A 41,332-nucleotide genomic window follows, 5' to 3' on the forward strand; every position below is an offset into this window, starting at 1 on the left:
AGCAGCGCTCACGGCACTTTATAATGGTCTGATGACAGGAGGATACGCCGGATGGGGCAGTGGTAATGGTTCCTGGCATGTGCAGAATAGTATGACCACAGATGAGCTGGTATGCTCATGGGGATGGGATGGCTGGAAGAAGATGAATGACCTGAATTTTGCAGAGAATTTTGGAGAGATTACCGGACATTATACTACGTTGATCAGGAAGGTGTCTGAGTGTACAATTTTTATTGACAAAGCCAATACCGTAACTATGGACGCTGCACTGAAAGCGCGCTACATTGCGGAAGCAAAGGCTTTGCGCGCTCACTTTTCTGCCATTCTGTATAGTTATTACGGACCGGTACCCGTGGTAGTAGATCCCAAGACAGCACAGGATCCGCTGGCGCCATCAGTAGCCCGGCCTACAGACGAATGGATGACCAGCCAGATAGAAAAGGACTATAAAGAAGCGGCGGCGGCATTACCCACTGCCTATGGAACATCGGACTACGGAAGGTTTACACAGGGGGCGGCCTTAACCGGTCTGATGAAACTGTATATGCAGAAAAAACGTTGGCCCGATGCCGTTAGTACCGGCCAGCAACTGCTTGCATTGGGAGACGGAAGCGTTTACCAGTTGCAGCATAAATATGCAGATATCTTCAGCATCAACAATGAAGGAAACAAAGAGATCATACTTGCCATACCTTGCCGCAATGATGCTGATCAAAGCAATATGTGGCTGGCGCATGTGTTACAGGGTGACTATTTTGATCCCGCAGGCCAGGCCTTAACGGCCTGGGGAGGATATAAGATGCCCTGGAAGACTTACGAGAAATTTGATCCGCAGGATGACCGCCTCAGCGTATTACTGAAGAACTACCCGATAGGGAGAGATGCCAGCGGTACATTGAAATATAAGGACGCCAAAACAGCAGGGCTTCCCGGTGCGCTACCTGTCAAGTACAGTCCCGATCCCGCAGCCAGCGGGGAGTCACAGGGAACAGATATGGTGGTATGGAGATATGCTGATGTATTGTTGTTGCTCAGTGAGGCAATGAATGAACAAGGGGGGCCATCCAACGCAGCGATAGACCTTATCAACCGTGTGCGTGTACGTGCCAGCCTTACAGGCTTTGCCTATGGCTCGCTCACACAGGCGCAACTCCGTAGCAGGATACAGGATGAACGCCTCTTTGAATTATGGACAGAAGGAACTCGCAGAGATGACCTTATCCGCTGGGGACTTTTTGTACAGCGGGCGCGCACAGAAGGATCTCCATTCGCGGACACCAACAAGGTATTCTACCCGATCCCGCGCAGAGCCATTGATGAAAGCGGCGGCCTGATCAAACAGAATACAGGATACTAGTTGATAAAAGCCATGGCGGGTTGGGAGGTTACTCCGGCCCGTCATTTTTCTTTCACTAAAAAAATACCAGGTATGAAAATTTTGTTATACCTCGCTTATCTGTTGACCCTGACCATCTTTACATCATCTGCCGCTGCGCAGGCACCGGCAGCGCCATCACAGTTGAAGACGCTCGGCACCAGAACCTGGATACGCCTTAACTGGCTGGATAATGCCGGTAACGAAACCGGGTACAAAGTGTACTGGTCTGCATCGGCAATCAAGCCTGCTACTCCCGGCGCTGTGTTGCCAGCTAACACTATCCGTTATTACATTAACGGACTTGCCACAGATACAAACTACAATGTGTGGGTAGAGGCCTATAATACAAGCGGCGCTTCTGTGGCATTGCAGGCAGCTGTTGTCACCTCGCAGCTATGGACGCTGGACCCCGCTGAAGCCAGTAACCTGTCTATTCCCAGTTCTGCTGCTGTACCAGCAGGTATGCAGCTCTACTGGCAAGACGAATTCAATGATCAGTTGCTTAACAGGAACAAATGGTCTACCAACTACTATTCCACGATCGACTTTAAATCCGGTACCAATCTCTCCGCTATGCTGCATGATTCATTGCCGCAACCAGGCATCATTATGAACGGCAGCACTATCCAGCTGGTGGTGAATGATACGATGCCGGCAAAACCCTACTGGTCCACAAGAAAAGTATCATCTATTCAAACCTACGACTGGCGTACAAATGAACGCTATCTCGATAATCGTCGTGGTGGTTACTACGAGATCAGAGTGCGACGCAGTAATACACCTAATGCCACGAGTGGCCTGAATGTTGTATACTGGCTGGATTCACCCGGCCCCGACCTAAAGTATTACATGGAGCAGGGTAACACTTACAACGGCGTGACAGGTGTAAGACCACGCGGACAAGCCTTTGAAATTGATGTGTTTGAGCAGAGCGGCGAAGCCACCACTACTACGGTCACACCGTTTACTATGCACGGGAATGTGGCCGCCGACGGAACCTTCCAGGGAAACCTCACTACCTATAACGCCACGCTTAGCAGTCAGCAGAACTGGGCTACGCATGGCCTGCTCTGGACAGCTGCAGGAATAAAATATTATATCAACGGTGTGCTGGTGAAGGAATGGAGCAATACCCAAAGCAATATGTCGCCCAATCATTTTATGAATATCTTCCTGGGCAATTACTACGGTTGGACCGCTGGCATGACCAACAGCGCTACCATGGAAGTGGATTATATACGTGGTTATCAGTGGCCTGTAACTACCGGTAATGAATTGCCCAATGAAGGATTCGAATATGGAACCCTGTATCCCTGGAGTGGCGGCGGCACCTTATCACCTACAGCTAAAAGGTCCGGTAACAGCGGACTGGCACTGGCAGCAGGACAATCTGTTGTGCAATACGTTTTCCTGGATCACAGCAGTAATTACCGACTGGGTTATTGGCTGAAAGGCAGTGGTATCTTACAGGTAAAGGTGGAGAATCTGTCGCAGGTAACGGGCGCGGTGCAAAGTACCTTCCTCACCAGCAGCAATGCTGCGGCTACATTCAGCAAAGATTCACTGTCATTTAAGACGGGTAGCGAATATGCGGACCACATGCGTACTGTCAAACTGACACTGACTAATACCGGTAACAGTGCTATAAATGTTGATGATCTCTCGCTGATGAAAGGCGGCGACGGCGGTACTGCTGTGACCTGTAGCGCGGCCGGTGGCACAAATGCTACTGACCGTTATATTACTTCCCTTACCACTGCTAAGGCACAGCATAACATCAGTTATACCAATAGTACTTATCCACCTAACGGATATGGCGTGTATACAGCTGATTCCATTGGTGTCTACAGGGATTCAGCGTTCACGCTGAACATGATCAACAGCACCAACACAAAATGGTCGAGGGTGAATGTATATGCAGATTGGAACGGTAACGGCAGTTTTACTGACAGTGGTGAATTGCTATTTACAGCGGGCGCTCCGAAGCAGGATAACAGTGGTACAGTGCTGAATATAAGCCGGAGCATTACTGTGCCATCCGCTGTTGCCGGTAAAGTGAGAATACGTGTCCGCTTTTATGATGCATGGAATACGGATCCCGGTCCGTGTGGACAGGTTGATTACACCACGACGCAGGACTTTTTTATCAGTGTAAAGACGGTAAGTAGTATGCAGAGAACGCAGCAGGTTATGACAATGAAATCTGCTCTTGTGTTAAATGACAATGCAGGTATTACGGTGTATCCCAATCCTGCGTATGGCAATACGCTCCAACTGGAGGTACAGCTGCCGGCTGCACAGCAATCCCAGATAGGCATCTACGACCTGAAAGGACGCCGTATGTACAATGAGATAAAACTTCTGCCTGCAGGGAGCAGTAAGCTGCAGATCCCCATTGGAGACTGGCCAGCCGGCATGTATATGGTGAATATACAGTATGGTAAAACCAATCTCAGGTATAAGTTTATAAGACAATAACGTAAACGGATATATGAAGGTAGGTAGTTTTCTGTTGCTATTGGCCATCATTATGCTGATGTCCTGCAATCACGGAGAACAGACGGCCCGTCGCGTATGCGCGGGCTGTCATCTTTTCCCGGAACCATCATTGTTGCCGGCAGATATATGGGACCGGCATGTACTGCCACAGATGGCCTTACGGTTGGGAATTACCAGTGAAGTGGGCAATAGGAAATTGTCTCCGCAGGAAGCGGCCCTGGTGCCTGAAAAACCGTTAGTAAGCCGGGCTGAATGGAAAGCGATCAGGCAGTATTATCTTTCTCAGGCTCCTGCTCATCTCACGGATAGTGTGTTTGTACCGGTGAGTGGTAACATAGGATCGCTGTTCTATATACAACAGGTGCAGTTGCCTGCGGAGAAGCCTGCCAGTATCTCCAGTATCCGTATTGATACAGCAGTGCATCAGCTGTATGCAGCTGATGCAGTAAACAATTGTGTATGGTATATTGATGCGACCGGTGTGCCTGTTAGCGCGTATAACCCGGGTGGGGCAGTTATTACAGATATGCAGTTAGCGGGTGGGCAGGTATTGGAAACAAGTATCGGTACTTCGCTTAATCCAACCCCGGAGAAGGTGGGAACCGTTTCCCGGCGTGGGCTGCAATCCGGGAGGAGAGGGGATGTGTTATTGCAGCGCCTGTACCGGCCTGTGCATACTTTGGAATATGATCTCGATGGAGATGATCTGAAAGAGCTGATCACTTGTGAATTTGGTGTGGATGATGGTAAGTTGTCTGTCTGGAGAAATTGCAATGGAAGATATGAAGAGGTAGTATTGTACCGTGCGCCCGGAGCTGTGCGTATCGCCGTTACAGATATGAATGCGGACGGTATGCCGGATATTCTCTGCCTGTTTGGTCAGGGTAATGAACAGCTCCGCTGGTTTGAGAACAAAGGGCATTTTTCCTTTGCATCGCATCTGCTGCTGCGCTTCCCGCCGGTGTATGGCTCTACTGATTTTGCGCTTGCTGATATGGATGGAGATGGCCGGCAGGATATTATATATACTTGTGGCGATAATGCCGATTTTTCGCCTGTATTAAAACCCTATCATGGCATCTGTATCTATCATAACAACGGTAGACAATCATTCTCTCTCTGCACCTTCCTTCCTCAGAATGGCGCGACACAGGCTGTAGCGAGAGATTTCGACGGAGATGGCGATACAGACATCGCAACGATTGCTTACTTCCCTGATACCAGTGCTATTCAACAGGATGAGTTCAGGTTGTATCTTAACAACAACGGGCACTTTGCGACGTTGTCCAATCACCTCGGCAACCTGGGCCGCTGGCTGGTGATGGATGCTGCTGATATCGATGGGGACGGCGACTGCGATATTGCGCTCGGCAGCTACCCGATGATGATGATGGCGCCAGGTGGGTACAGGCGTGAGTGGCAGCAGGGGCCTGGGGTAGTACTGCTGATAAACAAGCGCATGGCAGCCAATCATTGAGCCAGTTACGAAAAATGCCGGACTGGATCATTGGGCGGTCTTTGGCTCTTTTGAGTCGGACCGCCGATGCAACAGGAATGACGCTGCTTGGTAAGTGGGATATGCTGTTGCAGGAATAGCGGGGTAAGTACCGGCTTGCAGATGCTGATTGTTTTTTGCTATCTTACATGGAAGAGATTTTAAACCCCATAAATCTTCCAGGATGTACAGAAGACATTTGTTGCTGCTAGGTATGCTGCTGGCTGTAGCATTACTGCTTACCGCTTTCCTCTCTTATCCCGGAGGATCATCTGTTGATCCTACTACTGTGGGTTTTGACTGGAAGCATAATTACCTGAGTAATCTTTTTGGAGAAAGGGCATTGAACGGTGCGAAGAATGCATCGCGGGCGTGGGCTATCGCCGGATGGTGCATGTTATGTATCACCTACGCATTTTTCTTCATCGACTTCTCAAAGAAAATCCCTTCCCCCGGCGCTGCCGGTGTGATCAGGTACTGTGGCGTATCTGCCATGGTATTTGCTATGCTCATTGTTACACGCTATCATGACCTTGCGCTTACTTTTACTACCACACTCGGGCTGCTAAGTATGTTCTATGTAGTGGTTTATATATTCAGATCACGGCTTACCCTGCTGAAAGTATTTTCAGTGTTGTGTTTGCTGATCTGTTATGTTGATAACTACATCTATTACTCCGGCAGCTTTATACAAATTCTGCCAGTGATGCAGAAGATAAATATGGTGGTGGTTATCTCCTGGATCCTGTGCTTGTACTACTTTACAAAGAAGGAAGACTTCCAGCTGAAGGAAGCGTGATGAGGGATCATATTCACCCTGATACCAGCCTTTAACCATCCATTAACAGCAGTATGGGGAGAAATAACAAACTATACTATTGGGATCCTCGTAAATACTATTACCCCAAAATATTAAGTGTTTATTTATCTCTAAATAATACTGCGATGCGTACTTTATTAAAAGTCACCTGTGAAGTAGAAGCCTCCAATAAAGCCATACTGGATGGCACTCTCCCAAAACTTATACAATCAACAATGGAGAAAATAAAGCCGGAGGCGAGTTATTTTCTTCCGGAGAATGGATGCAGAACGGCGATGTTTGTCTTTGATCTTAAAGATTCATCAGACATACCGGTTATCGGCGAACCATTTTTCATGTTATTGAATGCCAGGATAGAGTTTACGCCTGTTATGAATGCGGAGGATTTGCAGAAAGGGCTTAGCGCGCTATCGAGATAGAAATACCGTGTCAACCGTTGTTGTTTATCCCTGCCCTATAAGGGAACATTCATTTGCGTTGTGAAATGAAGTGACGGGTTATATTATTACGTCTAAACCGTCATAGCAGGTACGATAAGTATACATAGATACATGTGTGTATACTTATCGTATGTCTATTTAGATTTTAGTATATCCAACGCCAGTGCGGCAATATCTTCAGTTACTTTAGTGGGTGAATTGGCGTCACAGTTGCTGAACCCTATTACATAGATGTCTTCACAGGGGATGTAGACGCCCATTGTTTTAAATCCGAAAACGCTGCCCCCATGCGCTCTCACTGCCGTACCATTTATTTCCCTGAGGTGCCAGCCGTAGCCATAGGTGAATTCTTCTCCGTTATTTAATCTGTATTTGGTGAACGCCTTCTTTGTTTCTTCTGCATTGAGCAACAGATTCGTGTTTATCGCGTTTTGCCATTTCAGCATATCGCCGACTGTCGACATCAATGCACCGGAAGAGAAAGGGACGCTGAAACTGATGCTGGTTTTATTTACATACACGCTATCCTTTTTATGGTATCCGTATGCTCGGTTAGGGATTACTTGTCTGTCACTGGCGTAATAAGAATTGCGCATGCCGGCTTTGTTGAAGATATGTTGCTGGATAAAATCTTTGTAGGGTTCTCCCGAAACTAATTCTATAACATATCCTAACAGTACATAGCCGGAGTTGTTATAGGAAAACTTTTCGCCGGGTGCAAAGTCTGCCGGTTCATCTTTGAAGAAGTCCACCATCATGGCGGGCGTCATTACCTTTTGTGCGATAGCGGAAAGGGATTTCATCTGCGTGAAATCCTTGATGCCGGAAGTATGTGTCAGCAGATGGTGCAGGGTTATCTTACCTCCTGACGGATAATCCGGTATATACCTGGAAACGGGATCGTTCACGTGCAGCTTACCCTGTTCTTCCAGCATCAGGATGGCGATGGCAGTGAACTGTTTTGTCATGGAGCCTAATTGAAATACATTTTCTGGGGTGAGGTACACATTGAGTTCCAGATTGGCTTTGCCGAAGGCTTTCTGATAAATGGGTTTACCATGCTGTGTCACCATAAATACGCCGCCGGGGCCACTTTTATCATGGAATACCGTTTGAATCAAGCTGTCTGTTTTCTGTTCGAAGCACTGTGCAAAAACAGTATGTAGCGGATTACAGGTGATGATCCAGACTAACAGCAGGGTATAGATTTGTATTGATCTTTTCATATTCCCCGCAATATCGCGCCAGCGGGGTTAGATGAAATCGAAATGGGACGAAATAGTCTTGCTGTGTGATGAACAGGGAAGTACAGGGATAAGTTCTGTAACAGGCAGAGGCGCCGATAAGGCGCCCCTGCTCCCGAAAGAGAAATATATGGTCAAATCAACTATCGGAATGTTATTGTAAAGGATCGAAATCACCTCCCCAGTTATTATTCTGTTTGAATAGGGGGTTACGATCTAAAATTGTCTTTGGAATACCGTAAATGTAATATTGATCTTTAATCGCGATATTAACGGCATCTGTTGAAATACCCGTGGATGTGAATTTGTTCCACACCGTGCTGATATCAGACAGCGGGCTTACATCAGACTGGCCTGTTTTTAACAATACGGCGATACCGTGGCGTTGCGGCAGGGCCCTCAGGTAGCCAAACATTTTCCATCTGCGTAAGTCAGTCAAACGTTTCCCTTCAAAGCAGAACTCCACAAAACGTTCTTTCTGAAGAGCGGTCCGGACATCGGATTGTATGGTCGCAGTAATGCCATAATTGCCGGGTGTACCGGGTAATACGCCTGCGCGGGCTCTGATCTGTTTTAATATATCCAGTGCGATGGCGGTGTTGCCTGTTTCATTTGCGCATTCTGCATAGTTCATTAATACTTCTGCGTAACGGATTTCAATCCAGTCAACAGCGGCATTATAGACAGTACCTTTATCAATTGTTTTATCAATCGCTTTGATGCGGTAGAAGCTGGAGTTAGACCACAGTGGATCCTGTGTTACGGAATTATGCACGCCTTCAAGTCCGGTGGTTCCGCTGTAATTTGTAATGCTGGTGAAGTATGTCCACAGGTAGGTTTTATCATCACGCATTCCCTTTAAATACTGGTTGGGAGCTCCATTATAATAGATGTTGGCATAAAAGCGGTCGTCTCTGTTGAGAAACAATGTATCGAAGCTTCTGGGCTGAGACTCCCAGGAGGAGCCATCTTTCATAGGGAATGAATTCACGAGTTCCAGGGATGGGCGATCATATCCTACATCATCTTTGGACCAGTTTAAGGGCATCAGGCCACCCTGGAAATACACAGCCTGCGGATAGTTGTAGCGGCGTACCATCACTACTTCCTTGTTTAACTCATCATCCCATATTTTGCTGTAGGGGCTGTATAGCCCTTTACCGCGGCCATCTAAAAACTCTTTGGCTGCTTTATTGGCATCGAAGGCCTTCTGCCAGGAAGCGACGCCTCCCAATCCATTGAACAGAGGGCTTGCATAGAACATTAACACCCTGCCCTTGAAAGCCAGTGCTATACCTTTATCCACCCTGCCGAGGTCATTATCGGTGAAGGCGTCGGGCAGTAATGCGATGGCGTTATCGATGTCTTTTAAGATCTGTGTTACACATTCTGATGTTTTATTGCGTGGCTTCTGCAGGGTTGTCAGATCCGTAGTGGGAGCTTGCGCATCAAGAATAAGCGGGACGCCGCCGTAATTGCTTACCAGGTTATGATAGGCCCACGCTCTCCAGAATAATGCCTGTCCTTTGATCTTATCCTTGTCTGCCTGGCTGATTGAGGATTTCTCAATATTACTCAGCAGAATGTTGATGGTGCGTATGCTGCTGTAAGTACCAAAATCGTCTTGTGAGTCGATGGTAGCAGTTCCTCTGAACCAGTCATTGGTTTGTTTCTGGTAAGCCACACCCTCGTCTGTTGCGTTACCGCTGCCGGATGTGTTCCCTGGCATCAGCTTGGAGTAGATCTGATTTAAATACGCTGTTGCCATATTTACGTCTGACCATACCTGGTCAGGGCCAACAGCAGAGAGATTCGTTTTATCGAGCACCTTACTACAACCCGTCAGTAAGAAAGGAGAGAGAAAGGCAAGTATTGCGGTATTTACGTTCTTCTTCATTTTTTTAGCTTTTAGTTTGAACACACTGTTACAATCTGACATCAATTCCTACTGTATATGTTTTTGTAGTTGGATAGCTCATGAATTGAGAAACTTCAGGATCATACATCTTGAACTTTGTGATGTTGAACAGGTTCGATCCTGCTACAAAGATCCTTACATCTTTCATTGATAGCCTGTTTAAGATGACATCAGGGAGTTTATAGTTGATGTTCAGGTATTTCATCCGTAAAAAGCCTCCGTTATAAACATTGAAAGTAGAAGTCCAGGTATAGCCTGCTGAATGCGGATTTCCTCCAGGGTATAATTTGGGTGTCGTGCCATTTGGGTTGTCAGTACTCCAGGAATCGGCGTGGTATACGGGTACTTTCCCCCCGCCGCCGAAGCCTTTGCCCCAGGGATCGTTGTACGCTATTTTGTACCCGGTAAGGCCGGAGAATAATGCTTCCAGTGTAAGGCCTTTATAAGACATAGAGATATTCAGCCCGTAGGAAATAGGCGCATTGTCTGCCCCAAAGTAGTTGCCGAGGACGATCTGATCGTAGTTGTCTACTTTATTATCGGGTTTCCCGCCTGGGCCGCTGATGTCAGCGAGTAGCATGTCCCCTATGGCAGGCGCTACTCCGTTGATGGTATAACCGGCGGGTAATTTATCCAGATCGCTTTGTGAGCGTAAAATGCCTAAGGCCTGGTATCCATATTTGTATGCCAGCGTTTTCCCATTAGGATTAGCATAATCCTGGGCGTTGGCTGCCACATCTTTCTTTATCACTTTATTGGTGGCATAGGTGAACATGCCCTTTACATTATAGCTGAAGTTTCTGCCGATATTGTTATTGTAGCCGAGTTCAATTTCGATACCGTGGGAATTAACCTTTCCATAATTTTCCGGAGGAAGGGAAGCGCCAAACTCGGTAGGGACGGCTAAGATCCTGCTGCCTAATATATCATAGGAATTGCGTTTCCAGTAATCGAAACTGAAGCGGACGTTCTTTAGTATGGTAGCATCCACACCGATGCCAGTGGAATTTGATTTTTCCCAGGTGAGATTGCTGTTAGGCAGACCTCCATATGTTAAGCGGGGTGCAGGCGTACCGGAGGCGCCGAGATAATAGTTGCCGCTCTGGATAATGTATTGCTCCATCCAGCTCCATCTGCTGTTAGGATCATCTTTATTCAGGATATCATTACCAGTGGTGGCATAAGATGCTCTCAGTTTTAAGAAATCAACTGCGTGACCAATTGTAGATGAGCTGAAGAAGTTTTCCCTGGAAATAACCCAGCCTGCAGATACAGACGGAAACCAGCCCCAACGCTTATCTGGTGCGAAGTTGGTGGAACCATCTCTCCGGACAGATGCGCTGAAAAGGTATTTGGAATCATAGTCATAATTGATCCTGCCTATATAGGATAGTCTTCCAATTTCTGATTCACCGCCACCAGTAGACCAATCAGCATTGTTTGCACTGGTGTACAGGAACTGATCTATTGGAGCGAGCGGAAAATTATACCGCATCAGGTTGAAGTTATTTGAATAACCTTCGTACTGCTCATACGCAAACAGGGCGCCCACAGTATGTTTGCCGAATGACCGGTCGTAGTTGATCTGTGTATTCAGCTGATAACTGTTGGACCTGTCATATGTATTTCCTAAGTAGGGAGTGCCGGGATCGCCACTCATGGTAGCACCAGTTAGTGTATCTGTGTAGATCAGGCCATTAGGACCGGCTTTCTTGAAGTTATATAGCGTTTGTTTTTTGGCAAATGTTTTTACATAGCTATTATCAAAGTTCTTGCTGTAAGTACCTTTTACGCTCAGCCCTTCTACAAAGGGAACTTTGTATTCCGCTGTAACGAGGGCATCTACCTGTTGATTGTTGTTACGCCAGTAACCTCCGTTCTTCATCATTTCTATGGGGTTGCCCAGCCATCCCGGATTATTCGGTTTACCATTAATATAGGGAGATGCGAATACATCCCAGTATAACAGCTTGCCCCAGAGGTTATTCAGGTCATCGGAGCCATAGTCATAGGTGAAATTGAAACGATTACGGGTACCGTAACTGGTGGACATATTTAAGCCCAGTGTGAGATTTTTCACCAGATTGGCCTGTACATTTCCACGCAGGTTATACTTGGAATAGGATACCTGTGGCAGAAACCCGTTTTCTTTGACATAAGATCCGCCAACATATCCCCTGACCTTCTCATTACCGCCTGAAACGCTGATGGCGTAACGCTGGCTGGAAGGATTTGTATAAGCTGCTTTATAATAATTGTCGCCATTGGGATTGTTTTTGAGGACCCAGTTAATTTCCTCGTCGCTGATGCCTCCATTAACTGCTTTGCTTAAATTCAAACCATCTTTTACAGGCATGTATTGTGGCAGTGCACCTACGCGTTGGGTGTTGTAGGTAGCATTAAAATTGACCACTGCCAGTCCGCTCTTGCCTGTTTTGGTAGTTACCAGGACCGCTCCGTTGGAAGAGCGGGAACCATAGATAGCTGCCGAAGAGGCATCCTTTAGAATGGTGATGTCTGCCACTTCATTGGGATCTAATGCATCGAAGCTGGTTTTATCCCTTACCACGCCATCAATCACGTACAATGGCTCAACAGCACTGTTGCTGAATGAAGAAAGAGCCCGTACCTTGATGCTGGAGCCTATGCCAGGCGTACCTGTTCTGGAGCTGACGAACACACCGGACAGACGTCCTGCCAGTGTATTAGACAGATTGGTAGCAGGAATAAGCTGAATGTCTTTGGCATCCATGGTGGATACGGCAGATGTCATTTTAGCGCGCTTCTGCGTACCATAGCCTACAACTATCACATCTGTTAATTCTGTGGTAGCGGGACGAAGTTTAATGATAAGCGAGGAAGTACCGGCCATTGCGAAAGCTGCCTGAAAGCCAGTCATCGTGACTTTCAGCCGGCTACCGGTGGGAACATTTAGTTCGAAGTGCCCCTCCGGACTGGTAATTGCTCCATTTTTGACGTTTCCTTCCTCGCTGACGGTTGCACCAGGCAACGGTGCTCCTGTGGAATCCGTGACAGTGCCCCTGACATTAATTTTGCTCTGGGCATAAATGCGCGTAGCATTCAGGACAATACACAGTAGTGCGATCGTCCATAGTAACGATTTAGACTGGTTCATAAGTGAATTATAATGGTGACTGTGACTAGTTCGCGGAATTATTTATTCATTGTTCTTTCCCATTGATCATTCTATGACATCTTCTTGGCTGACATAAAGTTCAATAACGCCTCCTTGACTGATATAAAGTTCCTTTTAAGTCAAGCGAAATACAACCTCTAATTTGACCATTACGAATGGTATTTTTGCTGGATAATTTCAGTGCAAAATCTCTATGGGACTGTCGTTTCACGTAGAAAATACTTTTTTAGCTGACATCTGACCCGGGCACTCCGTAGAAAATTCTTTGTTCCATTCCAGAAGAATGCATGATATGAATTTTTAAATTGTTAAAATTTATGAATACCTCCTGGTATTGTTGATCGGCGACATAATAACGGAGTTGGTTATACGTTTTTGATCTAAATTGCGACTGAAAAACTTATAGCCAACAAATCCGGAAGATAAGCCTCCGGCCCAACCTGATATGAAGAAGTATATTATTACAGCCGCAGCATGGCTGCTCGTTTCCTGTGCCTTTGGTCAGACGAAACCGCTTATTGGTGTTATTTTCAAAGGAGAGGACAGCACTGGCCGCCAGGATGCGATCAGGAATACAGTGGAAGACGCTTTCCTGCGTACCAAACGCTTTGATTTTGTGGACCGGTCGAAGCTCGACCAGGTGGCGAGCCTGTCAGCCGAGAATGCACAGGTTACCGCTATGCGGGATCTGAGTGCCCAGTACCTGGTAGTCGGTAATGTGGTGAGCGTGATGGATGATAAAAGACAAACCAAATTGCCCGTGTTTGGTACCGCAGTGACTCCGCAGACGGAGATCATCTTCAATGTAAAAGTGGTGGACGTTAATTCCGGCGATATGGTGGCATCCGGCAACTTTGCAAATACCGCCAAGGGAAAGAACGCATTCAACGATGCGCTGATGAGTACCCGCAGTCGCCTCGACAAATTTGTAAAGGATAATTTCAGGCTGACAGCAGCCATTGCCTCTATTGAAGAAAAGACCGCCTATGGCGACGCTGCCAAGGTATTACTTTCCGCCGGAAAAGCTGTTGATCTGAAAGAAGGAGATGAGTTTAAAGTGTACGAGTCTGTGGAAGTGACTGTGGATGGGAAGAAGATCTCCCGTAAGAAGACAGTTGGTAAAATCGTAGTATCCCGGATTGAAGATGAGCATTTCAGCGTATGTACGGTACTGGAAGGGGCTGCTGAAATTACCAAACTGCTGGGCGGCGGTGCTACACTCCGTTGTGAGCTGACCGCTGAAGCACCGAAAAAACTGTTCTTCCAGAAATAAGCAGTGAAAAACAAAACATTGAATATAACTGGTAAAACCCCGCTGATAGGCGGGGTTTTGTCTTTCATAAGGGCAATGCCTATTTAGTACATGCCAGGAAGGAACAGTACCAGGTAGTGTCTATTATGATCGTAAGGCTTGGTCTGAGGGAACCCGTCGCGGTATTGCCACTTAGCCTGTTGATCTTCATGATTTCCAGTTTCAGCCTTTTTGTTGATTGCTTTTTCATAATAACATGGAATGCTTCTATAATCTTAAAAAGCATCAAAAACTTTAGGTTTGAAGTTATTAGTAAATGTACACGGGGGTAGTAGTAACAGATAACAGTGGCAGCTCTCTTCTAACAGGAATTTAAAGGAAAATTATTACGAATTTATTCACCCCCGTGGTAATTCGCTATGGTAGCGCATTGTGTGCAGGTATGAATGATATTGAATAGGTTTCCTTATATAATGGTTAACATTTTATTGTTCACCTATTAACTTTCGCTTAATGCAACCCTTTTAATTTCATTCCGGTTTAGATATCCTATTATTAAATAACCCAAATCTACCCGTAATGAAGAGCATTAATCTGTTATTGTTTGCTGCTATCCTTGTTTTGTTGGCAAACTCCTGTCGTAAAGAAGAAGCACTTTCCCCTGTAATTCCAGGAACAAATTCCGCTTCCGGAGCTCCTGCTTTGACGGAAGCAAGCGCCACCCGCGATGATAACATGGGGCTGGGCAATCCCAGTGGAGCTGGTAGTTCAGATAAGAACAACTACCTCGTTTCGCGTTCTCAGTATGTATTATCCTACAACAATGGAAGAGGTATTGCGAACTGGGTAAGCTGGCACCTGAGCAGCGCCTGGAAAGGCAGCGCTGTGCGTAGTAATAAATTTGTATCTGATGCCAGCCTTCCCTCAGGCTACTTTAAGGCATCCACGTCTGATTACACCAGTACCGGATTTGACAGGGGGCATATGTGTCCGTCAGATGACAGGGATGGCAGTCAGGCGGATAACGATGCCACATTTATCCTTACCAACATTATTCCGCAGGCGCCTAAACTTAACCAGCAGACGTGGCAGCACCTGGAAGCTTATTGTCAGAAACTGGCAGCTAATGGAAATGAGATGTATATCATTGCGGGCAGTTATGGCAAAAGAGGTGTGGGAAGTGTTGGCAGTGCTGAAACCATAGCCAGCGGCAAAATGGTAGTACCCTCTCATTGTTGGAAAGTAATCCTGGTGCTTCCGAATGGAAGTAATGATATCAGCAGGATCACTTCATCCACGAGGGTAATCGCCGTGGATATGCCAAATAACCAATCAGTAACCGACCATGACTGGGGGTATTATAGAACCTCTGTTTCCGAAATAGAGAAGGCTACAGGATATAGTATATTCTCAGCAATACCGGCAACTGTGCGTGAGAAACTTAAATCCAAAGTAGATAACACAGCTATCTGAAATGCTTGATATTAATGATAGTGGGGCATCTCTGAAAAGAGGTGCCTTCTTTATTTACGCCGGTATTTCAATGATAAAACAGGTGCCGCCTTTATATTTTTTATCAATGGTTATAGAACCGTCATGTAATTGAATAATTTCTTTTACGTAGCTAAGTCCAAGTCCGTGTCCGTTAGGTACTACCAGTTCGTGTTCCGGAACCCTGAAATATGACTCGAACACATTGTCCATGTATTTCTCCGGAATTCCAATACCGTTGTCTTTTACTGAAATAATGATAGAACCGTTTGTTTGTGAAGCGGATATGAAAATCATAGGATCTTCGTCTGCATATTTGATGGCGTTTTCAATCAGATTGGTGAAGACATCTTTCATCCAGTTTACATCGAGATCTGCAATCAGGTCAGACGGTATGCCAGATGTATCAAGTGTTGCGTGATGATGGTTGAGCGTGATCATCAGCCTGTTTTTTACTTCGGATATCAATGTTACCAGCTTCACCGGTTGTTTTCTCAATGTTACTTTCCCATCTTTTATTCTTTGCTGAAGGAGTATATTATCAATCATGTCAGACATACGGGATAGTTCCTCTCTCATGATGGTGAGATAGTCTTTTATAGTCTCCGGGTCATGTTGGCTATAATACCGCTCAAGTGACTCAGTAGCTGCTGCCAGTGTGGTTACCGGGGTTTTAAGTTCATGGGTGATATTGTACGTGAAACTTCTCTTCAGCTCCAATAACTTTCTGCTGTCTCTGATATTTCTGTTGAGCAGGCGTAGTATTCCTATCAGTATGACCAGGTAGACGATGGAAAGACCTACCAGCGGCCATAGCCGCAGAATGGCGATATAATTCAGGTCGTGCATATGCAGCTGAAACCGCGTGTGAGCATCATTGCCAACGAGAAAGGATACGCTGGTGTCTATGAATGATTTTTGGAGATCGTGTTGTGGGTATACCGACAGTGTGTTATCAGTCCAATGCAGGAGATGAAAGGTGACTGGGATTTTATTCCTGGCCATTGCTTTTTTTAATAAGCTATATAACGCAGAATCTGTCAGTTCTTTACTGTTGTGTGTGAGTGTGGATCTTAGCTGACCATCTGTATATACCCGCAGGGTGTCGTTATTAAAGATGAAGTGTTTTGGTCTTATGGTGTCTACAATCGGTATGGTAACATTGGGTCTCATTGTAACGTCTGCCTCGTTAGGTATACTGTCCATTTTGTTGAAGTAAAAGTACATCCCGGCGTCTGATAAATTGTATCGGGCAACTGCGGTAACCTTCGCTACCAGGATCTGTTTCTGCTTACTGCATTCAGTAATTAGCCAGATAGCTTGAAATGTGATTACAATTATAATCGCGATAGAAGTAAGGAACCGGATGCTAGCCGGAAAGATGTTTTTCTTCTTTTTGAACATACTGTAAATGTATAAAATAATGTGCTCTCTATCTTATCGTGCATCGTCTGCGTTTTATTAACGCTATTTAACAAATATTAATAGTCTGATAACTAGTCAAGGCTGGTTTGCTGGCTACTTTTGTGTCAATTGTTTTAGGTGACTCTTGCATTAGAATATGCAATTATTCTTACAGATTACCGGTTGATTAACGGTCATGTCGACTGGAAAGTAATGATTCATCATTACTTTATTTATTTCGTTATAATATTCCGGCTGCTTTTTCTAAGGCGGCTTTTTATATTTGAAATTGAATTGAACAGTCTTAACATTACTTCACAATCGTTAACGCTACAATAACTTCCGTATTTATTTGATTGCCGAAATTTGTACTGGATATGGCGGTTTTCAGACTACCTTTTATAGGTAATATTTATTATTAATCTTTGATCTTCACGACAAGACCGTCCTTTCAAGGATGGTCTTGTCGTTTGAAAATACTATTTGAGTAAAGCAGTATCACTGGTTGGTGTTTGTGATTCATGGGATTTAGATCCGGATAAGAATCAATCGCGTTAACTGGTATCTGCTGTTTATGAAACGCAGTATGCCTTTTATGTACCGATGACACTTTGATGAAGAATGAATATATCCTGCTTTATATAAAAACGGAACCCGTGAAGAGTCACGGGTTCACATTAATCGGATCAAAAGTATAACTGTCCCAATGAGATCATTTGTATTGAGGATAATACGTTTAGCGGAACGAAGGTCCTTTAAATAATAAAGCCGGTATGTTATTGGGATGCTAAGTTTTGTTATGCTATGTTAACAGATAATTGTTAGTGTAGGTATTAACATTTGTTAACATTAAATAACATGCTGATAATAATTTGAAGTTCCTCAAATCTTCACTTTTGCCCTGTACTGTCAGTAACTGATCATGTACTGTGATTGGATTGCCGGTAACAGGAACCCGGAATTACTTGAATCAATTTTCAACGAAGTTTTGGATACCATATCTATCATAGGGGAATATGAGTTATTGCAACGTATCTCCGAAGGAGATGAGCGGGCATTCGCCATTATTTTCCGTCGTCACCTGAAAGTGCTGCTGCCTTATCTGAATAAACTTGGTAGAGAAGATGGCATTTTAATTATAGAGGTAACCTTTACTACTGTCTGGCTATGCAGAGATGAGCTCCCGCGGATCAGGTATTTTCGTGAATGGATATTGGCCCTGGCAGCATCGGGATTGATTGATATCATCAGGTATAAACTTGTAGCTGAATGTTTCGGGGGTAACAATAACTGGAAGCAGTTGCATGAACACCAGGGAAGCGGAGGCGTGGATATTATTGACAAGCTAACCGTCAGGCGCGGGCTGATCTATGTGCTAAATCGCTTATTCGGGTTAAGTCCCGCCGGTATTGGGAAGGTGCGATCTCTCTCCATAACTGCAGTGTTGAGATCGATTAAATCTCCTCTAAACGTTGTCAGACGAGCAATTAACCGGGATAAAGCAAGGCGTTAAGCAATTTATTAGTCAATTATGGTAAACGAAAGACTATTATTCTTGTTAGAACTGTATCAGCGGAAGCAGCTTGCTCCCGCAGAAAAATCGGAGTTACTGCATCTTGTCAGTAGCTCTTCACATCCGGATTTATGCCGGGAGGTGGGCTTGCTGATTGATCTGGAGGCTGTCAGGAATCCGGATGGTTATGATGATGAGGGAATGGAGGATGTGCTTCAACGTATTCTTAGTATTGACAGGATTTATGATTCCTCATTCGAAATTGTTCCTGCATCCAAACGTAAATTCCGGCGTAATATTTTAGCGCTTACAATATTACTACTATTGATTGCAGCCTTTTTTTATTACCGGAAGCATCTGGTAGTTGTTACTGATATCATCACCTTTAACGATAATTAACGATAGTTAGCAGTTTATTAACTCAGATGTGGTTTGAACCTGTTTACCTTTAGGATACTAAGTTATTCGACTGTTATTTTTTTTTAGGCTGGGTTTCTTGATTTAGTTATGCTGTTTATCGCATGCAATGTGATCATGCAGTTTACGGTAGGTTGCCATTCCTGGCAACTTTTTTATTGGGGGATTAACAGTCATTAACATTGATTAACCCTATATTAACCTTCAAGTGTCATTTAACAAATATCTTTATTCCTGAAATTTTCTTTATGGGAGAGCAAGAGAGTCACTAAACACAGCTCTTCCGTTTCTTCAATGTTTGTCATATGAATGCGGGTATAAATGTACTTTATCTGGAAGATGAAGTAAGATTAGGTAAGATAACCTGTGATGCGCTTATGAAAGAGGGATTTCAGGTTACCTGGGTCAAAAACGGAGCTGATGGCCTGACCATTTTTAAAAACGATCAATTTGATATTTGCGTAGTGGATATTATGCTTCCTAAGTTTGATGGCTACTCTTTTGTGAAGGAAGTACGGGCATTTGATAGGAAGACGCCCGTATTGTTTCTGACTGCCCGTATCCTGACAGAAGATGTGGTCAAGGGGTTTGAAATTGGCGGGAATGATTATTTAAGGAAACCCTTCAGTATAGAAGAGCTGACAGTCAGAATCAGGGAACTTGTTAAGAGGAGTATTGAGAGGGAGAAAAGTAGCCAGAAGATATTCCAGATTGGGCGGTACACCTTTGACTATGGCAGGATGGAACTGGGAACCGGTGGAAAATCCATCACACTCACCTCGCGGGAGAATGAACTTATCATGCTTCTTATTGAGAACAGGGAGTCTATTGTCCCGCGCCGTAATGCCCTGCTGACACTTTGGGGAAGCGACGACTACTTTAATGCCCGTAGTATGGACGTATTTATTTCAAAAATAAGAAAGTATTTAAGTGCAGATTCCTCTATCGCCATTGTGAATGTGCGGGGGGTAGGGTATAAGCTTGTTGTGAGCTGAACATATTAATCGGATATCTAACAAAAAGGCCCGCAGACAATGCGGGCCTTTTTTAGTTTCTTTAGATATTAAATGCGACATCTAGTTGTTAGGACGGATATAGGTAGTTATAATGTAACTGGTTAATGGCTTCAGCTTCTTGAGATGGTATATGGGATGAAAACCATCAGCCGTATAAAACTCTATTCCCCCCTCGACCTTAACGTACCACACATGTCCTATTGAATACCCGGTGATCGTATCGGGCTGGGTTATCTTCCTGAAAGACTTCAGTTTTGTGCTGTCCAGGGCGAGCACTAAGGTGTCGCCAAGATTTTGGTTGCAGGATACTTCCTGGTAATGGTCCCCTGCCCAGTACATGCAACTTTCCTTGCCGGTCAGGGGCATTCTTGGGTGCTGGTCACGATTTTGATACCAGTAAACGCCTGCTCCAATTATTAGAAATGAGAATATTAGTGTGATCGTAAGCCGTATGTTTAAAACCCGCTTCCGCTTTTCGGGGGGAGGGTCGGTGTCCCGTGGGGTTGGTGTCCCTAGTAACGAACCAAATCCTAGTCTGGTACCGTCGGGTTGCTCCGAACCTCCTGGTTCTTCCTCGGGTACCTCTGGCCTCTTCTCAACAATCTCCTTACTTTTTTCCCGAACCTCCTGTTCATCCTCTTCCTCAACTTCCGGCTTTTCCGTTTTAATACGCTGCTCCATTTCGGTACTTGACGGCGCCAACTCATAATTGGCAGGAACATACCGGTGTCTGTCATTATAAGGCCTGGGCTCAAAATCGATCAACCATGCCAGGAGCTCAATGTTTGTTTCGTCAGGACTGTCAACCTGGCCTCTTAAATAGTTGAGCAGGGGTTTAAACCTGTCTGGTTCATATTTTCTTATTGCCTGAATATAGGCTGCCAGATCATCTTTTTTACCGAAAAAGGTTCTTAATACCTGTTCATCCTTGGCCTCGTATCGTTCCTCACATACCGCAATACATTCGTCTCTGATTTTCGCAGGGGTGGGGTGTATCAGGCGTGGGGATAGCGCATTCTCTGTCTTTTTTCTCTGATAATCTGCAAAGACTGATTTCTGATAATCAATAATAAACATCTCAAAAGTATAAGTAAAACGAACGGAATTTATGGAATCTGTCCGGAATTTCCGGCGTTACCGGAATTCCTTTCGGAATCATTGGAATTATCGGAACCATATGCAAATCAACCACTTACCCCAATCTACCTTTGTCTCGAAATCAATTGATCTCGCATTAGCTAGCGATTCTCACTGTACAGATTGATTTCACCCTGAGCAGCGAAAGCGGCATCTGATAACCGGCTTGGGAAGCGTTTACGGCTTCCGCAATCAATGCTCTCCCCCTCTTCCCAAAAATGGCAGGAAGCGCTTCCTGTCCCTCTCTTCCGGCCCAGCAAGTTGCTGACCGTGGTTTTCCTGACTTTCTAAAACTAACTAAAATGTACTCATTTTTTATAGCCTTGCTTTGGGCATTAGTATGCCCGAACCATACAACTACAACTAATAACAATAATGGTTCACCCGTAATTACAATGGACACCGATACCGGGGGAGAAACAGGACATATTCCTCCTAATCCTCCTCCCAAAGGAAATTAAGTAGTAACGTAAAAATAAGGCAAGCCAAGCTTGCCTTATTTTTTTATAAAAGTAGCTATTGGGAAAAATTTTTATCTTTATCCAGTTCAGTGTGTTGAATGCAGTACCCCAGTCAGTAACCATCAGAATAATCAGAGATATCCTTTTCGTTTGAATTCCTTATTTTTTACAGACAGCCCTAAATTACCACCTTGAAAAAGCATCTTCTCCTCCTCTTATTAACCGCCGGTCTTTTTGCATGCAAAAAGAAGAAAACAGAAATTCCTGTAATAACAACGCCTGATTATAAAAAAGCGGAGTCCTTGTTAAATGTAAAACCCGATTCGGCTTTTTACTATTTCAATAAGGTGGCTACCTCTGCCAGTGACAGCCTGCTGATTGCCAGGGCGTATAACCGCATGGCGGCCATTCAGTCCGATGCCGGAGACTATTTCGGTAGCCAGGAAACATTACTGGCATCACTTAAATACCTGGATGAGCAAAAGGAGAAGGATTTCTACTGCCTGTCTGCTGATTATAATGAGCTGGGAGGAACCAGTTTGAGCCTAAAGAACTATGATGCTGCCCTTGATTATTACAATCATACTTTGAAATTTACCAAGGACAGTGGTTTTAAACAGATCTGTCTTAATAATAAAGCACTTGTCTACCAGAAAAAGCGTGACTATCCCCGTGCTATTGAGATCTACGACTCCATTATTATTAATATAAATAAAGGCAAAAATGATAAAAAGGAGTATGCCAGGGTACTGTCTAACCGGGCCCGGACAAAGTGGCTGCAGGACTCCGCCTATCAGGCTGGCCCGGAATTATTGACTGCTTTACAGATCAGGAAGGACTCGCAGGATTACTGGGGGCAGAACGCCAGTTACGCCCATCTTTCCGATTATTATGCACACGTTCATCCGGATTCCGCATTGATCTATGCAAATAAGATGTATGCCATTGCCCGGCACCTCAACAGTCCTGACGATGAGCTGGAAGCGTTGCAGAAACTGATGCTGCTTGGCCCGCCCCAGCAATTTCAACAATATTTTACCCGCTATCAGTATTTAAGTGACAGCATTCAAACCGCCCGGAATACTGCCAAGAACCAGTTTGCCCTCATACGCTACGATGCAGAAAAGAATAAAGCGGAAAACCTGAAGTTGCAGAAGGAGAACAGCGAAAAGCGGGTGCAGATCATAAAACAATATGTAGTGATTGGCGGCGTAATAGGACTCATGATATTTGCGGCTATCGTGGCGGCAGGTTGGTACCGAAAACGTAAACAGCAGCTGGAATGGGAAACCCAGAACAGGATCCGGGAGCACCAGCTGAAAACCTCACAAAAGGTACATGATGTGGTGGCCAATGGTTTGTACCGCATCATGACGGAGGTTGAATACCAGCCTGAAATTGAAAAAGAAAGCCTGCTGGACAAGATTGACCTCATGTACAAACGCTCCCGTAATATTTCTTATGAACTATCTGAACCCAGTGCGGAAGATTTTCAGACTGAAATAACCAGGTTATTAAAGTCATTTGCCACAGACACCACAAAAGTCTCTACGGTAGTGAAGGATGAAATCCACTGGGATAGAATGAAGGACCAGGCAAAAAGAGAGGTGGAATACATTCTCCAGGAGCTGATGGTGAATATGAGAAAACATAGCTCCGCTAGTAATGTGGTTATCAGATTTGAACAGTCGGGTAACCAGGCCAGTATTCATTATGCTGATGATGGAGTAGGACTGCCGTCAGAATATAGTCCGGGAAATGGATTGACCAATACGGGAAACCGTATCAGGAATATAAACGGTAAGATTACTTTTGATACGAACCTGAAAAAAGGGCTTAAAATCCAGATTTCTTTTCCAATATCATAGTATGATTACAAAAGTATTAATAGCTGAAGACCACGAAAGTGCCAATATATCTGTCCAGAAAACCCTGGAAGAGCTGGAAATAGTTCAGACGGATTATGTCTACTATTGTGATGATGCTTTAACAAAAATACAGCTGGCATTGCAGCATAATGAACCTTATGACCTCCTTATCACAGATCTGTATTTTGAGGAAGACTCGCGTCCGCAGAATATTAATGGCGGCGTGCAGCTTATTCCAGCTATACGTCAGATTCAACCTGATATAAAAATTGTGGTGTTTTCTGCGGAAGACAAACCAACCGCAATTGAAATGCTATTTGAGAAACTGGATATTGATGGCTATGTACGTAAAGCCAGAAATGATGCGAAAGAACTTAAATCAGCCATAGAAGCGATTGATAAAAATCAACGCCATTTCCCCAGGCATCTTTCGCAGATGATCGGGGAAAAGAATACACACAATTTCACGGAGTATGATATTACCATTATCTCTCTGCTGGCAAATGGCATGATGCAGAAAGATATACCTGCTTATTTGAAGGAGAAACAGATACAACCGGCCAGCCTGAGTAGCGTGGAGAAACGGTTGAATGCAATAAAAGATGTACTGGAGTTCTCAAAGAATGAACAGCTGATTGCATTTTGTAAAGATATGGGGATAATATAATAGGCCTATACCTTTTAACGTATATAAATCCCCCGTACCCTTCAATTTTTTTTCCAGAAAAACACCACAATACGGGTTCCCATAAAAATCGTCATTTCCCTAGTTTTAATTTTGATACATAATTAAACTGATCGCTATGAAACAGAACTATTACGTATCAAGAATTGAACAGAGCAATGGAGATCACGAGGTGCATGATCAGCGTTGTACATTTCTTCCCAGCCTGGGAAACAGGTTATATTTGGGAGAGTTTGAATCCTGCCGCGAGGCGATTAACTCAGCCAGGGAAATTTATTCGGGAGTTGATGGCTGCAAGTTCTGCTCACCCACCTGCCATAAAGGGTAGTGTATTCCAGATGAACGCTATTAATACATCTTTCAATCTGCTCTTGCATGAAGACATTTTTACTTGTACTCTGTCTTTTCAATACCGTTAATTGCATCGATGCTACAACTGTCTATATCTGCGATAACAAAAATGTGAGAAAGTACCATTACCGGGCAGATTGCAGAGGTCTGAGCAATTGTCAGTATAAGATCATTTCAACAACATTGGAGAAAGCTATCCGGAGTAAGAAAACACTTTGTCACTGGGAACAGCGCTCCTTAAATTAAGTTCTTCTTCCGCCAATCTATAGAAGACGCTAAATTGTTTACCTCCAAAACGCCTCAACTATGGACCCCATAAATCAGCAAGTCATTAATGACAACAAAGAAATTTATGCAAAAATCCAGCTTGAATTGCTCGAAGCGGAGTCTGAAATCCTCCTTGCTACAGGATGGTTTACAGATGAAGACCTGTTTAATATTTTGTCTGGTAAGCTGGAAAAAGGTGTTGCTATTGAAATTGTTATCGCTGATAACCAGGACAACGAGAAACTGGACTTTAACAGGCTGGTAGCCAAAGGTGCATCCGTTTATAAAATTAAGAGCAATGGTTATGGTATAATGAATCAGAAATTCTGCGTGATTGACAGACGGATTGCTCTGCATGGTTCCTATAACTGGACCATAAATGCAAAAAAGAATAACCACGAGAGTATCATCAGCACCAATCACCAGGAGACTATCGATGCATTAATAGAGAACTTTAATACCATCAAGAACAAAATACTCGAGCAAAGGAATGAACCGGTGCATAATAATGCTTCGTCTCTTGTTAGTGAAGAAGAATCCAGAGGAACAGGAGGCGTGCAACCTCTCAGGGCTGGAGCGGAGTTTGAAAAGGTGCTGGATTCTATGATTGCTGCAGAGATAGGCAGCTTTGACCGCAAGCTGCTCTGGGAACAAGGCTTTGAGAGATGCAGTGCCAACAACGGGGACCACCAGGTACTGTATAAGGCATTCGATACCTTATACTCTATGTTCATCAATGATATTGATGTTATCGATGATAAGAAAAGGCGGCTGATATCCAGGATTGAAGAATACAGGACAAAGAGCCTGGATACGCTTGGGAAAAAATGTGAGATTCAGATTGATTTTATGGAACGGGAAAGTACCATCGCCCAAACCAACCTGGAGATAAAGAACGTTAGACTCACGGCTGAGATTGAGTCTACTACCAGGAGTATTTTGGATATCAGAGAGAATAAAATACCCGTTAAAGAGGAGGAGAATGTCGAACTGGAAAAACGGATAAAGGTCGCAGAGCAGGAATGGGTAAAACCAAGAATAAAGTGGTTTGAATTTATCACGATCGTGATTTTTAACATCGCATTGCTGAGTTACCTGTTTGTGTTTTATTCTTCAGCGGCCTACATTTTGCTTTTTGGAGTGACAGACGCAAAATTACAGGAAGCGCAGGGTATTCCGGTAGCTCCCGCCCAGGTTTTTAATCCGGAAGCGTTGACGCATGCACTTAGTAAAACCGGTACGGCCGTTTCTTTTATATTCCTGTTTGTATTTATCCCGCTGGCATTTGCGGTTGTTGACCAGTTTGTGAGCCAGCGATGGAAATGGGTGGCATCTGTATTAAGTTTTGTGCTCGGCATATTGGTAATAGATGGGACTATTGCTTATCGGGTAACGCAGGCTGTTCATGAAATGAATCTTCTCCAGGGGAATGTTAGTGTACCCTGGGAACCCAGGATGGCTTTCTCCGATACCAACTTCTACCTGGTATTTATTTTGGGCGCCTCCGGCCTGTTGATCTTTAAGCTGGCATTTAAAAGGCTGATGCGCATCTTCGAAGAACGAAGCCCGGATATGATTACGCAGCGAAACCAACTCAGAATTAAACAGCTCCGGGAAGAGATGACTACCAATTCAGACAGGATTGTGCTGTTCAAAGAAAGTATAACAACACTCGAGCTACAGATCATTCAATTAAAAACAGATATTAAACATACCGATCTTGAGTTGAGGGAACTGCCTGTCCGGTTAAACCAGGATCTGCAAAAAAAGAGGTCCCAGTTGCTGAAGGAGTCGGAGAATATTGACCAGATTGCACTCATTTACACCACGCATATTCAATCAGACTACCTGCCTGTCTCAGAAGATGCTTTAAAAGACCGGATCAACGTATTCCTTGAAGGTTGGAATGACTTCCTTCACAGAGAATATGCAATACCCAAAGCGGTTTCAAAAACCGCTCAGGCAGTGGAAGTGGCCGCCAGGTGGCAGACGGAGAAAATGTATGCAGGTAAAATTGATAAACGTGTAAAAATCGCTCAGTATGCGTAATCTTCATTTAACCGGTTTTATCGCGTTGCTTGCTGCATTGGGCTGCCGTGCTCCGCAGCGGGATCATGAAAATGTACCGGATACTGGCAGTGTATTTACTATTACACACTTTAATATTCTGTTTGCACCAGATATGTCGAACCGGGTTGATACGGAGCGCTATAAACGTCCGCTTAATGATGTGAATATTCTGTCAATCGTCACCAGCGATTTATATCCATCTATCCTTCGGTTTAAAAGATCAGAAAATCAGAAGGATAAACTAAGGATCGACTTTATCAACAGAGGATTGATTAATCAATATGCAGTAAATACAGATAAGCTGCTGATTGACTTTGACAGATTTGCAAACCAGAAAGAACGAATCAACTATATCAGGCAAACGCTGAAAAAGGATGAAGATGAAATGACAATGGAATTCACCCGGGTTAATGGTCTTGCTGTTAGGCAGAACTTTGGTGCAGACATATGGAGCTACCTGAATCAGGGCATTGATGATAAGCGGGTGCTCTTTTCTGAAAAGCCTGTTAGGTTGGATCATAACACCTATGTGAATACGTATCGGAATATCCTCATCATGCCCACAGATGGATACATTGAGGCCGGCATATTTGGCAAAGGAGTTGATTTGGGCCAGAATACTGTTGCCCGTTTCAGGGAGGCTTTTTCAAACTCCGGTGAGACTAGCATGCAGCAGTTTCTTGATAGTAATAAACAATTCCAGATAAGACCTGTGAATAATGCTTACCTGAAGGATCTGGAAATCCTGGTGATGGAACTTTACGACCGTTCGCTATCGAAACAAGGCGCTGCAACAGTGCATCCAACGGATATGGAGATCATAAAACTACTCTGGACAAAATGGTTGCAGCAATCAGGCGTAAAGCGTTTTGAGTTGCACCCGTTCGCCAGTTCCAGAGATGAAGCCGAGAAAACCATACTCAACTTCATGGGCATCACTAAAACATTATAGATAATTTATCTAAACCACAACTTTATTGCTATGAGTTGGTCTTACCGAAAATCCATAGGCATTGCGCCTTTCAGAATCAACATTTCCAAACAAGGCATTGGTTATTCGATAGGTGTGAAAGGAGCACGTGTTAATGTCAGCCCTAAAGGAACATATGTCAATCTGAACTTTCACGGTATCAGCTATCGCCGGAAAATATCGGGTCCTTCTTATCCCTCTCCCTATATAATACCTCAAACACTACCTGCCGGATCTGTTAATAATATAGCATCTGCGGATGTTGAACAATTGACGGATACGGACTCCCAGGCTTTTATTACAGAGCTGAATCGGAAATGTGCACAAGCTTCTTATGTAAAAAAGTGGGGCATTCTACCCTTCTGCACAATAATGTTGATTTTGTTATCCGTTTCCTTTGACCAGCAGCAGAACCTTGCGAATGAGTACCTGGGGTATGAGCTTATTGCTTGTGTAGCCTGTTTCGTTCCTCTGATATGCTGGCTGAGAAAGCTGGACAAGCGACGGTTTAAAATAGAACTGCACTACGAGATGGATGACCGGTACCAGCAGGTGTATAAGCAACTCAAGACTCATTTTGATACCTTTTCACAGTCTTCACGGATCTGGCAGTATCTTGATGCACAGCATACTACGGATCATAAACGAAATGCAGGGGCTGTCAAGTTAATCAGGAGAGTCAATATAACAAGTGGTATGTCAGCCAATAAAATACCGATGCCATATTTTATTACGAACGTAGCCATTCCCTGTATCTCACTCAGTAATATGGAATTGTTCTTCCTGCCGGAACGTCTGCTGATAAAGCGCGAAGGTACTTTCGCTGCAGTGTTTTACAAGAACTTACGCATCACCGGTAATGCTGTCAGGTTTGTTGAGTGGGAGAGCTTACCTCGTGATGCGAGGGTAGTGGACTACACCTGGCAGTATGTGAATAAAAATGGAGGGCCAGACCGGCGGTTTAACGATAATCGCAAACTTCCTGTTTGTACCTATTCAGAATATAGGTTTACATCAGATACCGGGATCTCTGAAATTATTGCAACTTCAAAACTGTCAGCTATGGATGATCTTGGTGATTTCCTGGCGAAGATAGGCGGGTTGCAGAAGAAATTTGAGGGTGGTTATAATTAATAAGGCTCCCGGTTTTTACTGAGAGCCTTCATCGCATTGGTTTTGTATGATAGATGTCGCTTGCAGTAACCGGGATTTGCAGAGTGCCAGGAATATTAGATTTTCTTTAACAGATGATGTTCTATAACTGCGGTGAGAACAAGTAGTATTGCGCTGTTATGATAGTAATGGCCATACTATTACGTAGCATAGAACACCAAACCTGTACATTTCTTTATTTAAAAATTTAAGCTTATGAAAAATTTAAAATCATGCGGAAACCGGCTTAACAGAAACGAACTCAAAGCCGTAAATGGAGGTAGAAGCCAAGCTCAGAACTTATGTTCTAATTCGATTTGCGGAACTATAATAGGACTGTCCTGTCCAACCGGTTGCCGCTGTATACCGGCAAGTGAATGCTGTGATTTTCCAGGGAAATGTGTCCCTGCCTGATATGCTTATTCATGAATAGAAAAGGGAGCTGCGCAGCTCCCCTTTCTATGCTATATCGTAGCCTTAAAGCATTCTTCTATGATGCATTTATTTTTCAGTTAATTAATCGGCGATAATCTGTTTAATAATGTTGACATATTGCCCGGGTTGTGATAAATGTGGACTATGACTTGTTTCAAGTGTATATGTCATCTTAACGCCGGATGCGGTTGCCATCTCTTTCTGAATTGCCGGCCCTACGGCTTTATCTTTACTGGTAAAGATGTAATACCTTGGTACTTTACCATAATTAGCATCCGTGATACTGATTTTATCGCCGAGCGGGCGTAGCGGCTCCGGCTTGTTTGCCTCCAGGAGCTTTCCCTTATAAGAGGCAGCACAATCTTCACAGAAAATAGATAGTATGCTATCCGGATTAACAGTAGCTGCTGAATGTTCCGCGTTATAAATCAAATTGGGCAATAGATGTGTTTCTTTATCCTTTCCTGCAAAGTCAAATATATTTTGACCATCCTTCAGAAGGAAGGCTAATTGATAAACCAGTTTACTTATTTGATTTGGAATCTTTTCTGCAACTAAGGAAATGGGCACTCCTCCCAGGCTATGACCGACAAGGATTATGTTACGCTGGCTCCCGATAACGGCTAATACGGCGTCCCGGTATTTTTCCATGGTAACAGTTTTCGGATCTGAACCGTCTCCTCTTCCTGGAAAAGTTACTGTAATAACATCATAACCTTCCTGATTCAAAAGGTCCCTTACACTGCTGAATGCACCCCCTGTTTCAAATGATCCTGGAACAAAAACGATTGTTTGTTTCTTGTGGTTATTCGTTTTCCTGCAAGCCATTATGCTTCCAATGGCTACGATACAAAATAAAGCTAACTTAAATCTGCTTACATGTTTCATGAGTTACCCAAATTATTATGCTGAAAATTATCTCTTCCCTGAGATTTTTATCCTGGTGCCTGGTAAACATTAGAGATGGTATCTCTGTTTTATATTGATACTTAGTGCCCTGGGCTTGTAGTAAAATTCGGGAAACAGACAGTATTTAGTTTGCGTGAACGGTTCAATTTAACTTTGTAGTAAAGCTTTTATTAACCCGGAAGAACTAAAATTATCGCAGCAAAGCTATTTTGAACTTCCCGGAGCATCAGTATATGCTTTAAACATAATATTTTTGTTGTTTGGGGCCGTTGATTTATAGGAAAGGCACAGGCATTCTGGTTTATGTACGAATATTATAATTTTCAGATTGCAAGACAATGACAGATGACGCGAAATACCAGTATATAGTTCCTATATCGACTAATTTTGGCAAAGTATACGTGGATGGGATTGATCATTTGTTTTATTATGGAACGGATGAGAACTTTTCCATGAATAGCGACTACTTTATGCCTAATCATACCCTTATCTATTGCCTGGACGGAAAAGGGATCATAACAAATGGAGATCTGTGCTACTCTTTTGAGAAAGGGGAATCTATCTTTATCAAATCTGATCAGTCCTTTAGTTTTAATACCGTATCAGATACAGGGATAGACGAATTCAAGGTAATAGGAGTCGCGTTTAATATATCATTCTTACAACGGTATTATATTCAATATGCTTTAATGCCTCTTCCTATAAACAAAGAATATCCCTGGTTATCCAATATCGGAAGCCATATTCTGATTCAGAATTTCTTTAAATCATTGGATCATTTTTTTGTACATGCTATTCCGCTCAGTACAGAATTAATGCAACTTAAAACAGTACAGATTCTGGAGATCCTGGTGGAAATTGATGCTGCTATTGTGGGAGTATTGTTTGATTTTTCTACGGTCGATAAAGTAAGGTTGGATGAGTTTATGATTAAGTATTATAACCTGAATGTTCCGTTGGAGACATTCGCGAAGTTGACAGGGAGAGAGATAGAGCTGTTCAGGAAAGATTTTTACAATGCATTTGGAGAGGCCCCAGGCAGATGGTTGCTTAAAAAACGCCTCGATCTGGCATACCAGCTTATCAAAGAAAAAGGATTAAAGCCAAACAAGGTGTATAAAGATGCCGGCTTTGTAAATCTCTCTCATTTTTCAATTTCATTTAGAAAAGAGTTTGGTATCAACCCATCGGAACTTTATGAACAGCGTTGAATGATCTGTTACTTAACTATTTCTGCAAAAGGTTTCCCTTTATCGATAAAATAAGTAGCAAGTTCTACTGCTTTGACATTACCGTGATTTGTTACTGAATGGATCTTTCCGCTTGGTATGAAAAGTACTTCACCAGCCTTTAGCGTTCTCGGTGGATTGCCTTCCACGTTGTATTCCAGTACTCCTGCCAGAACATAGATGATTTCAGCACCAGGATGTCTATGTCTGACGGATACAATATGCGGGGCTATTTCGACTTGTGCCTGGATGACCATTTTTCCCGGAATATTGAGGTCGTGTTGCTGTAGGTCGGTTCTCTTGATCCCTTTGTTTTGTGCTGATGCTAAGTGTGAATCCGTAAGGATAATGAATCCAGCAAAGGCAATAATTTTACAAAGGATATTCATGTTGTTATTCATTGTATAAAAGTTTAGTTTACCATTATGTGCCTGAGTTGTACTGATTGCTGACGGCTTTCTGGATCTGATCAGAACCAACTCTTCTTAAACAAAAAACGATAATTAAGAGATAATGAGTTTATCTGAGAGGTTCAATCTGACTTTGTGATACCTAAATACATCATTTGGAAGATTTTGAACGTAGCTTTCTGCAGGAAGGCCTGATCTTCCGGAAGCATATACTGGCTAATCAGTGTGTAGATTTTAGAAGTCGCAGAGAAAACCCAAAGCAATTGCTTTTAGTATTTTTGAGGGGCTTCTGCCAAAGGCTTTTCTGAAGGATATTGAAAAGTGTGACAAGCTTTCAAATCCTATATTCAGGTATATTTCTGATGGCCTGAGCCGCTTAACACTAATTAGATAGTATGCAGTTTCTAACCTTTTTTGTACTAACCATTTCTGTGGTGTGCATTGAAAGATCTTATAAAAGTCTCGTTTGAATGTTGCGATGCTTCTGCCGGTCATAACGGCGAACTTTTCAATTGGCAGATTAACCATGAAATTCTTCAACATGAATTCTTCCAGGTTGATCTTCCCATTCTCGTCGAAATCAAATAGAAAATTCTTTAAGTTGCTATCTGTCTGTAATAGCATAGCAACAATTTCGTCGAGTTTAATTTCCTTTAGTTTTGCAGAAATGCGTAGCGAAGCATCAAGATATGGCATGGTTGACCCAATAAGACTTAACAGTAAAGAGTTCTTTCTGAATAGAATGAACTTGCGTCTTTCAATCATACATGAATCAGTAACAATTTTGTTTTTGCCCAGGTATGCTTTCAGATAATCCTGGTTGAGATAAATTGAAATAGCATTATAGCTGGGTGTACAATTATCTATTGGCAAATACCGGATGAGTTGATTCTTTTTACATAGTATAACATCCCCTTCTGTAAATATATGGGTCTGGTTATCGAAGCTCATCTCTATCGAGCCTTTCACAATGATCAAAAGACGATGTTCAGAAAGATAGATTTCATCGGACTGAAATACCTGCTCATTTCTCTTAAAAAAGAAACTCCCTCTCATTTCCTTAGTGTTATGTTTTAGTGTTGCGGCATAAAGCGCCAGGCAATTTTTAGTGTTCTATGTTTTATAAGTTACTAAAAAATAAAGAGAAAGCAGACGCTTTCCCTGTTTTTTCGAGTGTATATCTACATTTTACAAACAGATAGTTTTGTTTTTAAATATAACTGAGCACTATAAACCCGTAGTAAGTGTTTAAACAATAATTTCCAGTGTTTTCAAAGCCCTGGCTATCTGCACTGTGTCGGCGCATTGCTGAAAAGTTACAATTTTCTCTTTCTCAAGTTTGTAAATATGAGTAAATGAAGCTGTGAATGTTAGCCCCGTAGTTTTAGCCCTGCCTTTGTAGAAGCCGGTGACAATGACATATTCATTGATTTCAAAATATACTTCTGGAAATGGAATTATTTCATCCAATACGTTCCCCAGGAGGTAGGCGAAAAAATCATTTAGGAGGCTTTCAGATCCAATATAAGTACCGCTATATGGAAAACCATGAACAATTGTCCAGCTCGCATCAGGAGCCAGAACTTCCCTGAAAACTGATGGATCCCCCGGATTATCGTAGATTTTTTTTACAATATCGATGGTTGCAGATGTAGTAGACATATTTTTCCCTTATTGTTAACACCCCGTCATTCCTGGTGTTGTGACTATTTACCGGCAATGATAAGATCAATGTATTTAGCTACAAGTTGTGGATGGGATAACTGAAGGAAATGGCTGCCATCGATATTGTATTCACGAACTACGTTTTCGGCGGTAGCAGCCATTTCTTTTTGTAACTCCGGACCAATGGCCATATCCTTAGTTGCATGTATATAGTACTTTGGAACACTGCCGAAACGTTCATGTGTCAGGGAGACTGGAGTGGCAAAGGGTTTAAGTGATTCGGGAATAGATGCTGCGGTAATCAGATCTTCCTGATCTGAAGCGGCACAGTCTTTACAAAGTACATCTACTACTCCCTCTTTCTTTAGTGTTGCTGAGCTATGATCCGCTGATATAATCAGGTTATGTCCGAAGATACTTTGTTTATCTTTCTGGGTGATGGCCAGCAATGTTTCATTATCCTTTGGCAGAAATGCTGTAAGGTAAACCAGTTTTTTAATTTGTCCCGGAATCTTATCAGCGACAGCGGAAATAACGACACCTCCCATGCTGTGGCCAACAAGAACTACGTTATTCTCGTTACCAATGGCAGCTAGCACCTTATCTCTGTATGAATCCAGGGAGTGCTGGCTTGTGTCAGTCTTGTCTTTTCCATGACCGGGCAGATCAAGCGTGATGATTTTTGAATATCCAAGCTTGTACAATTCAGGTAGCACCTTGTTAAAGTTGGAAGCGGCGCCGAAGGCGCCATGAACCAGGACAATGACAGATTGTTGTTTGTTCATTCTCATTCTTTTTGATTGTGAAAATAAAGCGGGAGTAATCACCAGCAAGGTTAATGTGATAAGCAGGAGTCTAAGTTTTCCCATTGTCTTTGTTTATTAGATTTATATAAAAATGGATGTCAGCTGGAATATCAGGACCGGTGAATATTTAATATGAAGACCCGCGCACTGCAGTATATTAGATACTTTTGTGGATGCTTCCTCATAGCAATTAATGCGCAGTATATAAATCCGGTTCGAAGCGAATGCGTAATATTATTAATACTACTATAATCTCATTTATCAGCGTCTGATGATTGTATTGCTAACTTTTTACCTTTGTCGACTATGAACGTTGCTATTACTTTTGCAGGGGATTTACCTACGTTCCGTGCCTGGTGGACTGTGCCACGACCGTTATGATAGCTATCCCCTTTTCTGACTAACTGGGGCCGATTACTTCCATCGGTCCATAATTCAAGCACGCCCTGCATTACTACTGCATATTCGTCTCCTTCATGAAAGTGTTTTCCAGTTGATGCCCCAGGCGTAAATTCAGCAACAACAATCAGTGCTTCTTTTGAAGAATCATTACTGACTGAACTCTTTAAAATGGTGGTACCCTTTATTCCCGAATTTTGCTTATATCCGGAAGGTACCTGTGAGGTTTCGACGCTTTTGTCTTTATTCTGTGAATACAATGAGAACGGATTCATCAGCAATAGGAAAAAAGTGGTTAACGATAGTGTTACATTCTTATTCTTAGATGCATTCATACAAAAGTATTTAGTCGTCAGACAGATATAGTGGTTTTGTTGCATTCCTGATAACTTATATGTAAAAGTGGCCCTTCAGTATAATGCAGTCAGAGCTGATTAATTTCAGATATGGTTAACATTTCAGATGCTCTTATAAAGGTCAGGAATTAATAACCTTGTGGGTTGTTTAAAAAGTTCAAATTCATTTTGCTGAAATAACCGGAGAGTTGAGGGGATCAGGTAGGAAGAATGGATTGTAAAGATATTATTTTAAGTCAGGTACGCATTTAAGAAACCGGGATGTGTTCAGTCTACCTCCAGGGGCGGGAGTTGAACGGTTCTGTTCTGTGGGAGAAATCACTACCCTGAAGCCCTGATCAGTGGCGGAATACCGGAGTATACGTGGACTTGATCCGGGTATGCTCCGGGACAATACCATTAGCATGAGTGGTCATACTACTTGCCTGATGAAAAGATATGAAGCAGGCATTTGGCAGTGGTTAGTGAATAATCCATTTGGTCCGCAGTACTGGATGCCTGAGAGTTTTATATGTGTGGCAGCTTATCTGGTTAAAATAAGAATGCATACAATTGAAAGAATATCATTATATTTGTGCTGCTTTCAACTGCCCTCATAACCCGTCATCTCTTTTAATACTTGTTTAACTTTCCCGTCAGGGCATCTGCTTTTTGAATGGGATATTACTCACTATCCACACATGACAAAATCAATGCATGTTGCATGCACCAAGACGATACGGGTATTACTTGTTTTCCTGTGCTGCTTAAATTGGGGTGGAAACGCGGCTAAGGCGCAACCCCGGAAAGACTCAGTCGCCACCGCTACGCCCGGCTTCGCGAAGCTGAGCGTCGACAGTCTGTTGATACGGATGGAGGAGCTCCACAACACCCTGAACCGCATCAATGATATCACCTCCCGGAGATTCGATACACGGGGTATGGAGGGAGAACTCCCCGAAATAAAATCCAATCTGCAAATCATTGAAGACAACCTGAAACTGTACAATAATGTTTTAAATATCCGCAATCTGCAAATGTTCCGCGTATTACTGGCCGATATGCGGGAACATCTGGATAACTGGCGCACCCGGTTGTTCGATTACAACAAGGAACTCGTGAGAATGAATGCAGAGATGATGGCTTTTACCAAAGATTCCTTTGTAAAGCAAATCAAAGCAGACACTACTTTCCGGAATTTTTACCTGCCTGAATTAAAAGAATTAAAAGGCAAATGGCAGGAGGCACAGAAAGCCACTACACAGCATCTGGAGAAGATTGCTGTGTTGCAGGCTGGTATTTCCGGCAGTTATTTTAAAGCATTGGAACTGGAGAATAAGGTCAATAAACAGCTGCAGGTTTTTAGTGTCAAATCTTTCGGTAAAGAATATGCTTATCTGTGGGAAGATAGAGGGCGTACTGATTCCTCCGCTGCTACGCTGGCCCGGCAATCATCCAAATCATTTGAAGGACTGGGGAAGATACTGAATTATTATACCCTCACCCATTCCGATAACTGGTTCTGGATGCTGGTGATAGGACTGGTATTCTTCTTCCGGGTGAATAAACAGTTCAGAAGAATAAAAAAGGCCGGCAGGAGCGAATTGCTGCAGACACCTTATATAAAGTATTTGAGAGCCTTCCCTTTTTCAGGAACGCTGGTGATTATTCTTAATATCGCCTCTTTCTTTGACCTGAATGCGCCGTCGGCTTATATAGATTCGTTGCAGTCCTTTTTGCTGTTTTTCCTGACAATCTTATTCTGGCGCAAGTGGGAACGCCGGATGTTTGTTTATTGGATCGCCATTTTTGTATTATACCTGCTTACAACAGGAACCGCGGCAGTTGTTGTGCCAGATGTCCGCATCCGGATATGGATGCTGGTATTAAATGGGTTGTCCGTAGTAACCGGTTTGTTTATTTATTTCCGCATTTATAAAAATTTATCTGCCGGAAGGCTGGTTAGAATTGTGTCTATGATCTTCGTTATATTGAATGTACTCGCAGCACTCTTCAACCTGTATGGCCGTTTAAGTATTGCTCAGGTATATAGTACTGCTGCGATCGCCGGACTATTGCAGATCATCGGCCTCACCGTGTTTATACAGATCGTGGAAGAAGCCTTTTACCTGCAGATGCAGGCCAGCCGTATAGCAGGGGGTATTACTGCCCGGTTTGATTTCGAAAAGGTGCGTGCAGGGCTGCATAAAATGCTGGTGGTACTGGTAGTGGTATTATGGCTGATGGTGTTTACCACCAATCTGAATATCTATAATGAATTATATAGCGGTATCAGCAGCTTGATCGCCACTCCCAGAATTATTGGCAACACCTCTTTTACACTGGGTAATATTCTGCTGTTCTTTGTGATTCTGTTAATTTCTAATCTTTTGCAGAAGTATATCGGTTATTTTTTTGGAGAGACAGATGATGACCTGGTGGGTGAAGTAAAAGAGAAAAGTTCCCGATTGCTGTTATTACGCCTGCTGGTGCTGGTAACCGGTTTTCTAATTGCCATTGCGGCTTCCGGTTTACCAATGGATAAGATTACTGTGGTACTCGGCGCCCTGGGTGTTGGTATTGGTTTGGGGTTACAGAATATTGTGAACAACCTCGTTTCAGGCGTGATCCTCATCTTTGAACGTCCGCTGAAGATTGGCGACTTCGTAGAAGTATCCGGACAGAAAGGCCGGGTAAAAGATATTGGTATCCGGTCCAGCAGAATGGTGACCACAGAAGGTGCGGAAGTCACCGTACCCAACGGCGATCTGTTATCTTCCAAACTGATTAACTGGACACTCAGTAATAATCATCTACGGGCAGAACTGTTATTCACCATTGCTCCTTCCACAGCGTTGCCGCTGGCAAAAGAAATTATCCTGGAAGAAGTGTCTGGTTCGGATGTCATTATCGGTAAAGTGGCGCCTGAATTACTGGTGAAGAGTATTAATGATAGCAACGTTGTGCTGAAGCTACAGGTATGGATTCAGAATGTACACCAGGAAGAAGCGTTTAAGAGCCGTCTATTACAACAGGTCCACCAACGGTTAAAAGATAATGAGATCACGATGTCGTAACAAGTAATTGTATCAAGGATTACAGGTTCTTTATATCGGTGGCTGTCACTGAAAGATCATTATCAAACTGATGACCACCGCTTGCCATTTTACGAAAAACAGCCCAGGGCAGCAGATGTTGATAGTGTGTGAAATGATCAAACGGCACTATTTCATCATCTATGCAGTGATAGAAAAAAGTCGGAAGGTCTTTTGGCAACTTATCAGCAAAACCATCCCGAAGTTTAAGCGGCTGCACCCAATCCTGATTGCCACTCCAGAATGGCGGCGCGACCAGGAACATGCCGGCAATTGGTGTATTGACCACGTTTTCAGAAAAATATTTTACCAACATGGAAGCACCGACGGAGTGGCCAGCTAAAATAAGCCCCTCTTTGGCAGCAGCAATATGTTTGCCTATCTGGTTGAGCCATTGTGGCGCAAAATCGGGTATAGATTCATCGGGTAGCATTTGTGGATAATGTACGATGTAATCATTACCCAATGCAGTTTGTAGTGAAGCTACCAACGGTTTGTCCGTTTTGTAACCTCCATTCCCTCCTCCTTGTATAAAAAGCACCTCTTTTTTCATATCTGATTAATTATTAGGCTTTGGAGAACTTTATTTAAACAGGAATAATTTAAACGCTAATAAATGTAATTGTAATTAACTGGACGGCTAAAGGAGAAAAAGGATTTCGGCCACTTCGTGTTCATATGTCTCATACCCGCGTATTGTTATTAGGTAGGAAAGCAATGGTTATGAAATATACAAATTTGAAGGCTGCATTCAAAACTATTTAGTGTTTCACTATTTGATCCAAGAGAAGCGAAAGAAATACAATTTGGCTAAAAACAAGAAGCCTGCGTATTGCGCGGGCTTCTTCGAGATTTTCCTTGCGGGGTGGAGGGGACAATGTTCGAACCTATTTGTGGTAGATCTGGAGAAAATTCCCTCGTTGGCCCACGAGATTATTTAAACAAAATTGTAATTTAAAGGAATCAATTTTTCGATTAGACTTAGTTAAGAGTTTTCTTATTATATTGAAAACCATCTTATTGTGCAGTTGATCCGACATGAAATTCAAAATTTCCTTGATTTTTAGTAGTTTTACTTCAAATGAATACTAATGATACCAGAAGCAAACTTAAAAATATCATTGACGGAGTTATCATTGAGGGGGCAGCAGATAATTGCACAGCAACCAGAAATATCCTATGCGCAAGCTTTAGCACAAGTACAACGGTTAAAAGAGATTTCGAAAGTAAAGCAATCACAAAAAAAGAGCAGGCCGAATTCTTAAAAACCTACGCTTTGGGAAAAAATCTTTCGATAAAGCAAGCCCCCAACGAATCCCAATATCTTGCCAGAGGTGGTGAATCCAAAGTTTATTTTGAAGCAGAAACTAATAGCGTTATTAAATTAAATGATGGAATTTATTATGCTACGTGGTTGGAGTTCTTTAACAGTATTGTGATTCACAATCTTCTTTTCCCCAATACAGCTTATAGTTTTCTTGGATTTATTGAAATCGAAGATACAATTTGCGCTGTGTTAAAACAACAGTTTGTTACATCTGATGATGCAGTTGATCTGGACGATGTTAAAAATTTGCTGGCATACAATGGTTTTGAGAATACATTAAGGAATGGACTTCCTACCAACAACTATTACAATAAAGAGTTAGGATTGATTCTCGAAGATATACATGATGAAAACGTTATCGTGAAATCCAATACACTTTTCTTTATTGATACGGTATTCTATACAGCCTTTCAATAGAGTAAAGATTAGAGCTATTAGGTAATTGCTACAATTTAAACCTACCAGACAGTAACAACATAATTTTAGATACGAATTCTTCAAATAACGCTCCAGAAAATGATACCTCAAAATCATACCGGAAAGAAAATCAACCTGATCCAAAATTAATTTGAACTCGACTAAAAGAAGAAACCTGCGGTTCAGCGCAGGTTTCTTCGAGATTTTCCTTGCGGACCGGACGGGACTCGAACCCGCGACCTCCGCCGTGACAGGGCGGCATTCTAACCAACTGAACTACCGATCCTCGCTAGTGGCGGGCTTTTCAGCCCTACCGTTGTCCCCGTTTGGGGTTGCAAATATAGAAATAAATATTTCAATCATCCAAATATATTTCAAAAAAAGTTTTCAAAATTGCTGAAATAGGCTACCGCGCACACTTTGATTTGTCTTAAAATTCCTGTAGAGTATAGCGATCTGTGTGCTGTGAACTGTGTCGTCTCCGGATGGCGGTATTGCCTGGACATTTTTCATATATTTGACCTGGAGATGCGCCTTTCTTTACTTCACCGAAACATTAAGCCAGACTATATGGAACCTGTAACTACTGCACGGCTCAAAGTTATTGACGCCCTGAAAGATGTGCCCGATGATCAGCTGGAATGGCTGATAGCTGCTTCGGAAGACCATCTGTTCGAAGATGGCGAATTCCTTTTTAAAACCGGTGATGCCGTGGTATATATGCAGATCATCCTCTCCGGGAAGATAAAATTATCGCGCGTGCAGAATGGACAGTATGAGGAGACGGGTGAGTTTGTAACAGATACTATTATCGGGTATCTGCCTTTCTCCCGTATCAAAGCAGCGATGGGATCAGGCGTGTGTGCGGGTGAAACCAGGGTGTTGTCGTGCCATGCTGATAAGCTCAAAGATGTCATCAGTAAATATTACGAACTCACGGAGGCGCTGGTGCATGTGATGTCGTCACGTATACGCAGCTTCACTTCCTGGCAGCAGCAGAATGAAAAGATGCTCGCGCTGGGTAAACTTTCTGCGGGTCTTGCGCATGAACTGAATAATCCTGCCGCGGCATTGCTACGCAGCGCCGCAGCGCTCAATACCAATATCAATGCCGTGCCGGAGATATTCAGACAGATGACTGCATTGCAGCTTTCTTATGAACAGACGGTGCAGCTGGTCGACAGAGTACTTAATTTCCGCAACAACAATCACGGACAACAACTGAGCTTAATAGAACTGTCCGACAGAGAATCAGAACTGTACGACTGGCTGGAAGAAAAAAGTATCACAGATACAGAGG

General features: G+C 43.2%; 34 protein-coding genes and 1 tRNA gene. 21 read left to right on the forward strand and 14 right to left on the reverse strand.

Going from position 1 to position 41,332, the window contains the following annotated elements:
* The 5 genes from VM802_RS15065 to VM802_RS15085 all read left to right on the forward strand — a co-directional run.
* Positions 1–1,357: RagB/SusD family nutrient uptake outer membrane protein (locus VM802_RS15065; RefSeq protein WP_325531885.1), on the forward strand; the 1,357-nt coding region annotated here is incomplete at its 5' end.
* Between the two features lie 72 nt (positions 1,358–1,429).
* Positions 1,430–3,856 (forward strand): GEVED domain-containing protein, encoded by a 2,427-nt coding sequence (locus VM802_RS15070; protein ID WP_325531887.1) that lies wholly within the window; start codon positions 1,430–1,432, stop codon positions 3,854–3,856.
* A gap of 13 nt (positions 3,857–3,869) precedes the next feature.
* Positions 3,870–5,354: an FG-GAP repeat domain-containing protein gene (locus VM802_RS15075; RefSeq protein ID WP_325531889.1), complete on the forward strand. Its 1,485-nt coding sequence runs from the start codon at positions 3,870–3,872 to the stop codon at positions 5,352–5,354.
* A 202-nt stretch (positions 5,355–5,556) separates the two neighbouring features.
* Positions 5,557–6,171, forward strand: coding sequence for a hypothetical protein (locus tag VM802_RS15080; protein WP_325531891.1), 615 nt, complete (start codon positions 5,557–5,559; stop codon positions 6,169–6,171).
* Positions 6,172–6,317: 146 nt separating this feature from the next.
* Positions 6,318–6,611, forward strand: a complete 294-nt coding sequence (locus tag VM802_RS15085; protein WP_325531893.1) for a hypothetical protein — start codon at positions 6,318–6,320, stop codon at positions 6,609–6,611.
* Positions 6,612–6,766: 155 nt separating this feature from the next.
* Here the strand turns inward: VM802_RS15085 and VM802_RS15090 are convergent, their stop codons facing one another.
* The 3 genes from VM802_RS15090 to VM802_RS15100 all read right to left on the reverse strand — a co-directional run bounded on the left by VM802_RS15090 (position 6,767) and on the right by VM802_RS15100 (position 12,930).
* Positions 6,767–7,858 carry a serine hydrolase domain-containing protein gene (locus tag VM802_RS15090; RefSeq protein WP_325531895.1) on the reverse strand — a complete coding sequence of 364 codons (1,092 nt, stop codon included), beginning with the start codon at positions 7,856–7,858 and terminating at the stop codon, positions 6,767–6,769.
* 172 nt (positions 7,859–8,030) lie between these two features.
* A complete protein-coding gene (locus VM802_RS15095) occupies positions 8,031–9,773 on the reverse strand; it encodes a RagB/SusD family nutrient uptake outer membrane protein (protein WP_325531897.1) in 1,743 nt (580 codons plus the stop codon).
* Positions 9,774–9,801: 28 nt separating this feature from the next.
* A complete protein-coding gene (locus tag VM802_RS15100) occupies positions 9,802–12,930 on the reverse strand; it encodes a SusC/RagA family TonB-linked outer membrane protein (protein WP_325531899.1) in 3,129 nt (1,042 codons plus the stop codon).
* Between the two features lie 466 nt (positions 12,931–13,396).
* Here VM802_RS15100 and VM802_RS15105 point away from each other — a divergent pair, with 466 nt between their 5' ends.
* A complete protein-coding gene (locus VM802_RS15105) occupies positions 13,397–14,224 on the forward strand; it encodes a hypothetical protein (RefSeq protein WP_325531900.1) in 828 nt (275 codons plus the stop codon).
* Between the two features lie 79 nt (positions 14,225–14,303).
* Here VM802_RS15105 and VM802_RS15110 read toward each other — a convergent pair whose 3' ends face one another.
* Entirely contained in the window at positions 14,304–14,453 is a 150-nt protein-coding gene (locus VM802_RS15110; protein WP_325531902.1) for a hypothetical protein, read from the reverse strand.
* 329 nt (positions 14,454–14,782) lie between these two features.
* On the opposite strand from VM802_RS15110, the gene VM802_RS15115 reads away from it, so the two are divergent.
* The gene (locus VM802_RS15115; protein WP_325531903.1) at positions 14,783–15,676 is read left to right on the forward strand and encodes a DNA/RNA non-specific endonuclease; all 894 of its coding nucleotides are present in this window, start codon (positions 14,783–14,785) and stop codon (positions 15,674–15,676) included.
* A 54-nt stretch (positions 15,677–15,730) separates the two neighbouring features.
* On the opposite strand, the gene VM802_RS15120 is transcribed toward VM802_RS15115, so the two are convergent.
* The gene (locus VM802_RS15120; RefSeq protein ID WP_325531905.1) at positions 15,731–16,900 is read right to left on the reverse strand and encodes a sensor histidine kinase; all 1,170 of its coding nucleotides are present in this window, start codon (positions 16,898–16,900) and stop codon (positions 15,731–15,733) included.
* 1,186 nt (positions 16,901–18,086) lie between these two features.
* Here VM802_RS15120 and VM802_RS15125 point away from each other — a divergent pair.
* The 3 genes from VM802_RS15125 to VM802_RS15135 all read left to right on the forward strand — a co-directional run bounded on the left by VM802_RS15125 (position 18,087) and on the right by VM802_RS15135 (position 20,023).
* Complete coding sequence (locus VM802_RS15125) at positions 18,087–18,611, forward strand: RNA polymerase sigma factor (protein ID WP_325531907.1); 525 nt, start codon at positions 18,087–18,089, stop codon at positions 18,609–18,611.
* A 42-nt stretch (positions 18,612–18,653) separates the two neighbouring features.
* A complete protein-coding gene (locus tag VM802_RS15130; RefSeq protein ID WP_325531909.1) occupies positions 18,654–19,010 on the forward strand; it encodes a hypothetical protein in 357 nt (118 codons plus the stop codon).
* A gap of 323 nt (positions 19,011–19,333) precedes the next feature.
* Entirely contained in the window at positions 19,334–20,023 is a 690-nt protein-coding gene (locus VM802_RS15135; RefSeq protein WP_325531911.1) for a response regulator transcription factor, read from the forward strand.
* Positions 20,024–20,104: 81 nt separating this feature from the next.
* Here the strand turns inward: VM802_RS15135 and VM802_RS15140 are convergent, their stop codons facing one another.
* Entirely contained in the window at positions 20,105–21,121 is a 1,017-nt protein-coding gene (locus VM802_RS15140) for a hypothetical protein (RefSeq protein ID WP_325531913.1), read from the reverse strand.
* A gap of 712 nt (positions 21,122–21,833) precedes the next feature.
* On the opposite strand from VM802_RS15140, the gene VM802_RS15145 reads away from it, so the two are divergent.
* The 7 genes from VM802_RS15145 to VM802_RS15175 all read left to right on the forward strand — a co-directional run bounded on the left by VM802_RS15145 (position 21,834) and on the right by VM802_RS15175 (position 28,987).
* Positions 21,834–23,510, forward strand: a complete 1,677-nt coding sequence (locus VM802_RS15145) for a tetratricopeptide repeat-containing sensor histidine kinase (RefSeq protein WP_325531915.1) — start codon at positions 21,834–21,836, stop codon at positions 23,508–23,510.
* A 1-nt stretch (position 23,511) separates the two neighbouring features.
* Positions 23,512–24,177: a response regulator gene (locus tag VM802_RS15150; protein ID WP_325531917.1), complete on the forward strand. Its 666-nt coding sequence runs from the start codon at positions 23,512–23,514 to the stop codon at positions 24,175–24,177.
* A 136-nt stretch (positions 24,178–24,313) separates the two neighbouring features.
* A complete protein-coding gene (locus tag VM802_RS15155) occupies positions 24,314–24,523 on the forward strand; it encodes a hypothetical protein (protein WP_325531919.1) in 210 nt (69 codons plus the stop codon).
* 47 nt (positions 24,524–24,570) lie between these two features.
* Positions 24,571–24,792, forward strand: a complete 222-nt coding sequence (locus VM802_RS15160) for a hypothetical protein (protein WP_325531921.1) — start codon at positions 24,571–24,573, stop codon at positions 24,790–24,792.
* A 60-nt stretch (positions 24,793–24,852) separates the two neighbouring features.
* Positions 24,853–26,862 carry a phospholipase D-like domain-containing protein gene (locus VM802_RS15165; RefSeq protein WP_325531923.1) on the forward strand — a complete coding sequence of 670 codons (2,010 nt, stop codon included), beginning with the start codon at positions 24,853–24,855 and terminating at the stop codon, positions 26,860–26,862.
* Positions 26,855–27,835 (forward strand): hypothetical protein, encoded by a 981-nt coding sequence (locus tag VM802_RS15170; RefSeq protein ID WP_325531925.1) that lies wholly within the window; start codon positions 26,855–26,857, stop codon positions 27,833–27,835. Before VM802_RS15165 ends, VM802_RS15170 begins: the two co-directional genes overlap by 8 nt.
* Before the next feature lie 30 nt (positions 27,836–27,865).
* Positions 27,866–28,987, forward strand: a complete 1,122-nt coding sequence (locus VM802_RS15175) for a DUF4236 domain-containing protein (protein WP_325531927.1) — start codon at positions 27,866–27,868, stop codon at positions 28,985–28,987.
* A gap of 534 nt (positions 28,988–29,521) precedes the next feature.
* On the opposite strand, the gene VM802_RS15180 is transcribed toward VM802_RS15175, so the two are convergent.
* Positions 29,522–30,328, reverse strand: coding sequence for an alpha/beta fold hydrolase (locus VM802_RS15180; RefSeq protein ID WP_325531929.1), 807 nt, complete (start codon positions 30,326–30,328; stop codon positions 29,522–29,524).
* A 491-nt stretch (positions 30,329–30,819) separates the two neighbouring features.
* On the opposite strand from VM802_RS15180, the gene VM802_RS15185 reads away from it, so the two are divergent.
* Complete coding sequence (locus tag VM802_RS15185; RefSeq protein ID WP_414647090.1) at positions 30,820–31,560, forward strand: AraC family transcriptional regulator; 741 nt, start codon at positions 30,820–30,822, stop codon at positions 31,558–31,560.
* Between the two features lie 8 nt (positions 31,561–31,568).
* Here VM802_RS15185 and VM802_RS15190 read toward each other — a convergent pair whose 3' ends face one another.
* From VM802_RS15190 to VM802_RS15210, 5 genes are all read right to left on the reverse strand, one after another.
* Positions 31,569–31,979: a cupin domain-containing protein gene (locus tag VM802_RS15190; protein ID WP_325531933.1), complete on the reverse strand. Its 411-nt coding sequence runs from the start codon at positions 31,977–31,979 to the stop codon at positions 31,569–31,571.
* A 243-nt stretch (positions 31,980–32,222) separates the two neighbouring features.
* Entirely contained in the window at positions 32,223–33,044 is an 822-nt protein-coding gene (locus VM802_RS15195) for a helix-turn-helix domain-containing protein (protein WP_325531936.1), read from the reverse strand.
* 192 nt (positions 33,045–33,236) lie between these two features.
* Entirely contained in the window at positions 33,237–33,650 is a 414-nt protein-coding gene (locus VM802_RS15200) for a nuclear transport factor 2 family protein (protein ID WP_325531938.1), read from the reverse strand.
* Between the two features lie 44 nt (positions 33,651–33,694).
* Positions 33,695–34,438 (reverse strand): alpha/beta fold hydrolase, encoded by a 744-nt coding sequence (locus VM802_RS15205; RefSeq protein WP_325531940.1) that lies wholly within the window; start codon positions 34,436–34,438, stop codon positions 33,695–33,697.
* 275 nt (positions 34,439–34,713) lie between these two features.
* Positions 34,714–35,193 carry a cupin domain-containing protein gene (locus VM802_RS15210; RefSeq protein ID WP_325531942.1) on the reverse strand — a complete coding sequence of 160 codons (480 nt, stop codon included), beginning with the start codon at positions 35,191–35,193 and terminating at the stop codon, positions 34,714–34,716.
* Positions 35,194–35,894: 701 nt separating this feature from the next.
* On the opposite strand from VM802_RS15210, the gene VM802_RS15215 reads away from it, so the two are divergent.
* Positions 35,895–38,270 carry a mechanosensitive ion channel family protein gene (locus tag VM802_RS15215; protein WP_325531943.1) on the forward strand — a complete coding sequence of 792 codons (2,376 nt, stop codon included), beginning with the start codon at positions 35,895–35,897 and terminating at the stop codon, positions 38,268–38,270.
* 19 nt (positions 38,271–38,289) lie between these two features.
* Here the strand turns inward: VM802_RS15215 and VM802_RS15220 are convergent, their stop codons facing one another.
* Positions 38,290–38,841, reverse strand: coding sequence for an alpha/beta hydrolase (locus VM802_RS15220; RefSeq protein ID WP_325531945.1), 552 nt, complete (start codon positions 38,839–38,841; stop codon positions 38,290–38,292).
* A 528-nt stretch (positions 38,842–39,369) separates the two neighbouring features.
* Here VM802_RS15220 and VM802_RS15225 point away from each other — a divergent pair.
* Complete coding sequence (locus VM802_RS15225; RefSeq protein WP_325531947.1) at positions 39,370–40,032, forward strand: putative polyvalent protein kinase domain-containing protein; 663 nt, start codon at positions 39,370–39,372, stop codon at positions 40,030–40,032.
* Positions 40,033–40,244: 212 nt separating this feature from the next.
* On the opposite strand, the gene VM802_RS15230 is transcribed toward VM802_RS15225, so the two are convergent.
* Positions 40,245–40,318 (reverse strand) — tRNA-Asp (locus VM802_RS15230).
* A 284-nt stretch (positions 40,319–40,602) separates the two neighbouring features.
* Between VM802_RS15230 and VM802_RS15235 the strand changes: the two genes are divergently transcribed.
* On the forward strand, positions 40,603–41,332 hold a 730-nt coding region (locus tag VM802_RS15235), incomplete at its 3' end, for a Crp/Fnr family transcriptional regulator (RefSeq protein ID WP_325531949.1).

Origin of the sequence: Chitinophaga sp. (assembly GCF_035538455.1) — a bacterium.
GTDB lineage: Bacteria > Bacteroidota > Bacteroidia > Chitinophagales > Chitinophagaceae > Chitinophaga.

Coding starts and splice junctions, on each gene's coding strand:
- VM802_RS15070 (WP_325531887.1), top strand. CDS start 1,430: ATGAAAATTTTGTTATACCTCGCTTATCTGTTGACCCTGACCATCTTT.
- VM802_RS15075 (WP_325531889.1), top strand. CDS start 3,870: ATGAAGGTAGGTAGTTTTCTGTTGCTATTGGCCATCATTATGCTGATG.
- VM802_RS15080 (WP_325531891.1), top strand. CDS start 5,557: ATGTACAGAAGACATTTGTTGCTGCTAGGTATGCTGCTGGCTGTAGCA.
- VM802_RS15085 (WP_325531893.1), top strand. CDS start 6,318: ATGCGTACTTTATTAAAAGTCACCTGTGAAGTAGAAGCCTCCAATAAA.
- VM802_RS15090 (WP_325531895.1), bottom strand. CDS start 7,858: ATGAAAAGATCAATACAAATCTATACCCTGCTGTTAGTCTGGATCATC.
- VM802_RS15095 (WP_325531897.1), bottom strand. CDS start 9,773: ATGAAGAAGAACGTAAATACCGCAATACTTGCCTTTCTCTCTCCTTTC.
- VM802_RS15100 (WP_325531899.1), bottom strand. CDS start 12,930: ATGAACCAGTCTAAATCGTTACTATGGACGATCGCACTACTGTGTATT.
- VM802_RS15105 (WP_325531900.1), top strand. CDS start 13,397: ATGAAGAAGTATATTATTACAGCCGCAGCATGGCTGCTCGTTTCCTGT.
- VM802_RS15110 (WP_325531902.1), bottom strand. CDS start 14,453: ATGAAAAAGCAATCAACAAAAAGGCTGAAACTGGAAATCATGAAGATC.
- VM802_RS15115 (WP_325531903.1), top strand. CDS start 14,783: ATGAAGAGCATTAATCTGTTATTGTTTGCTGCTATCCTTGTTTTGTTG.
- VM802_RS15120 (WP_325531905.1), bottom strand. CDS start 16,900: ATGGACAGTATACCTAACGAGGCAGACGTTACAATGAGACCCAATGTT.
- VM802_RS15135 (WP_325531911.1), top strand. CDS start 19,334: ATGAATGCGGGTATAAATGTACTTTATCTGGAAGATGAAGTAAGATTA.
- VM802_RS15140 (WP_325531913.1), bottom strand. CDS start 21,121: ATGTTTATTATTGATTATCAGAAATCAGTCTTTGCAGATTATCAGAGA.
- VM802_RS15150 (WP_325531917.1), top strand. CDS start 23,512: ATGATTACAAAAGTATTAATAGCTGAAGACCACGAAAGTGCCAATATA.
- VM802_RS15155 (WP_325531919.1), top strand. CDS start 24,314: ATGAAACAGAACTATTACGTATCAAGAATTGAACAGAGCAATGGAGAT.
- VM802_RS15160 (WP_325531921.1), top strand. CDS start 24,571: ATGAAGACATTTTTACTTGTACTCTGTCTTTTCAATACCGTTAATTGC.
- VM802_RS15165 (WP_325531923.1), top strand. CDS start 24,853: ATGGACCCCATAAATCAGCAAGTCATTAATGACAACAAAGAAATTTAT.
- VM802_RS15170 (WP_325531925.1), top strand. CDS start 26,855: ATGCGTAATCTTCATTTAACCGGTTTTATCGCGTTGCTTGCTGCATTG.
- VM802_RS15175 (WP_325531927.1), top strand. CDS start 27,866: ATGAGTTGGTCTTACCGAAAATCCATAGGCATTGCGCCTTTCAGAATC.
- VM802_RS15180 (WP_325531929.1), bottom strand. CDS start 30,328: ATGAAACATGTAAGCAGATTTAAGTTAGCTTTATTTTGTATCGTAGCC.
- VM802_RS15185 (WP_414647090.1), top strand. CDS start 30,820: ATGCCTAATCATACCCTTATCTATTGCCTGGACGGAAAAGGGATCATA.
- VM802_RS15190 (WP_325531933.1), bottom strand. CDS start 31,979: ATGAATAACAACATGAATATCCTTTGTAAAATTATTGCCTTTGCTGGA.
- VM802_RS15195 (WP_325531936.1), bottom strand. CDS start 33,044: ATGAGAGGGAGTTTCTTTTTTAAGAGAAATGAGCAGGTATTTCAGTCC.
- VM802_RS15200 (WP_325531938.1), bottom strand. CDS start 33,650: ATGTCTACTACATCTGCAACCATCGATATTGTAAAAAAAATCTACGAT.
- VM802_RS15205 (WP_325531940.1), bottom strand. CDS start 34,438: ATGAACAAACAACAATCTGTCATTGTCCTGGTTCATGGCGCCTTCGGC.
- VM802_RS15210 (WP_325531942.1), bottom strand. CDS start 35,193: ATGAATGCATCTAAGAATAAGAATGTAACACTATCGTTAACCACTTTT.
- VM802_RS15215 (WP_325531943.1), top strand. CDS start 35,895: ATGACAAAATCAATGCATGTTGCATGCACCAAGACGATACGGGTATTA.
- VM802_RS15220 (WP_325531945.1), bottom strand. CDS start 38,841: ATGAAAAAAGAGGTGCTTTTTATACAAGGAGGAGGGAATGGAGGTTAC.
- VM802_RS15225 (WP_325531947.1), top strand. CDS start 39,370: ATGAATACTAATGATACCAGAAGCAAACTTAAAAATATCATTGACGGA.